General features: G+C 58.0%; 50 protein-coding genes and 2 tRNA genes (1 of these 52 running past the window's edge). 38 read left to right on the top strand and 14 right to left on the bottom strand.

Features of this window, described 5'->3' with window-relative positions:
* On the top strand, positions 1–562 hold the 3' portion of the coding sequence (locus tag VNM72_07540; protein HXF05252.1) for a copper ion binding protein. Its footprint begins 248 nt before the window's first position; only the last 562 of its 810 coding nucleotides appear in the window; the start codon falls outside the window, past its left edge; its stop codon occupies positions 560–562.
* Between the two features lie 17 nt (positions 563–579).
* Positions 580–1116: a hypothetical protein gene (locus VNM72_07535; protein HXF05251.1), complete on the top strand. Its 537-nt coding sequence runs from the start codon at positions 580–582 to the stop codon at positions 1114–1116.
* Between the two features lie 529 nt (positions 1117–1645).
* Here the strand turns inward: VNM72_07535 and VNM72_07530 are convergent.
* Positions 1646–2788 carry a pyridoxal phosphate-dependent aminotransferase gene (locus tag VNM72_07530; GenBank protein HXF05250.1) on the bottom strand — a complete coding sequence of 381 codons (1143 nt, stop codon included), beginning with the start codon at positions 2786–2788 and terminating at the stop codon, positions 1646–1648.
* A 386-nt stretch (positions 2789–3174) separates the two neighbouring features.
* On the opposite strand from VNM72_07530, the gene VNM72_07525 reads away from it, so the two are divergent.
* From VNM72_07525 to VNM72_07510, 4 genes are all read left to right on the top strand, one after another.
* On the top strand, positions 3175–8103 hold the full coding sequence (locus VNM72_07525) for a choice-of-anchor D domain-containing protein (GenBank protein HXF05249.1): 4929 nt from the start codon (positions 3175–3177) through the stop codon (positions 8101–8103).
* 78 nt (positions 8104–8181) lie between these two features.
* Complete coding sequence (locus VNM72_07520) at positions 8182–9015, top strand: TPM domain-containing protein (protein ID HXF05248.1); 834 nt, start codon at positions 8182–8184, stop codon at positions 9013–9015.
* A gap of 63 nt (positions 9016–9078) precedes the next feature.
* Positions 9079–9795 carry a hypothetical protein gene (locus VNM72_07515; protein ID HXF05247.1) on the top strand — a complete coding sequence of 239 codons (717 nt, stop codon included), beginning with the start codon at positions 9079–9081 and terminating at the stop codon, positions 9793–9795.
* Positions 9792–10472 carry a LemA family protein gene (locus VNM72_07510; protein ID HXF05246.1) on the top strand — a complete coding sequence of 227 codons (681 nt, stop codon included), beginning with the start codon at positions 9792–9794 and terminating at the stop codon, positions 10470–10472. The genes VNM72_07515 and VNM72_07510 overlap by 4 nt, the downstream gene beginning before the upstream one ends.
* A 156-nt stretch (positions 10473–10628) precedes the next feature.
* On the opposite strand, the gene VNM72_07505 is transcribed toward VNM72_07510, so the two are convergent.
* From VNM72_07505 to VNM72_07490, 4 genes are all read right to left on the bottom strand, one after another.
* Positions 10629–10820 carry a hypothetical protein gene (locus VNM72_07505; protein ID HXF05245.1) on the bottom strand — a complete coding sequence of 64 codons (192 nt, stop codon included), beginning with the start codon at positions 10818–10820 and terminating at the stop codon, positions 10629–10631.
* 437 nt (positions 10821–11257) lie between these two features.
* Complete coding sequence (locus tag VNM72_07500) at positions 11258–11764, bottom strand: regulatory protein RecX (GenBank protein HXF05244.1); 507 nt, start codon at positions 11762–11764, stop codon at positions 11258–11260.
* Positions 11742–13658: a transketolase gene (locus tag VNM72_07495; protein ID HXF05243.1), complete on the bottom strand. Its 1917-nt coding sequence runs from the start codon at positions 13656–13658 to the stop codon at positions 11742–11744. Before VNM72_07495 ends, VNM72_07500 begins: the two co-directional genes overlap by 23 nt.
* Positions 13659–13677: 19 nt before the next feature.
* Complete coding sequence (locus VNM72_07490; protein HXF05242.1) at positions 13678–15387, bottom strand: DUF885 domain-containing protein; 1710 nt, start codon at positions 15385–15387, stop codon at positions 13678–13680.
* A 170-nt stretch (positions 15388–15557) separates the two neighbouring features.
* On the opposite strand from VNM72_07490, the gene gap reads away from it, so the two are divergent.
* The 16 genes from gap (at position 15558) to VNM72_07410 (ending at position 29963) form a co-directional block, all read left to right on the top strand.
* Positions 15558–16565, top strand: a complete 1008-nt coding sequence (gene gap, locus VNM72_07485) for a type I glyceraldehyde-3-phosphate dehydrogenase (protein HXF05241.1) — start codon at positions 15558–15560, stop codon at positions 16563–16565.
* A gap of 3 nt (positions 16566–16568) precedes the next feature.
* Positions 16569–17756, top strand: a complete 1188-nt coding sequence (locus tag VNM72_07480; GenBank protein HXF05240.1) for a phosphoglycerate kinase — start codon at positions 16569–16571, stop codon at positions 17754–17756.
* A gap of 20 nt (positions 17757–17776) precedes the next feature.
* Positions 17777–18535, top strand: a complete 759-nt coding sequence (tpiA, locus tag VNM72_07475) for a triose-phosphate isomerase (GenBank protein HXF05239.1) — start codon at positions 17777–17779, stop codon at positions 18533–18535.
* Between the two features lie 7 nt (positions 18536–18542).
* Entirely contained in the window at positions 18543–18860 is a 318-nt protein-coding gene (gene secG, locus VNM72_07470) for a preprotein translocase subunit SecG (GenBank protein ID HXF05238.1), read from the top strand.
* Positions 18861–18876: 16 nt separating this feature from the next.
* Positions 18877–18961, top strand: a tRNA-Leu gene (locus VNM72_07465).
* 84 nt (positions 18962–19045) lie between these two features.
* Positions 19046–19240 (top strand): hypothetical protein, encoded by a 195-nt coding sequence (locus VNM72_07460; GenBank protein HXF05237.1) that lies wholly within the window; start codon positions 19046–19048, stop codon positions 19238–19240.
* A gap of 538 nt (positions 19241–19778) precedes the next feature.
* Positions 19779–20765 (top strand): ATP phosphoribosyltransferase, encoded by a 987-nt coding sequence (hisG, locus tag VNM72_07455; GenBank protein ID HXF05236.1) that lies wholly within the window; start codon positions 19779–19781, stop codon positions 20763–20765.
* The gene (hisD, locus tag VNM72_07450; protein HXF05235.1) at positions 20752–22086 is read left to right on the top strand and encodes a histidinol dehydrogenase; all 1335 of its coding nucleotides are present in this window, start codon (positions 20752–20754) and stop codon (positions 22084–22086) included. Before hisG ends, hisD begins: the two co-directional genes overlap by 14 nt.
* Before the next feature lie 75 nt (positions 22087–22161).
* Positions 22162–23256, top strand: a complete 1095-nt coding sequence (hisC, locus tag VNM72_07445) for a histidinol-phosphate transaminase (GenBank protein ID HXF05234.1) — start codon at positions 22162–22164, stop codon at positions 23254–23256.
* Positions 23253–24440: an HAD family hydrolase gene (locus VNM72_07440; protein ID HXF05233.1), complete on the top strand. Its 1188-nt coding sequence runs from the start codon at positions 23253–23255 to the stop codon at positions 24438–24440. Before hisC ends, VNM72_07440 begins: the two co-directional genes overlap by 4 nt.
* A 7-nt stretch (positions 24441–24447) precedes the next feature.
* Entirely contained in the window at positions 24448–25023 is a 576-nt protein-coding gene (locus tag VNM72_07435; GenBank protein ID HXF05232.1) for an imidazoleglycerol-phosphate dehydratase, read from the top strand.
* Between the two features lie 3 nt (positions 25024–25026).
* Positions 25027–25626: an imidazole glycerol phosphate synthase subunit HisH gene (hisH, locus tag VNM72_07430; protein HXF05231.1), complete on the top strand. Its 600-nt coding sequence runs from the start codon at positions 25027–25029 to the stop codon at positions 25624–25626.
* Positions 25626–26354, top strand: a complete 729-nt coding sequence (gene hisA / locus VNM72_07425) for a 1-(5-phosphoribosyl)-5-[(5-phosphoribosylamino)methylideneamino]imidazole-4-carboxamide isomerase (GenBank protein HXF05230.1) — start codon at positions 25626–25628, stop codon at positions 26352–26354. Before hisH ends, hisA begins: the two co-directional genes overlap by 1 nt.
* 7 nt (positions 26355–26361) lie before the next feature.
* Positions 26362–27132: an imidazole glycerol phosphate synthase subunit HisF gene (hisF, locus tag VNM72_07420; protein ID HXF05229.1), complete on the top strand. Its 771-nt coding sequence runs from the start codon at positions 26362–26364 to the stop codon at positions 27130–27132.
* Complete coding sequence (gene hisI, locus VNM72_07415; GenBank protein HXF05228.1) at positions 27129–27461, top strand: phosphoribosyl-AMP cyclohydrolase; 333 nt, start codon at positions 27129–27131, stop codon at positions 27459–27461. The genes hisF and hisI overlap by 4 nt, the downstream gene beginning before the upstream one ends.
* A gap of 102 nt (positions 27462–27563) precedes the next feature.
* Positions 27564–29963 carry an exo-beta-N-acetylmuramidase NamZ domain-containing protein gene (locus VNM72_07410; protein ID HXF05227.1) on the top strand — a complete coding sequence of 800 codons (2400 nt, stop codon included), beginning with the start codon at positions 27564–27566 and terminating at the stop codon, positions 29961–29963.
* Positions 29964–29971: 8 nt separating this feature from the next.
* Here VNM72_07410 and VNM72_07405 read toward each other — a convergent pair whose 3' ends face one another.
* From VNM72_07405 to VNM72_07395, 3 genes are all read right to left on the bottom strand, one after another.
* Entirely contained in the window at positions 29972–31528 is a 1557-nt protein-coding gene (locus VNM72_07405; protein ID HXF05226.1) for a sugar transferase, read from the bottom strand.
* Position 31529: 1 nt separating this feature from the next.
* Positions 31530–32075, bottom strand: coding sequence for a DinB family protein (locus tag VNM72_07400; protein HXF05225.1), 546 nt, complete (start codon positions 32073–32075; stop codon positions 31530–31532).
* Positions 32076–32165: 90 nt separating this feature from the next.
* A complete protein-coding gene (locus VNM72_07395; protein HXF05224.1) occupies positions 32166–34001 on the bottom strand; it encodes a hypothetical protein in 1836 nt (611 codons plus the stop codon).
* 167 nt (positions 34002–34168) lie between these two features.
* Here VNM72_07395 and VNM72_07390 point away from each other — a divergent pair, with 167 nt between their 5' ends.
* The 4 genes from VNM72_07390 to dat all read left to right on the top strand — a co-directional run bounded on the left by VNM72_07390 (position 34169) and on the right by dat (position 39425).
* A complete protein-coding gene (locus VNM72_07390) occupies positions 34169–36238 on the top strand; it encodes a protein kinase (GenBank protein ID HXF05223.1) in 2070 nt (689 codons plus the stop codon).
* Positions 36231–37226 carry an ROK family protein gene (locus VNM72_07385; GenBank protein ID HXF05222.1) on the top strand — a complete coding sequence of 332 codons (996 nt, stop codon included), beginning with the start codon at positions 36231–36233 and terminating at the stop codon, positions 37224–37226. Before VNM72_07390 ends, VNM72_07385 begins: the two co-directional genes overlap by 8 nt.
* Positions 37227–37250: 24 nt before the next feature.
* Entirely contained in the window at positions 37251–38246 is a 996-nt protein-coding gene (locus VNM72_07380; protein ID HXF05221.1) for a dihydrodipicolinate reductase, read from the top strand.
* Between the two features lie 309 nt (positions 38247–38555).
* Positions 38556–39425, top strand: a complete 870-nt coding sequence (dat, locus tag VNM72_07375) for a D-amino-acid transaminase (protein HXF05220.1) — start codon at positions 38556–38558, stop codon at positions 39423–39425.
* Positions 39426–39566: 141 nt separating this feature from the next.
* On the opposite strand, the gene VNM72_07370 is transcribed toward dat, so the two are convergent.
* The gene (locus VNM72_07370; protein HXF05219.1) at positions 39567–39953 is read right to left on the bottom strand and encodes a hypothetical protein; all 387 of its coding nucleotides are present in this window, start codon (positions 39951–39953) and stop codon (positions 39567–39569) included.
* Positions 39954–40083: 130 nt separating this feature from the next.
* Positions 40084–42765: a DNA mismatch repair protein MutS gene (mutS, locus tag VNM72_07365; protein HXF05218.1), complete on the bottom strand. Its 2682-nt coding sequence runs from the start codon at positions 42763–42765 to the stop codon at positions 40084–40086.
* Between the two features lie 167 nt (positions 42766–42932).
* Here mutS and tsaB point away from each other — a divergent pair, with 167 nt between their 5' ends.
* The 9 genes from tsaB to VNM72_07320 all read left to right on the top strand — a co-directional run bounded on the left by tsaB (position 42933) and on the right by VNM72_07320 (position 49123).
* Positions 42933–43721: a tRNA (adenosine(37)-N6)-threonylcarbamoyltransferase complex dimerization subunit type 1 TsaB gene (tsaB, locus tag VNM72_07360; protein ID HXF05217.1), complete on the top strand. Its 789-nt coding sequence runs from the start codon at positions 42933–42935 to the stop codon at positions 43719–43721.
* Positions 43672–44175, top strand: a complete 504-nt coding sequence (gene rimI, locus VNM72_07355; protein HXF05216.1) for a ribosomal protein S18-alanine N-acetyltransferase — start codon at positions 43672–43674, stop codon at positions 44173–44175. Before tsaB ends, rimI begins: the two co-directional genes overlap by 50 nt.
* Positions 44176–44267: 92 nt before the next feature.
* A complete protein-coding gene (locus VNM72_07350) occupies positions 44268–44504 on the top strand; it encodes a DUF465 domain-containing protein (protein HXF05215.1) in 237 nt (78 codons plus the stop codon).
* Positions 44505–44609: 105 nt separating this feature from the next.
* A complete protein-coding gene (locus VNM72_07345; protein ID HXF05214.1) occupies positions 44610–45230 on the top strand; it encodes a phosphatidylserine decarboxylase family protein in 621 nt (206 codons plus the stop codon).
* The gene (locus VNM72_07340) at positions 45227–46129 is read left to right on the top strand and encodes a phosphatidylcholine/phosphatidylserine synthase (GenBank protein ID HXF05213.1); all 903 of its coding nucleotides are present in this window, start codon (positions 45227–45229) and stop codon (positions 46127–46129) included. Before VNM72_07345 ends, VNM72_07340 begins: the two co-directional genes overlap by 4 nt.
* A 151-nt stretch (positions 46130–46280) precedes the next feature.
* Complete coding sequence (locus VNM72_07335) at positions 46281–46865, top strand: hypothetical protein (GenBank protein HXF05212.1); 585 nt, start codon at positions 46281–46283, stop codon at positions 46863–46865.
* A gap of 94 nt (positions 46866–46959) precedes the next feature.
* A tRNA-Gln gene (locus VNM72_07330) sits at positions 46960–47033 on the top strand.
* Between the two features lie 42 nt (positions 47034–47075).
* Entirely contained in the window at positions 47076–48350 is a 1275-nt protein-coding gene (locus VNM72_07325) for an MFS transporter (GenBank protein HXF05211.1), read from the top strand.
* 230 nt (positions 48351–48580) lie between these two features.
* A complete protein-coding gene (locus tag VNM72_07320; protein HXF05210.1) occupies positions 48581–49123 on the top strand; it encodes a peroxiredoxin in 543 nt (180 codons plus the stop codon).
* 450 nt (positions 49124–49573) lie between these two features.
* On the opposite strand, the gene VNM72_07315 is transcribed toward VNM72_07320, so the two are convergent.
* Positions 49574–51169 carry a fatty acid--CoA ligase gene (locus VNM72_07315; GenBank protein HXF05209.1) on the bottom strand — a complete coding sequence of 532 codons (1596 nt, stop codon included), beginning with the start codon at positions 51167–51169 and terminating at the stop codon, positions 49574–49576.
* Positions 51170–51434: 265 nt separating this feature from the next.
* Between VNM72_07315 and VNM72_07310 the strand changes: the two genes are divergently transcribed.
* The 3 genes from VNM72_07310 (at position 51435) to VNM72_07300 (ending at position 55207) form a co-directional block, all read left to right on the top strand.
* Positions 51435–52583 (top strand): acyl-CoA dehydrogenase family protein, encoded by a 1149-nt coding sequence (locus VNM72_07310; GenBank protein ID HXF05208.1) that lies wholly within the window; start codon positions 51435–51437, stop codon positions 52581–52583.
* 144 nt (positions 52584–52727) lie between these two features.
* Complete coding sequence (locus VNM72_07305) at positions 52728–53381, top strand: TetR/AcrR family transcriptional regulator (protein ID HXF05207.1); 654 nt, start codon at positions 52728–52730, stop codon at positions 53379–53381.
* Between the two features lie 50 nt (positions 53382–53431).
* Positions 53432–55207 carry an acyl-CoA dehydrogenase family protein gene (locus VNM72_07300; protein ID HXF05206.1) on the top strand — a complete coding sequence of 592 codons (1776 nt, stop codon included), beginning with the start codon at positions 53432–53434 and terminating at the stop codon, positions 55205–55207.
* Between the two features lie 264 nt (positions 55208–55471).
* Here the strand turns inward: VNM72_07300 and VNM72_07295 are convergent, their stop codons facing one another.
* From VNM72_07295 to VNM72_07285, 3 genes are all read right to left on the bottom strand, one after another.
* A complete protein-coding gene (locus VNM72_07295) occupies positions 55472–56323 on the bottom strand; it encodes an amidohydrolase family protein (GenBank protein ID HXF05205.1) in 852 nt (283 codons plus the stop codon).
* Between the two features lie 8 nt (positions 56324–56331).
* Complete coding sequence (locus VNM72_07290) at positions 56332–57474, bottom strand: acetoin utilization protein AcuC (GenBank protein ID HXF05204.1); 1143 nt, start codon at positions 57472–57474, stop codon at positions 56332–56334.
* Between the two features lie 5 nt (positions 57475–57479).
* Positions 57480–57671 (bottom strand): hypothetical protein (locus VNM72_07285; protein ID HXF05203.1); only part of this gene is annotated, 192 nt, incomplete at its 5' end.

The raw sequence follows: 57671 nt of genomic DNA, 5'->3' as shown, positions 1-57671 counted from the left end.
GCGCTGGAATAAGATCACCCTCTGGATTGTAACGGTTGTGATCCTTTTGTTGGCGACATTTCCCTATTATTCGGAACGACTCTCGGCGGCTTTGAATCGTCGGCCAGGCGAACTCTTACAGTCAAGGCAACCGGCAGCGACCGAGCGGCTGATGAAGCTGCGACTCGGTGTCAAAGGCATGACCTGCGGCGGCTGCGCAACGAGCCTGGAGGCTGCGCTCAAGGAAATTTCCGGCGTGCACTCGGCGATGGCGAGCTACGAAAAAGGCGAGGCCATCGTCGAGTACGAGCCAGCGCGGGTGAAGATGGATCGTTTGGTCGAAGCGCTCAAGAAGGGAGGATTTACGGTCGAATCTGTGACGGCGACAATTCCCATCGAGGGGATGACCTGCGCGGGCTGCGCTGAGTCGGTCCGACAGGCGCTCACCCAGCCCGAGGGAGTAAAATACGTTGAAGTCACCTTTGAAAAGAAACAGGCTGTCGTGGCTTTTGACCCGGAGAAGATCACACTCGACCGCCTGATTGAACTGATCGGTCAGATGGGATTTAAGCCAGGATTATGAGAGAGGGAGGCGACGATATGCCCCCTATTTCGGCGAAGATTCACTCTCGCTGTCGCGTCTGCGGAGAGACGGGGAAGCCCGTCAAGCGGAGGACCATAGAGCACCTGCTCAAGGAGTCCTCTCTGCCACGCTTGACCGATCATCCTTACTTCTTTTGCGCGACGCCGACCTGTTCGGTCGTTTATTTTTCCAATGAGGCCGATTCGTACTTTCACAAAGCCGATGTGAAGGTCCGCGTCGGACTGAAGGAAACTGAAGACCCCGTGCCCGTGTGCTACTGCTTCAATATCACCGAGAAGATGATTCATGACGAGATCGAAGCGACGGGGCGAACGACGATCCCCGACTACATCCGGGCGCAGGTCAAAGCAGGCCGCTGCGCCTGCGAAATCAAAAACCCTTCGGGCCGCTGCTGTCTGGGAGTTGTGACCGAAGTCGTGCGCAGGGGATTGAAATTACGAGGGATCGCCCATGAGCCCAATGATCCTCCACGAGCGATGAAACTGTTATGTTCACAGGAGGTGAACTGTGAGGACGCCATGTTGCACAACTGATCCACGTGACCTCGTGGCAAACAGACGCGCGTCGCTCCTGCTCTGGAAATTACCCCTGGCAGTATTCGTTGCGGGGTTCTTCGTCAGCTCAATCACTCGCACGGTGATCTGGGCAACTTCACTCGTTGTGGCCGGTACGGCGTGCCTCATCAATGCCCATCGTTGCCGCAGGGTACATTGTTATTTCACCGGACCTTTCTTTTTGATCGGCGCTGCCGCTTCTGTGGCTGATGGATTGGGGGTGCTTCCGCTCGGGACACGTGGGTGGATATGGATTGGTCTGGCCGTGATCCTGGGAAGCTGTATCTTGACTGTTTTGTCAGAGCGTCTCTGGGGAAGATACGCTGATGGAAGCGCCGGCTACCGATCTCGGGCACTGAAGATCGAGGGAAAGGATAGTTCAAGTTCACGCATGAGCTGTGACTGACGCGTAGCGCGGGCAGGGAAAAGACTGTTGGCCGTCGAATCACGAAATCCTGCACCGACAGGTGGATAAATGCATCCACCCGTATTATCGGTAAGCCGTTCTTCACCCACGGGCAAGCCGTTCGATCAACTTTCCGACACCTGTCCGGAATATTTCATCAGGCGGGAGCAGGCTGATTACGACGTAACCCGGCTCGGCGAAGTCAAAGAAATAGCCGGGGTGAACAAGCACTCCATCTGAATCAAGGAGATTCAACGCGAACTCCTCCTCATCTTCGACGCCCGGAAGTTGGAGGACGGCATACCACCCTCCATCGGCAGCCAGAAGACGACAGCTCGAGCTGAGGGAAACGACCTTTGCCAGCATGGTGCGATTGGCAATCAGACGATGGAGAATCTGGTCCGCCAGCACGTTTCGTTGGGTCATCCATCTGGGAAGGGCATGCTGGACGGGTGTACTGACCGAGAGATATGTATCAGAGATGATCTCCAGGCGAGAGAGTGCTTCATCGGCCAAATGAGCCGGACCCGTCACGACGATCCAGGCGAGTTTCATCTGCGGGAGGCCCAGGACCTTCGAGACTCCGCTCACCGTAAATGTCAGAACTTCAGATGTCGTGACGAGGGTTGGCACCCGTTGATCGTCACTCTGGCTGTGGTGGGTGGATCTCGGTTCGCCTGCGACATCCGCCGGGAAGAGATAATCCCCGAAGACCTCATCGCTGATGAGTGCGAGGTTGTGGCGATGGCAAAGCTCCACAAGAGCTTCTCGCTCAGCCAGAGTAATGACGGAGCCGGTGGGATTATTGGGATTGATGAGAACCAGGGCTCGGGTGTCCGAGCAAATGGCTGCGGCCAGTCGTTCCATATCTATGCGCCACCGGGAATCATCATAAACGAGAGGATACGCATCCAACCGAACATCGTTGAGATCGGCCAGGAAATCAAGGAGGGGATAACTCGGCCGGGGAACGAGAACTCGATCGCCAGGATTTAACAGCAGGCGGAAGAGGAATGCATAGGCTTCACTCGTACTGGCCGTAAGCAACAGATGTTCTTCATCCACGCTCCACCCCTTTTCCTCATAGTATCTTGCAATGGCTTGCCGCGCTTTAAAGAGTCCTTTGGGGTGGGGTTCGTAAAGGAAAGCGTCGGCATCGGTCAAAGCTGCCAAGAGATTCGACGGATAGGCGAAGTCGCACCGCGTGGGATTCGATTCGGTGAGGTCCCACAGGGGAAGTCCCATCTGTCGGCGCTCGCGGAGCCTCCGGGTTAGTCTGTTGACGGTGAGATGCCATTCTGTTCTCCGCGAGAACATGAGGAAAAATGATAGCAAATCCAGGGCCAGGAGTGCTGTGACCAGTGACGGGGCGAGAAGCCAGCTCTGCCGGTAAGCGAGCCTGCCGCATGGCAAGGCTATCGTGAGCGAATCCCGTGCGGAGGCCTTTGAGAAAAACAATCAAGCGGCATCGGATGCATCCTGAGCCGACGCCGCAAGTCCTCGACGGGCATTATCGCCGCACGCGACGCCTGCGAGCACCAGCTGCTTTTGAAGATGTGCTTGACAGCACCTGAGTCAGGGATATAATGCTGGCCGAGCTTGGCGCCCTTGGGTGTTCGGGAAGGGTCATCATGCGGAGAAAAGAACTTTTTTGTCTCGTTGCGTCCGTTGGGATCTGTTGCGGCCTGGTTCCGCGCGTCATCTCCGGGGGGGAAGAATCCTTCCGTCGTCAAGGGCTTGCTGACTTGCGATTCGCGGACCTTCGCGAGCCTGATCTTCGGATTGTCCGGCTGCACGAGCAGGCGAATCGAATCAGATTGAAGGAGGTCTCCCCGCTGCCTCTTCATTTTGAGGCTCCGGCAGGGATTAAGGCGTTGTTCAACCGGGGACTCGTCAGTCCTTCTGCATTGGTGGCGGGCGATTTTGACGAGGATGGGACAACAGATCTGGTATGCGGTTATATCGGTCCCGGTGGGGGGCTTCTGGCGCTTATGCTGGGAAGCCATGCGGCGTGGGCCGAACGAGGAAAACAGACGCCCGGTTTTGATCAGGAGCCTGGACGCGCTCAACCTTTCGAGCTACCCGCAACGGTGTTTGTCGCCGCCGAAGCGCCTGATTTCATACTTTCGGGAGATTTCGATGCTGATGGTCATCAGGATCTTGCTGTTGCCCGGCGCGGTGGCATGACGCTTCACTATCTCTTTGGAGATGGGCGTGGCGGATTTCTCCGACGCAAACAGGTTGATCTCGGCGGGCGAGTAACAGCCCTGGCCGGTGGGGACATCAACCGCACAGATGGACTGGGAGATGTCATTGTCGCCGTCGAGCGGGAGGACGAATCCGCACTTCTCATATTTGAGGGACCGAACGGAGCAGCCTGGAGTCTCCCGGAAAAGATCCCTTTACCGGATCTGGTTACTGCTCTGGGTGTGGGTCCGCTCGATGACGACTACACAATTGACCTTGTTGTCGGAGCGGGACAGCACCTTTTTCTCCTCAGGGGGCGCGACCGAAAGCTATCGCAGCCGGAGATTGTAAGCCGTTCTGTCCCACCGCCCACGATTGAAGCCGTGCCTTTTCCGGCTCGGATAGTCTCGCTCGCTGTTGGTGATTTTGTTCGCGATCCGGATTATCGCTCTGAGGTTGCTGTGCTCGATGAGTTCGGAATACTCCATCTGTTCGGGGAAGAAAGTGGTGAGCTTGGTGCGGAAGGGAGTCTTTCCCCAAGGCCCGCGCTCCTTAAGGAGCAATGGCAGAGTCCGGTCCCTGCCATACCCGATCCCGGACCTGGTAATCATCTTCTTGCCAGCCGCCTATCGGGCTTGTCGGCTGAGGAACTTCTCGTTGTATCACCGATGGAGCGGGAAATCCGGATCTTTTCGCAGCCGCTTTCAGGAGAAAATGATCGCGGCTCTATCCGGAGACGGGCATCTCTAGATTTGATCGCTTCGCTTAAGCTCAGAGAGGTACTAGTGAGCATCCAGTCCCTCCGCCTAAATGTGGATGCCATCAGTGACCTTGTTGTCATGCGCCAGGGAGATATCGCACCAACACTGGTGATGTCAACGGCTGCCCAGACATTCACCGTGACCACCACCGGCGATAGCGGGCCGGGATCGTTGCGCCAGGCCATTCTGGATGCCAATTCGAGTCCCGGTCCCGATGTCATTCAGTTTGCGATCCCGGGGGACCAAGTCCCCACGATTGCACTGAGATCACCGCTGCCCGATATCACCGAATCAGTCACGATTGACGGAACAACGCAGGCGGCTGGCAAGGTGGAGATCAATGGGGCCGGGGCCGGCCAGGGTGTCAACGGGTTGACCGTTCGGGGAGGAACCTCGGTGTTACGGGGACTTGTCATCAATCGGTTCAATGTGAATTTTGTGCGCCTCGTGTCCGGAGATTTTCTGAATTCGGGGGGGAGCGCAATTGTTCTTGCATCGGCGAACAATATCGTTGAGGGCAATTTCCTCGGCACGGATGCCGCCGGGCGGAGCGCTCTCGGCAATGGGTTGGCAGGCGTGATCGTGACCGGTCCCCAAAACATCATCGGAGGGACGACTGCGACCGCTCGAAATGTGATCTCCGGCAATCTCATCGCCGTTGGTATTGCTACGGCCACGGCACGGCAGAATCGCGTTCAGGGGAATTATCTGGGTACGGATGTCAGCGGCTCGAGTTCCATAGCCAATTCGGGTGGTGTGGTCATTCTCGGTGGGGTCAACAATGTCGTCGGAGGTACAACGGCGGCTGAGCGAAATATCATTTCGGGAAATACCAAACCGCTGCCCGTCCCCACGCTGAGCGTGTCCGGAGGCGTTGCTGTGGGGAATCTGAATTCCTTTCAGGGTGCCGCGGGGAATCTCATTCAAGGAAACTTCATCGGTACGACCGTAACAGGAATGGCAGCCTTAGGCAACGGTGGGCCGGGAGTTTTTCTCGGAGAAACTCAAAACAATACGGTGGGGGGGACGAGTCGCGGAGCACGAAATATCATCGCTGCCAATCGTGGTGAAGGCATTCAAATTTACGGACGCAGTGCGACGGGCAATCTTGTGCAAGGCAATGCCATTGGGGTGGCCGTTGACGCAACGTCACCCCTGGGCAATGGCGGAGCGGGAATTTTGGTGACGGCCTCAGCGAGCACGACGCTCATCGGTGGAGCGACGGATACTGCCGGTAATATCATTGCATTCAACGGAGGCGGCGGGGTGATTGTTCAGTCAGGGACCGGGAACTCCATCCTCTCGAACTCGATCTTTTCCAATACCGGTTTGGGGATTGATCTGGGCGGCGACGGCGTGACGCCCAATGATGAGCGAGACCTCGACGGAGGAGCCAATGACTTACAAAATTCCCCCACCCTCACGGCGGCGACGTATTCAGATACGACGGCGACGATTCGCGGAAGTCTCAATAGCACTCCGGGGACGGGCTTTCGACTGGAGGTGTTCTCCAACACTGCGTGCGATGCGTCCGGGTTCGGACAGGGCCAAAGACCGCTCACGGTAACGAGTATAGCGACCGACGGCACCGGCGCCACCAATTTCTTCATCACGATTTCTCTCCCTTCGACGGCACGCCAGTTCATTACGGCAACCGTCACAAGCAGCGGGGGAAATACGTCAGAATTCTCCAGGTGTGTAGAACTCCTTCCCATTCGGCCCGTCATCGCGGTAACGCCCGAGGCGCTGGATTTCGGCCCGGTGATGGTTGGTCAATCGAAGAGCCTCACGCTGACAGTGCAAAACGTGGGGACAGCTCCCCTGACGGTGACCGGGATAGCGAGCGAGAGTTTCGTTTTTACGTTGAGCGGAGCCCTTGTGCCGTTCACTCTGTCGAGTCAAGCCAGTCAAACGATCACGGTTCGCTATACCCCTCCGGACAGGAGCGAGCATACGGGCCGGCTCACAATCACCAGTAATGATCCGGAACGGCCGACGGTGCTGGTGGCACTAACAGGTCGGGGGGCGCGGGGGCCGGGTATCCGCGCAACGCCCGATTCACTCGATTTCGGGAGCGTGGCTGTGGGAGAAGCTAGCGAGCGGGCGTTGAACATCGTTAACGAAGGAGATCTGCCGCTCACTGTGAACGGCGTTGATATAAGTGCCTCATCATTTACCGTCGTCGCCCCCTCGATTCCCTTCACGGTGGATCCCGGCAGCAATCAGGACGTGATGCTGCGCTTCAGCCCAGTCGGCGAAGGCCCTCAGCAAGCCACTGCCCGTATCTCTTCTAACGATCCCAATCGTCCATCAATTGTCGTCACCCTAACAGGCAGCGGGGAACGAGCTGTACGACGGCTGTCCGTGTCGGCCATGATGCTCGATTTTGGAACGGTGATGGTGGGCAGTTTTGCCGATCGAACGCTGACCCTCCGCAATACGGGCAATGCCACGCTCACCGTGGAGCAGGCGGTGATGAGCGACGCTCAATTCGTTTTTCATTCTCCGCCGCTTCCACTGAGGCTACGCCCCGGGACTGAGGCGGAGACGGTGATACGATTCGCCCCGCGAAATCGGGGACCGCAGACAGCCCTTCTCACGATCCGAAGCAACGCTGACGAGCAGCCCGCAATTGATATATCCCTGACCGGAGAGGGGATATTCGCACCTGCGTTCGAGGTGTCTCCACTCAGTCTTGACTTCGGGTCGGTCGCCCTTGGGCAAAGCGTTGATCGCCCGCTGACGATTCGTAATCGCATGGCGGCATCCGTCATCATAAACGCCGTCAGCAACAATCCCCGATTCCAGGTGAGTTCACCTGCCGTTCCCTTCACACTTACCGCCGGCAGCGAACAGGTTGTTCTCGTTCGCTTTGCCCCAACCCAGGAAGGAGCCGAAAGTGGCGTCATTACGTTCACGGGAGATGATGCCGGGATGACGAGAGTTGATGTGGCCGCATTGGGTCAGGGTGTGAGAGTTCGGATGCTCAGTGTTCCTGATCTTGATGCTGTTGCAGGAAGTGTGATCGCCCTCCCCGTGATGCTCAGTGATGGAACGGGTATTTCCGCTCTGCGATTCACCATCGAATTCGATCCAGCGATTCTCTCGGTGTCAAATCCTCAAGCCATAACACGGGGCGCGGCTGTCCCGACAGATTTTGAGTTCTCCGTGAACACGGCGATTCGGGGTCAGGTGACCATTCTCATTTTGCCTCCTCTTCAATTCCCCGTACCGACTCTTCCGAGCGCAGGCGGCCCTGTGGCTTTCATCCCTCTGCAAATTGCCCCTACGGTGCCCGATGGATCGGTCACAACGATCTTGTTCTCAGCCATCTCGGCGTCTGATCCAGATGCCAATCCTCTTTCCGTCCAGACACGGGATGGACGAGTGCGCATCACCAATGTTCGTCCCGGCGATGTGAATCTTGACGGGAAGATCAACGAGCAGGATTTGATTCGACTGATTCGCCACCTCACAGGGGAAAGCCCGCTCACAGGCAATGGGCTGAAAGCGGCTGACGTGAACTGCGATGGGCGTGTCAACGAACAAGACGCAGTCCGCTTGATCCAGTATCTGGCCGGGGCAAGACCTCTGCCAGACCGATGTGGCTGAATAGGAAGCTGGATCGGCGCGCCACTAGAGGTCGAGGGGCTGGCATAGGGGGTCGGTTCTCTGATACTCTATTTCCCGATGAACTGCCGGGGACAACGGGGTGTGAAAGTCGCGGTCATTGTCGCTGCGGTCTTGATAAAGTGCGTCGCCGCGTCAGATTTTCCATCGCCTGTTGGATACATCAACGACTTTGCCGGAGTGATTGACAGTGAAAGTAAGGAGGCGATGGAAACACTCATTCGCCGGTTCCGGGAACAAGCGGGGATTGAAATTGCAGTTGTAACGATCCCTTCGCTCGGCGGAATGCCCATTGAAGAGTATTCGATTGAGCTGGCGCGGCGGTGGGGTATCGGACAGAAGAAGGAAAATACCGGCCTCATGATCCTCATTGTTCCCTCCGAACGGAAGTGGCGGTTGGAGGTGGGGTATGGGCTAGAGGGGGACATCCCCGACGGACTGGCCGGAGAGATCGGGCGGCGCATGACTCCGTACTTCCGCGCCGGGCAATACGGCGAAGGGTTACTTCTTGGCGTTCGGAGTGTGGTCCAGACTATTGCGGCGAAACGAGGGCTCACCATTGAGGGAGCGGAAAGGCCCGTCGCTCCTGCTCGTCGAGCGAGGAAAGCCACGGGCGGCGTCCTGGTCGGTCTTTTTACGGCTCTCGTTTTTCTTTTCGTCATCGGAGCTTTCGTTTTCGCCATCATCGCTGCCAGCTCGCGGAGCCGATGGGCTGGCCGTCGCCGATGGGGGGTCGGATCCGACTGGTACTGGTATCCCATCATTTTTGGTGGTGGTGGTTCGGGCGGTTTCGGTGGCCGCCGGGGAGGAAGCTCGCACGGCTGGAGTGGCGGTGGCTTCGGTGGATTTGGCGGAGGGTCATTCGGCGGGGGAGGAGCCAGTGGGAGTTGGTGAGTGCTCTAGACTCATCGGATGCTGAATCTTCCAATGGCTCATTTGCGGTGGGGGAGCCATAAGATGGATGAGGAACTGAGAGAATTGGTAGCTTCCTTGAAGCGCGCGCATGGTGAGAATCTCGTGTCGGTCGTTCTCTACGGGTCTCTGGTTGTCGGTGACCATGTGCCGGATCGTTCCCAGCCAAATATCCTGGTCGTCCTTCAACGAATTACACCAGAAGATCTGCGCTTAGCGCGCCGCTCTCTAGAGGTTTGGCAACGACGCCATCCCTTGCCGCTGTACTTCACCCGGGAGGAAATGCTCGATGCGCGTGATGTCTTCCCCATTGAGTTCCTCGACATGAGCGCGGCCCATCGGGTTCTTTATGGGGAGGATCCCTTCACCGGACTTGACATTCCGACTCACAATTTGCGGCACCAGCTTGAGTTTGAACTCCGGGGCAAGCTCATCCGACTGCGGGAGCTTTATATCCCGGCCAGTCAAAGAGCCGACCGACTTCTCGCTTTAATGACTGATTCCATCGTCAGTTTTGCCACGTTATTTCGTCACGTTGTTCGCCTGTATGGTGTGGCCGATGTTGAGCACGCCAAGAGGAAGGTAATTGATCAACTGGGCCGCACTCTGGGGATGGATGTATCGCCCTTTCATGCCGTGCTGGACGCGCGAGAGAAGAAATTCCACCTTTCCTTGCAGGATGCTGACGATCTCTTCGCCCGGTATCTCGCGGCGATCGAGACGGTCATCCGGAGAGTTGATGCTTTGGAGGAGAGACCATGAGTGATATCTTCGAGCAGAATCAAAGCAGTCGAGAGGACTTCCGACAGGCCTACCTCCGTGAACAACAGCAGTTGGCGCAAGCACGGGCTGCCCGGACGCGCCGACGAGCTATTCTCGCCTTCGTCCTCGCAGGCTTGATTCTTGTCTTCGGCGTCGGATCGGCGTCCACCTACAACACCCTGGTCCGACAGCGGGAGGTCGTGCGCAGCAGTTGGTCACAGGTTGAAAACCAGATGCAACGCCGGGCCGATCTGATTCCTAATCTGGTGAACACGGTCAAGGGAATTACGGCCCAGGAGCTTGAGGTCTACAGTCGCATCGCCGAGGCACGGTCGCGGCTGTTGCGTCCCGATGCGACCCCACAAGAACGCGTGCAGGCAAATGCGGAAATCGAGCAAGCCTTGCCGCAGCTCCGCGTTCAGGTCCTGTCCCTTGCCGAACAATATCCACAGTTGCGGTCGAACGAGACGTTCCAGCGATTGATGGATGAGCTGGCCGGGACAGAAAATCGAATCGCTGTGGCCCGCCGGGATTATATCCAGGCCGTTCAGGACTATAACGTCACCGCGTCTCGGTTTCCGACGGTGCTCATTGCTCGGCTCTTCGGGTTCAGAAATATGGAGAACTATTTCACTGCTGCTCCGTCAGCCAGCCAGCCTCCGAAGGTTCAGTTTTAGTGCTGAAGGGAGCCAGCACGAACGGGCGAAAACTCCAGCACGCGGCTGCCCTACTTCCCGGTTCGAATCTCACCCACGGGGTGAGCTGGGGCACTCCGGACAATACCTCAGGCGAGGGAACTGCACTTAACAATTTCTTCCAATTCCGCGCAAAGCCTACGGGCGACGTTCGGCCAGAGCAGCCATCAGTCCCGTGTAACGGCGATTCATGTCGCGAAGATAAATGAGCAATTCTTCCTGTCGGCGCTGGGCATCCTCGTGGATGGTGCGGGTTGTTTCGTGGATGGCTTGGGTTGTCTCATGGACAGCGTGAGTCGTTTCCTGGACGGCCTGAATCGTCCCTAGCATGGCTTGGGTCGTCTCATCAATTGCCTGGGCGTTGGTTGAAGTGCAGGGGTGGTTTCCTGGAGGGCCTGGGTCGTTCCGAGAGCGGTACGAGTGGTTTCGTGAACGGCGAGAGTATCCTGACCAATCGTCTCGATGAGAGCACGGGTGGCTCGCCCGTAGTAAAGAACTCCATATCTGGTCAAGGTTAGTCTCGACACCGAGGCCATCACTGCTGCCAGACAAAGCATTTCCATAGGGTCCTTTCCCCTTGCGAGATCACAAGGAGAGGCTCCGGAGCCGTCAAGGAGATGGAAATTTACGAGCCTGGGAATATTTCGTTGGAACCGTTGTAGTGGTGAGCAAATAAGAACAGTGGTACTAACGGGCAGGCGTGATATCCTTGAAAACGTTCTGACCGGAAGCAATGTTGTGCGAGCTAATGGTCGGGAAACAGGGTTTCACTCGTTGCCCTGAGGGTCATCCTCGATAGCAATGGAACTGATTTTTTGAAGTCTTTCCCTCACCTGAGAGGGCTCAAATCCAAGCCGGAGGAGATAGTCAAAAAGTCTTTTCATTTCAGCGCGGGTGTGAGGGTGACCCCGGCGACGAATCCACCCTTCAACGGCGCGGTCCATAAGGGTGGTTTCCGTCTCCCGGGTATAGATGTCATCGAGGGTTCGATCAATGAGATCTTCAGCGATCATTCGCTTGCGCAGTTCGTTTTTTAACCGGCGGCGACCGACGGGTTTCGTTTCGACGCGCATGTGGGCGTAGTCCGCAGCGAACCGAACATCATCCAGGTAGCCAAGCTCTCCCAGTCGAGCGATGACCTGGCTGATGATGGACTCGTACCTGGGATTTTTCTCAAGAAGTTTCTGACGGAGTTCCTCCCGGCTGCGAGGACGGAGTGCCAGAAGACGCAGCGCCCGCGCCATGATCTTGTCATAGGATTGCTGGTCTGTCATCGGTAGCAGCCGATGTCTTCTTACCGACGAGCTGTTTGACGTGGCGGACAATGTGTCGTGCGCCGATGCCATAGGCGTCGAGTAGTTCGTCCGGTGTTCCTGAGTGAGGGATTTCCGTGACCCCAAGTGAAACCACCCGAATTCCGTCCCCTGAAAGAGCCTGGGCCACGGCGTCTCCAAGCCCACCGTCACGATAGTGATCTTCCACGGTCAGCACCAGTCCTCCGGTGGCCTTAGCCGACCGGCGGAGGGTTTCCACGTCAATCGGTTTGACCGAGAAAAGATCAATGATGCGGACGGGGATGCCCTCCTGAGCGAGAAGCTCGTGAGCCTTCAAGGATTCGTGCACGGTGATGCCGGCAGCCACAACAGTCACAAGGTCGGCTGGACTCTCGCGCAGGATCTTGCATTGTCCGAGATCGAAAGGTTCGTCGGGACGATACAAAACCGGAGTCTTAGGGCGCGTTGTGCGGATGTAGGCGATGCCTTTGTAACGAGCTGCCAGTTCGACGGCGCGTTCGGCGGAAACCGCATCCGCCGGGTAGAGGATCACTGAACCGGGGATAGACCGCATCATGGCAAGGTCCTCCAGCCCCATCTGAGAAGGCCCATCTTCTCCAATAGAGACACCGGCATGCGATCCGCACAACTTGATGTTCGCCCGTGAGATGGCCGCCATTCGGATATGATCGAAAGCCCGCGTGAGGAAGCAGGCGAACGTAGATGCGAAGGGGAGGTAGCCTCGGGCAGCGAGACCGACGGCCGCCCCGATCATATTTTGCTCGGCGATGAAGGCTTCAAAGAACCGATCCGGATGCTCCTGGAGGAACTTTTCGGAGAAGGTCGAATTCTTCGTGTCGCCATCCAGGACGACGACGCGAGGGCACAGATGGCCGAGTTTGGCCAGAGCTGTGCCGTAGGCTTCGCGGGTGGCTACCATCTCGCCGAGGGAGTAGCTCGGTGGAGGAAGCGAGGGGATTGCAGGTTCAGCGGAGGCCAGGCGTTGCTTCTCCTCGCCGGTCGAGGGAGGGCGCCGTAGTGACCGAGACGCCGACGGTCGGGCGAATCCGTCACCGTCAGTCATCAGCTCCTCGAGGGCTCGGTCCGATTCCTCGCCTTTTTTGAGGGGTTTCCCGTGCCAGCCCTCGCGGTCTTCGAGGAACGAGACGCCTTTCCCTTTGATCGTCCGGGCGATGATGACCGAAGGCTGTCCTTCGACCCTCCGAGCCTCATCCAGAGCAGCAACGATCTGCCCCATGTCGTGTCCATCAACGGTCAGGGCGTGCCAGCCGAAAGCGCGAAACTTCGCCTCGTAGGCAGCCAGGTTATGACCGTACATGGTGGCTTGACTCTGGCCTAACCGGTTGACGTCTACCAGGGCGATAAGGTTATCCAGGCGATAATAGGCCGCCAGCGATGCCGCTTCCCAGACCGATCCCTCCGCGACTTCTCCATCGCCGAGCAACACATAGACGGTGTATGGCAGACGGTCCAGGTATTTTCCGGCTATTGCCATGCCGACGCCAATCGAGAGGCCCTGACCGAGCGAACCCGTCCCAACTTCCGCCCAGGGGAAACGAGGGGTCGGATGACCTTCGAGTTCGCTCTCGAAACGTCGGAGCGTCATCAGACGTTCAGCCGGGAAGGCTCCTGCTTCCGCCCACGCCGCGTACAGGATGGGTGCAGCATGGCCTTTCGAGAGGATGAAGCGATCGTTCATCGGATGGGCGATGTTGGCCACGTCGTACCGCATCGCGTGGAAGAAAACAGCCGTGATCAGGTCGGCACAGGACAAGCAGGACGTCGGATGACCGGAACCGGCTTCGGTTGTCATGAGAATTGCGTGTCTCCGCAGTCGCTGTGCAATTGCGCGAAGTTCAGCGAGATGGCTCATAGGCTATTCAACATCGTCATTAAGCATCAGCCACACAGGCCGGGATTGTATCGCCCAGAAGAAGGAATCTCAAGAGCGTCACCGAGGGTTCCCCATAAGCCAGAAGATGGTCGTGGAACTCCCGGAGAGAGAAGCGCGATCCCCACTGCTTGCGTGCGGCCTCTCGCAGTTCCTGAATCTGCCACTTCCCCCAGGAGTAGACGAGGACGAAGGGGTCGCGTGTGTACCGCCAGACCTCACGACGAGCATTGTCATGTTGCTGGTAGCACTCACGAACGAGGAACTCGATCCCTTCATCCAGCGACAGATTGTCCGTGTGCATCCTGGTTCCAACGATGAGACGGCCAATGCGCCAGAGGGCTTCGTGGAGCTGAAACAATCGGAGGCGCGGATCATCTTCGCCATACCCTTCGTCGAGCACCATCTCCTCGCAGTAGTGCGCCCACCCTTCGATGAAGCTTCCCGTTCCAAAGATCTTTCGCACCCGCGAGGGGGTTCGCCGACGATGGAGAGACTGGACGTAATGACCGGGATAGGCTTCGTGAATAATCGTAGCCACCTGAGCGAACCGGTTGTGGGCGCGAAGGTATTCTCTCTGGTTCTCCGGGGGCTGCGCTGAGTCAGCGGGGGTCACATAGAAAAACGTCGGAAGGCCGTCGGGGTCAAAAGGTCCGGGAGCATCGAGCGCAGCAAAGATGAGACTGCGAGAAAAAGGCGGTGTTTCCACGATGAGGAGATCATCTCCCGGGGGAATCGTGACAAGCTCGCGTTCCTCAATGAAGCGCCGGATCTCCTGAGTACGGTGGCGGTAGGAGGCAATCAGATCCTCCCCTGTGGGGTGATCCTCGGATAGTTGTTCCAGGAGTGTCGGCAGGGGGACGCCCGGGGCAATGCGCGAGGCGATGTCCTCCATTTTTCGTTGTGTGGTCCGCAACCGTTCGAGGCCACAAGCAAGAATTTTTTCCACCGGCGTGGTGATGTGCTCCAGAAGGCGAAGGAGGCGATGGAAGAGATCACCACCCAGCGCGAATGTCCCACTTGCCTCACGTCGGAGTTCGACATCCAGAAACTGAAGGAGGTCCTGACAGGCGTCGGCTGCTCGCGCACTTGCGCGTTTGAACTGATCCGCCAGATCACGGTTGGAGATATTCTCGGCAAAGGTCGGCACGAGGGAATCGAAGAACGATTTCGCCCCGGTCAGCTCCTGCCGGGCAATCTCGATATAGATTGGCGGAATTCCCGCGGGCGCCGTGGGAGAGGACGTGCGGGCGTAATTGAGAAGAGCGCTCCGGGCCTGGTCGAAGAGGCGAGGAATGGCATCCATCCGCTGGCACGCCGCCATGATCCGTGTTTCGCTCGGAGCGTATTCCCTCGCGAGCAGACTGTAGACGGACCAGCAGGCGACGTCGCTGTACCAGCTCGGATCACGGGCCCACCAGCGAACGGAATCAAGAGACAGGATCTCCGCTTCAATCTCCGAGACGACAACGCAGTAGTCCGCCTGTGAATCCGGATCAAGTTGCGTCCAGTCAATCTCCCGTCGCAACCGCTGACGGACATCTTCCAGACGCCGGCGTTGGTCCGCGAGAAGTTCGTCGGACCGGTCTTCCAAAAGGTGATCGTATTGGTGGAACCCGACGGCTGTCGCGGATGTGGGATGAAATGTGAAATAGCAGGAGAGAAACTCTTCAATCATCCGATCGAGTCGGTCCCTTAGAGCCGCTTTCATCTCCCTGTCCTCCTCGATGAAACTGTCACAATAACACCGTCGAGAACGGCGATGCAAGCGGGTGGGGAAAATCCGTGTGACCTTTCAAAACGTCAGGAAGTTCTCTATAATCCCCTCTCATGCGACGCCCGGTCGTCGTGACAGCTCTGTAAGGACAAAAGGAGGGAGCTATGGCTGTTAAGGTCGGAATCAACGGTTTTGGCCGCATAGGTCGAAATCTCTTTCGAGCGGCGATGGACACGAAGGAGATCGAGTTTGTGGCCGTCAACGATATTACGGATCCCAAGACGCTGGCCCATCTGCTCAAATACGATTCGAACCTGGGTAATCTCAACGCAATTGTGACCTACGGCGAGGATTGGCTGTCCGTCAACGGTCGGCGAATGCAAGTCTTTAAGGAAAAAGATCCGGCGAAGATTCCCTGGGAGGCGGTGGGAGCTGAGATCGTCGTGGAGGCGACCGGTCTCTTCACCGACCGGGCTGATGCGGAGAAGCATCTTCGAGGTCCGGTGAAGAAAGTCATCATCACAGCTCCCGCCAAGGGAGAGGATGTGACGATTGTTCTCGGAGTCAATCATCATGTCTATGATCCGGCGAAGCATCATATTGTCTCCAATGCTTCCTGCACGACGAATTGTCTCGCCCCGGTCGTGAAGGTCCTCAATGATCGGTTTGGTATCGTGCATGGCCTGATGAACACGATCCACGCCTATACGAACGATCAGCGAATCCTCGATCTCCCACACAAGGACCTGCGGCGAGCGCGGGCCGCCGCCGTCTCAATGATTCCCACCACGACGGGAGCAGCGAAAGCAATCGGATTGGTCATCCCTGAACTCAAGGGGAAACTCGACGGGATTGCCATCCGCGTTCCCACGCCCAACGTGTCGGTCGTAGATTTGACGGCGGAGTTAATGCGCCCCGTCACCGTGGAGGAGGTCAATGGGGCATTGAAGCAGGCCGCCGAAGAGGAACTCAAGGGAATCCTCGCCTATTGCGAGGAGGAGCTGGTTTCTATTGATTTCCGGGGCAATCCTCACTCTTCTATCGTTGATGCGGGATTCACGCGGGTGACCGATGGGACGCTGGTGAAGATTCTCGCATGGTACGACAACGAGTGGGGCTATAGCTGTCGCGTCCGCGACCTGATCCTTTTCATGGCGGAGAAGGGATTGTGAGGTATGGCGAAACTGTCGGTGAGAGATCTCGATCTGTGCGGCAAGCGCGTCTTCCTTCGGGTTGACTTTAATGTCCCGATCGAGGCCGGGCGCGTCACCGATGCCTCCAGGATTGACGCGTCACTTCCGACCATTCGCTACCTGATAGAGCGCCGCGCCCGAGTGATCGTTGCGTCTCATTTGGGACGCCCCAAAGGTCAGCGTGACTCTCGGTATTCCCTTCGGCCCGTGGCCGATGTGCTCACCGAGCGGCTCGGACCGATCGTCACGTTCGCTCTGGATTGCGTTGGTCCAGAGGTCGAGGCCCTGGCGAGCAGCCTTGCCGAAGGACACGTTCTCCTTTTGGAAAATCTGCGATTTCATCCGGGCGAAGAGAAAAATGATCCCGAATTCGCTCGCTCCCTGGCGCGGCTGGCCGATCTCTATGTCAACGACGCCTTCGGGACGGCCCACCGAGCCCATGCCTCGACAGTCGGAATCACGTCCTTTGTGCCGGTGGCCGCTGCCGGTTTGCTCATGGAAAGGGAATTAGACTATCTCGGTCGTGCGCTCACTCATCCGGAGCATCCCTTTGTTGTTCTCTTGGGGGGAGCGAAGGTTTCGGATAAGATTCCCGTGTTGACGAATCTTCTCAATCACGCGGATGCCATCCTGATTGGGGGAGCCATGGCCTACACCTTCCTGGTGGCCCGGGGAGGAGACGTCGGGGCGTCTCGGGTTGAAACAGATTACGTCTCCACAGCTCGTGATTTGCTTGTGAGGGCGGAGGCTCGACAGGTTCCCCTCGTATTACCGGTTGACCATGTGGTTGTTGATTCAACCGATCCCACGGCACCCCCTCGCGTTGTGAGCGGAGACGCCTTTCCCCCTTCAGCAATAGGTATGGACATTGGCCCGACCACGATTGAGTTGTTCGGGCAAAGGATTCGTCAGGCTCGAACGGTGATCTGGAACGGGCCCGTTGGCGTCTTTGAACGCCCACCGTTCGATCAGGGGACGGTGGCGCTGGCGCATGAAGTGGCATCGGTGGAGGGAGTCACTATTGTCGGTGGAGGGGATTCCGTGGCCGCGATTCATCGCGCGGGAGTTGCGGACCGAATCACGCATCTCTCAACGGGTGGTGGTGCAACGCTGGAGTTCCTGGCCGGCGTGGATCTTCCAGGTGTCGCGGCACTGACAGAGAAGACTTAGAGGAGCGAGGGGATTGGTCAATGCGGCAGCCAATTATCGCGGGAAACTGGAAGATGCATAAACTTCTACCGGAGGCGACGGAAACTGCGCGAGAACTTCGATCACTGGTTGGACACGTCTCGCACTGTCTGGTTATTGTTGCCCCACCGTTTACGGCGTTACGGGCGGTTGCTGACCGACTGGATGGGTCAGCGATTAAGGTCGCCGCTCAAAACGTCTGCGATATCGGGGGATTCGGCGCGCGAACAGGCGAGGTGAGCGCCGCCATGCTGCGGGATGCCGGGTGCGAATACGTCATCATCGGTCACTCGGAACGTCGGCTCTTTTACGGAGAAACCGATGAGATGGTCAACCGAAAGATACGAGCCGCGTTGGAGGGTCGCCTGAAGGCAATCGTCTGTGTAGGGGAAACCCTGCCTGAAAGAGAGGCCGGACGGGAGTTCGCTGTTGTCGAACAGCAAATCGCCGGGGGATTGGCTGGCTTGACAGACGAGGATATGTCCAATATGATCATCGCCTACGAACCGGTATGGGCGATTGGGACGGGGAAAACGGCCACGCCGCAACAAGCGCAGGTGATGCATGAATTCATTCGCCGTCTCATCGCGCGAATTTTTGGGAAAGTGACGGCCGACGCCGTGCGAATTCTTTACGGAGGGAGCGTCAGGCCGGATAATATTGGCGAGCTTATGAGTCAGCCTGATGTTGATGGTGCTTTGGTCGGGGGAGCGAGCCTGGAGGCGCGGACTTTCGCGGAGATCGTGAATTACGCGAGGTGATTCACTTATGTGGTGGGTTCGAGTCCTGCTTGGACTATACGTACTCAACTGCTTGATTCTAATCATTGCCGTGTTGCTTCAACCGGGGAAAGCGGATGCCGCTGCCCTCTTTGGTGGGGGAGGGAGCCAGACGGCGTTTGGTCCGCGCGGCACTCAACACTTCCTCGGCTGGGTTACCATTGTCGCGGCTGCCATTTTCATGACCCTGGGACTTCTTTTTAGCCTGCCCAATGTCCTTGGGCCTTCGTCGGTGGTCCAGCGGGTTAAACCCATAGAGCAGCAGGCTCAACCCACGCAACCGCCTCAGCCGCCGCAACAAAAGTGAAAGATGCTCAAAGGGTGCCGAAGTGGTGGAATTGGTAGACACGCACGTTTGAGGGGCGTGTGGGGCAACCCGTGGGGGTTCGAGTCCCCCCTTCGGCACCATTCCCCTTCTGCCTCCTGTGAATGAGAGAGGAGCAATTCCAGGAGCCAGAGCGCTCCTGCTCGCCGTATACATGAGGGAAGAAGGTGAAGGAGCTGGCATCACAACTGATTGAAGCCATTGAATGTCTGGGTGTTCCCCGGGCGAGCGTTGACCACCTGCTGCGGGCTCAGAAGGAAATGCTCTTAGCTGTTCAAGCCGTTATCGAAAGTGGCGTCGCAGTTATTGACGAATTACTCCAGCGCGGCAAAGAAAAACCCCCTGTGCCGTCCGCCGATTAACCGGATTGCGGAGAGGAACCAGACCGTCTCCACGTGGCCGAAGGACCGGGGACAGAGGATCGCACCATACACAGTCTGTGCAGAACAGGGCTCTTTGTGTCCCGAGATTCCAAATCGTACGAGGGGGCATTTATTTGGAAGAATCAATGCGTGAGGCGGGAGAAGATAACTCATAGCTAAAGGCCTGGAAACCTCTCTCCTCTCGGGCTCTCTCCAAAGAAGCAGATCGCTCAATCGTCGTCCTGCACGCAAATCATCTCACATACACGTGGATAAGACGTGGGGGGTGTGCTCTTTGATTTGTTTCAGTTTCGTCCCCGAGAGAATTTTCCTCCAATGGTGGATCGAACGTCTGTCGTCATTTTTCTGGCTTGAACAAAGGTGCCACTCGCTCGGAATGGATCACCTTCTTGAGTTGCTTGACAGTCGCCCGATGATCCTCTTAAATTGTAGGCTTTTGTAGCGTCACGATGAAAAACAGCGGTAAGAGAACGAAACCATTTACCCCATCTTCTGTGATGGTCACTCACGGTCGCCCATGAGTAGAGTTCGATTCGCCATCCCGAAAGGGTCGCTCGAAAAAGCAACGTTTGACTTGCTGGAACGAGCTTGGTACACGATCTCGGGCCGGGAGCGGACTTACCGGCCACGAATTAGCGATCCCGAGATCGAGCTGAAGATGCTTCGCCCGCAGGAGATCCCGATCTTCGTTGCCGAAGGACTTCACGATGTGGGCATTACGGGTCAGGATTGGATTCAGGAGACCCACGCCAACGTCGAGACCCTTCTCGATCTCGAGTACGGAAAGGTAAAACTCGTCATTGCCGTGCCGACCACCTTACCCGTGACGTCGCTGTCCGATCTCTTTCGTCACTTCTGGCGGCAGGGGAAACCGGTGCGCATTTCCGCGGAGTATCTCAACATCTCGGCAGAGTACGTCAAGGCCAATCCCACCTACCGTAGAGCCTTCGGCAAGCGGGAACCGATGGTAATCACTCCCTGGTGGCGGCGGGGCACAAATGACAAGGTCAGGATTTACCTGTCCTTTGGGGCCACCGAGGCCAAGCCTCCTGAAGATACGGATGCCATCATTGATCTCATTGAAACGGGAACTACGCTGGAGCGCAATAACCTCAAAGCCATTGAGACGATCCTTGAGTCTTCGGCCGTTCTCATCGCCAATCGTCAGGCGCTACGGCAGCGGGCCAAGCGGGAGAAAATTTATGACATCATGACGCTTTTGAAGGGCGTCATTGACGGCGCTAAGAAACTCCACATCTTCGTCAACGTCAAGGAGGAAAATCTCGACACGCTGCTCCAGCGATTACCGGCCTTGAAGCGACCGACGATAAGCGCGCTCTCGGTTAAGGGGTGGTATTCTGTGAATACCGTGGTGGAGAAACAAGAGTTCCTCACCCTGCTGCCCGTGTTACGGCAACTCGCGCAGGGGCTGGTGGTGCACGAGCCGCGCCAGATCCTCCCGCTGGAAGAAATCGCCCGGGACGAAGCTTATGAGAAGTCGTGAGATTCTTCGCCTCGAACGGCTCGACTCGCGTCCGGCGAGAGGTCATCTCTCGGTTCGACAGCTTCTCGCCCGCCGGCTGAATCGTCGGCCATCACTGCCGAAGTTGCGTTTGGACGTCGAGCGAATCCTCATGGATGTCGCTCATAAGGGCGATCGTGCTCTTATCCGATGGGCGAAGAAATTCGATGGGGTGTCGCTCCGTCCGTCGGATCTTCGCGTCTCTCGGCGAGAGATCGAGCGTGCTTATCTAGCCGTTTCGCGGGACGAGCTGAAGGCGTTGACGCTCGCCCGGAAAAATATCGAAAAAGCCGAGCGCGCCTGGCTCCGTCGCCTCCCGGTTCGGGAGATTCATCGGCAGGGCGTGGTGATTCGCAGTTGGTATGCTCCTCTCTCGAGTGTCGGCTGCTATGTCCCTGGAGGGAAGGCCGTCTACCCCAGCTCGGTTTTGATGAGCGTGATTCCCGCGAAACTGGCAGGCGTGCGTCGGGTTGTGTTGTGTACGCCGCCGGTCTATGGAACAAAAAAGGTTCATCCGCTCGTGCTCGTGGCCGCCGATCAATGTGGGGTAGATGAGATTTATCGCATCGGCGGGGCACAGGCCATCGCCGCCATGGCCTTTGGGACGGAGACGATTCAGCCGGTGGAGAAGATCGTTGGTCCCGGCAGTTCCGTCGTCGCCATGGCCAAACAGCTTGTGTCTGATCGGGTCGCGATTGATATGCCAGCCGGACCATCGGAGCTGGTGGTGCTCGCCGATGACACAGGTCATGCCCGCGCCATCGCCTGGGACCTCATCTCCCAGGCAGAACATGGTGAGGATAGCGTCTGCGGTCTGGTCACAACATCCCGAGCACTGGCCGAGGAAGTCAGGGAAATGATCGCCCAGCTTCTGCCCGGCGTAGCTCGGCGCGAACTTGTGATGACCGCACTGAGGACGCATGGGTTCGTGGTCTACGATGAGGATGTTGATCGCCTCATCCAGTTCGTCAACGAGTTCGCGCCCGAACACCTCGAAATCATGATGAAAGATGGATGGGAGGTTGCCCGTCGCATTACGTCAGCGGGATTGATTCTGGTGGGAACGGATACATCGGTGGTACTGACTGACTATGTGGTGGGGACCAACCACGTTCTTCCGACCGGTGGATGGGCTCGTCGGGCATCTGGTCTTTCCGCATTCGATTTCCTCAAGCGGATGACAGCCGTTGAGTGTTCCGATTCAACGCTCGATCGTTTTGTCACGCCTGTGGGATTTTTGGCGCGGGCCGAAGGGCTGCCCAATCATTATGCGGCGCTCGCGAGGCGTTGGAGAGACGATTGAGTTCACTGAACCGCCGCGGGGGTCGTCGCCCCCAGCATTTCGAACGGTGATAAACGGAACGCGTCGTGATCGAGAATGAAGGTGAAGGACTGGTTCGACAGGCGGCTTGAGGAACTGGCGCTGGCCGAAGGGTATCCTTTGCCGTGGGCCGGGGCGGGATCTGATGGGATTCACCCTCGAGGGAAACTCGATGCCAATGAAAACAGCTATCTCCCCGAAACGCTCATGGCGTCGCTCATGGATGAAGTCGCTCGGGAGGTGGATCCTCGGTTCTATCCCGCAGCGGACTATGCCGCACTTGTTTCAGCGCTCGCAGCGACAACAGGTTTCCCGGAAGATCATATTCTCCTGGGTTCCGGAGCAGATCAGCTCATCGCCTTCCTGTGCGATGTTTTCCTCGGTCCGACGACGACGGCGGTATCGGTCACTCCCACCTATTCGTTTTATCGCATTCGAAGTCGGCTGACAGGCGCTCGGTTCATCGAGGTTCCTCTTCGTCCTGATTTCTCGCTGGATGTTGAGAGGATGCGAAAAGAACTAGCCGCACCGGCAGCCCGACTGCTTTTCCTCTGCTCGCCCAATAATCCGACGGGAAACTCATTGGCTCGTCGCGATGTGGAACAACTGATTGCTGATAGATCGGCGCTCGTCGTCGTTGACGAGGCCTATGTCGAGTATGCCGAGGAGAGCCTGGCTGATCTCGTGAGGGAGTATGACAATGTCGTAATTCTCCGGACGATGTCCAAGGCGTGGGGACTTGCCGGAATGCGTCTCGGGTACATGATCGGTCGCCCGAGACTGATTCGCGTCTTCGCGGAGAAAGTTCAATACCCCTATCCCCTGAATGCCTTTGCTCTTCGGCTGGCGGTGAAGCTTCTCGCTCAACCGGCGATCGTTCGTGGGGCCGTGGACGCGCTGAAGGCCGAGCGCGAGCGATTGCGGCATCGTCTCCTTCAGTTGGGACTGACGGTGTTCCCATCGCAAACAAACTTTCTTCTCTTGGCCGCTGGGGACGGAGCTGAAGGAATCCTTTCGGCGCTCGCCGATCGGGGAATTCGAATCAAGCTCGTCGGGGACGTTCTCGGTTGGTCGGGCTGTTTGCGAATAACGGTGGGCGTCCCGGAGGTGAACGATCTCGTCGTCGAGACTCTGAGGGAGTGTTTGAGATGAACGTCGTCTACTCCGAAGTCCCGACGGAGGGGGGACGTGCCTACATTCGCGCGGACGAACGGGAGGCACTTGCTTCGATTTCTGCTCTCGTTTTCGATTGCGACGGGGTACTTATTGATGTTCGTCCCTCGTACGATGTGGCCATAAGTCGAACCGTTCGATACCTCCTCAGCAAACTCTTCTACCGGGATTTTTCCCCGCTGGCGACCCGGCGCATGATTTATCGCTTTCGCCAGAGCGGCGGGTTCAACAACGATTGGGATACGGTATGTGCTCTTTTGCTGGGGACGTTTGTTCAACTTGATGACGCGCTGCTACGAGTTTTTCTGGAGACCGATGAGCACCTGGGGGGGGCCTTTATCACGGAGGCGACCGAGCGGCTGATCGCCTACGTGCGAGAGATCAGGCGGAAGGATGCTTTCGTCGAAGCGATTCGATGGCGCTCGCCGCTCAATGTCCACCAGGCGCGTGCCCGTTTGTTGGCGCTGGCGGACGCAGCCGATAGCTCTGGCTTGCCATCGGTCGAACGACAGATCCGTGAGTCATGGGAACTTCCTTCCTGGAAGCTCACCGCCCTTTCAGCGTTTCAGCGATTTCTCGCCTATCCCGGAGCAATGGGCGAGAGTCTCGTCGTCACGGTTTTCAATGAGTTTTTCTATGGAGAGGAGTACTGTCGCACCGTCTTCGGGATCGAACCGCGATTCGCTCGCGGGTCGGGGTGTGTGGATCACGAGCGACCGATTCTCACCGACACTGTCGGTCGTCGCTTAGCTGCTCTTTTCTCTGGACGGCTTGGCATTGTGTCCGGTCGGCGCCGTAGTACCGCCGAGAAAACGCTCGGTGATCGGCTGACTGTCTTTGACTCGTCGGCGCTCGTCTTTCTCGAAGACGAATATGACCGGGAACACGCGGAGTCCATCGGAAAACCGAGTCCCTATGGATTGCTGAAAGCCAGGAGTGCACTCGGTCATCCACCGGCACTGCTGTATGTCGGCGATTCCGCCGAAGATTTCATCATGGTCAGGCGGGCGGAGATGAGCGGCATTCGATGCCTCTTTTGTGGAGTCTATCGTTATGGCTACAACCCGGGAGCCAGGATCCGCCTGTTCATGGATGCCGGAGCGGCGCTCATTCTCCCTTCGGTCAATGAGCTGCCCGGCGTCCTGTCTTCGTTAAAAAGGTGAGGACCCTATGCGCACCGGTCACGTTGAGCGAAAGACACGCGAGACGGAAATCACGACCACCGTTCGTATTGAGGGGACGGGGGCCGCATCCGTCCGGACGAGAATTGGCTTTCTCAAACACATGCTGGAGTTGATCGGCCACCACGCGCTCTTTGATCTGGAGGTATCGGCGGACGGGGATCTCGTGCATCATATCGTCGAGGATACGGCGCTGGCGGTTGGCGAGGCCCTCAATCGGGCATTGGGAGGGCGGGAAGGAATCTCTCGCTTCGGATGGGCGGTTGTGCCGCTGGATGATGCTCTCGCCTCAGCCAGTGTTGATCTTGCGCGTCGTCCGTATGCGGTAGTTGACCTGAAGATCGAGAGAGACGGCGTGGAAGATATGCCGCGGGAGGATATCTATCATTTCCTGCGATCGCTGGCGACGGCGCTTGAAGCGACAATCCACGTCATCGTACACTATGGCGAGAACGATCACCATAAGGTCGAGGCCGGGGTGAAGGCGCTCGCGCTGGCTCTCCGACAGGCAGTGTCAGCCGATCCGCGCCGGTCGGGTGTTCCGAGTTCCAAAGGGGTGATCTGAAAGATGCGCATCGTGATCCTGGATTACGGGGTGGGAAACCTTTTCAGCCTGCGCTCGGCTCTCGAACGAGAAGGCGCGCGACCCCTCGTTGTGTCGGAGCTTCCCTCGTGCGGTTATGATGCCGTGATCTTGCCTGGGGTGGGGAATTTCGCACCGGCCGCCGCACACGTGCGCTCCCTGCGCGAGTCGCTGGCGGAACTCATCGAGCGAGGGCTCCCCGTGCTGGGTATCTGCCTCGGAATGCAACTGCTGTTCGATCAGAGTGAGGAAGCGCCGGGGGAAGGATTGCATCTCTTCCCGGGTCGCGTCGTCCGTTTGCCTCAGTCGGTGAAGGTGCCTCACATCGGATGGAATACGCTAGAAATCGCCCAGCCCCATCCTCTGCTGGAGGGCGTCGCCGACGGCGAATGGGTTTATTTCGTTCACTCGTTCTACCCCGCACCCGCTGACGAGAAGATCGTGCTCGCTCGGTGCAGCTACGGCGTTCGCTTTCCCGCCATCGTGGGGCAGGGCAGTCTCTTCGGTACCCAATTTCACCCCGAGAAATCCGGTCCGACGGGACGGAAAATTCTGCGGAATTTTCTGCGTCTGGCAAAGTCGTAATGGAGATTTATGTGGCCATTGATATCCTCGGAGGACGGGTCGTCCGGTTGCGGCAAGGCGATCCGTCACAGATGACGGTCTACGGTGATGATCCCCTGGCAATGGCTGTCCGGTGGGCAAGGGAAGGAGCCGGGGCGCTGCACGTCGTAGATCTCGATGCGGCGCTGTCGCGCGGGTCGCAGCGAGAGGTAGTGGTGAAAATTGCGCAAAAAGTCAAAATCCCTGTCCAGGTCGGTGGGGGACTGCGGCGTGAGGAAGATGTGTGCGAGCTGCTCGATCGTGGCGTGAGTCGGGTCGTTCTGGGCACGCTTGCTTTCCGCCATGAAGACGTCCTCTGCCGACTCCTTGAGCGATACGACCGTGATCGGATCGTCGTCGCCCTGGATGGGGCTCGCGAACGCGTCCTCATCGAGGGATGGACGCGGGAGACGGGAATCGCCATCGAGCACGCGGTCCGTCATTTCGCAGCCCTCGGAGTACGGCACTTTCTCGTCACCGCCGTTGACCGAGATGGGACTCTAGCGGGACCGGACTTTGATCTTCTGGGACGCCTGGCAACTGTTCCCGATATTCATCTGATTGCGAGTGGAGGAATTGGCCATATCGGCGACATCTCCGAGCTTCAGCGCATCGGGGTGAAGGGCGTCGTCGTGGGACGAGCCGTCTATGAGGGACAGATACGGCTCGCTGAGCTTCGGGCGTTCACGTCGCACGCCGGGTCCAACTAGTTCGGGTATGGCTCTAAGCAAGCGCATCATTCCTTGTCTCGATGTGGATCGTGGGCGCGTCCTCAAGGGGACACATTTCCGCCAGATGCGCGACGCCGGCGATCCCGTCGAATTGGCCATTCGGTATCGAGATGATGGAGCTGACGAGCTGGTGTTCCTCGACATAACGGCATCGGTTGAAGCTCGCGCCACGCTCGTGGAAGTTGTCCGGCGGGTGGCGGCGCACCTCGATCTCCCGTTTACGGTCGGTGGAGGGATTCGCACGGTCGAGGATGCGCGAACGATTCTCTGCAGCGGAGCCGATAAAATCTCGGTGAATACAGCAGCCCTGGAGAGACCCGAACTTGTCGCCGAACTCAGTCATCTGTTCGGACAACAATGCGTCGTCGTGGCCATTGATGCCCGCCGACGGTACGACGGAGATCACCTCTGGTTTGAAGTATACTCCCATGCGGGGAAGAAACCGACGGGGCGGGATGCGGTCGCATGGGCCAAAGAGGTGGCCGCCCTCGGAGCCGGCGAAATTCTCCTCACATCAATTGATCGTGATGGCACGGAGCAGGGATATGATCTGGAACTGACACGCGCTGTTGCGGAGGCTGTGCCCATTCCTGTTATTGCTAGTGGCGGCTGCGGTCATCCTCATCACATTTGGGAAGCATTCACGGTCGGGGGAGCAGATGCGGCGCTGGCGGCGTCCATTTTCCATTACGACCGCTTCCCCCTGCCGGTCGTTAAGCACTACCTTTATGAACGAGGCATCGAGGTGCGAAGATGAGCGAGGTGACTGTTGACGCTCTTGATTTCGCCAAAATGAACGGGCTCATTCCCGTGGTCACGCAGGATGCCACAACCGGTGAAGTCCTCATGGTGGCCTTCGCCAATCGCGAGGCGGTCGAAGAGACCCTTCGGACGGGCTATGCCCATTATTTCAGCCGCTCGCGCCGGGAGCTGTGGCGCAAGGGCGCGACTTCGGGACATGTCCAGCGGGTCAGGGAAATCCTGGTTGACTGCGATGCCGATGCGCTGATCTACCTGGTGGATCAGACAGGTGTGGCCTGCCATCAGGGAACGAGAACATGCTTCACCCAGACGCTGCGCCTATGAACGCGCGGCGCCACCGAGCTTAGAGCTTCCCCCGGCGAGCGCAGATACGAGAAAACCTGCGTTCCGCCCGTAACGGGCTTGAAGAGATTTTTCGGAGATGCCATGAAACGATGGGTGAGCGGAGTCGGGAGAGTCCTTTTGATTGTCCTACTGTATCAACCGGTTCAGCCGGCGGCTCAAAGACCAAAAGCTGGGGAGTTAACGTTCGCACCACCGGCAGCGGTCGGGATGTCGGCCGAGCGCCTGAGCGAAATTGACCATGTCGTTCAAGAGGCCATTAGCCGAAAGGAACTGCCGGGAGCTGTGATCGCCGTTGGACGACGAGGTCGCATTGTTTATCGCAAGGCGCTCGGCTCTCGAGCTGTCGAACCGGAGCGCGTCCCGATGACCGTAGATACGATTTTCGATCTGGCCTCGTTGACCAAGGTCGTGGCGACGGCGACATCTGTGCTGATTCTCGTCGAACGAGGTAAAGTGCGATTGGGTGATCCGGTGGCCCGTTACATCCCTGAATTCGGTCAAAACGGAAAGCAGCGAATCACCGTCGAGCAACTGCTCATTCATCGGGGCGGGCTCATTGCCGACAATGATCTGGACGACTACCGAGACGGTCCCGTCGAGGCAATGAAGCGAATCTATCAGCTTGCCCCGATCGTCGAACCGGGAACCCGGTTCATCTACAGCGATGTCGGGTATATTGTTTTGGGCGAACTGGTCCGACGCGTCTCAGGCCAGCCGCTCGATGTGTTTGCGTCTGAAAATATCTTTCGCCCTCTCGGAATGAAGGACACCATGTTTCGTCCGGATGAGCTTCGACGCCAGCGGTGTGCTCCGACCGAACGACGAGAGGGACGGTGGATGATCGGGGAAGTTCACGATCCGCGCGCTTATGCCCTGGGGGGTGTCGCCGGTCACGCGGGACTTTTTTCCACTGCCGATGACCTGGCTATCTATGCTCAAATGATTCTCAACGGTGGAGAATTCCAGGGCGTGCGCATCCTCAGTCCACTTGGCGTCCGACGGATGACGGAATCGCGCGGACTTCCCCTGAACGAGATGCGAGGTCTTGGCTGGGATATTAACACGGGGTATTCCTCCAACCGAGGAGATCTTTTCCCCCTCGGCTCGTTCGGTCATACGGGGTTCACAGGCACCTCTTTGTGGATCGATCCCGGGAGTCAAACGTTCGTCATCTTCTTGAGTAATCGGGTCCACCCTGATGGGCGCGGTGACGTCACATCACTGAGAGGTCGAGTGGCAAGCATTGTTGCCGCCGCGATTGTTGCTCCCCCCTTGCCGGCCTGGGAGAGGCCGGCCTCTCCGGCCATTCCTTCTGACAGCATGCCCACTCGCGCGTCAGCACCGGCGGTCTCGACGGTTTTGACGGGAATTGACGTCCTTCGTCAGGAAGCCTTCGCTCGATTAGCGGGACGGCGCATCGGACTCATCACGAATCATACCGGGCGAGCGCGCGATGGGACGAGTACGATTGATCTTCTCGCCGGAGCGAAAGGTCTGACCCTCGTTGCCCTCTTCAGCCCCGAGCACGGGATTCGCGGCCATGCCGATGAACCGGTCGGAGATGCGCGAGATGAGAAGACAGGGCTGCCCATCTACAGCCTTTACGGTGAGCGACGACGACCAACCGAGGAGACGCTCAAAGGAATTGATACGCTCGTCTTTGACATTCAAGACATCGGCGCTCGCTTCTACACGTACATCACCACGATGGGGTATGCGATGGAAGAAGCCGCTCGACGTCGGATCCGGTTCGTTGTTCTGGATCGGCCCAATCCAATCAACGGGGTGGACGTCGAGGGCCCGCTGGCCGATGCGGATTCTTTGTCCTTCACCGCTTATCATTCCATCCCAATTCGTCACGGAATGACCGTCGGCGAGCTGGCGCAGCTCTTCAACGAGGAACGAAAGATCGGTGTCGAGTTAGACATCGTCCGGATAGAGGGATGGAGGCGAGATCAGTGGTTCGACGCCACATCTCTGGAATGGATCAATCCGTCGCCGAACATGCGAAGTATGAATGCGGCGGCGCTGTATCCCGGCATCGGATTGCTGGAAACGACCAATCTCTCCGTCGGGCGTGGAACCGAGCGACCCTTCGAACAGATCGGGGCTCCCTGGCTCGATGGAAAGCGATTGGCTTTTGAGCTGAATCAGAAAAGCATCCCGGGCGTGCGTTTCATCCCGATCCGATTTACACCCCGGGCGTCGAAATTCGCTGGGGAAGAGTGCGGCGGAATCATGATCGTCATCACGGATCGTTCAGCGCTTCGGCCCGTGCGGCTGGGGATAGAAATAGCCGTTGCCCTTCGAAAGCTGTTTCGAGAGTCGTGGCGGGCCGAGGACTTCGGGCGATTGCTGGCTAACCGTCGAGCACTGGAGTTGCTCCTTCAGGGAGCTGATGCCGATCAAATCGAGAGGTCCTGGCAAAGCTCGCTCGAGGAGTTCCGCCGCCTCCGGCGGAAGTATCTTCTTTACAATTAGCCCCCTGGTCATTCCGTGTCCCCGCGGAGGATAGCGGGGATGGTCTTGAGGAGAATGAGAAGATCGAGCCAGAACGACCAGTTTTCGATGTAGTAGAGATCGAGTTCGACCATTCGTTCGAACGGGAGGCGATTGCGGCCACTGACCTGCCACAGGCCCGTGAGTCCGGGCTTGACATCGAGCCGTTTCCGGTGCCAGGGGGAATAAAGCTCAACTTCGTAAGGGATTGGCGGACGCGGACCCACGAGGCTCATCTCGCCCTTGAGGACGTTGATCAGTTGGGGGAGTTCATCGAGACTCCACCGCCGCAACCATCGTCCCACAGGGGTGATGCGTCGGTCCCCCGGCACTTTGCCGTAAAGAACGTTCTGCGTTACGGTCATTGTCGGCGTGAGTGACATCCCCGGCGATGGGGGGGAGCCGACCCCTTTAATCAATCGGATAGCCACCTCACGATGCGGCCGGTCGTCTGCATCCGGATACATCGTCCGAAACTTGTAGGCGAGGAAAATTCGGCCATCCATTCCCACACGCTCCTGGCGAAAGAGTATGGGTCCGGGCGAGGTCAACTTCACGATCGCGGCGATGATGGCAAGCAACGGGCTGAGCACAATGAGGCCGAGAGCTGACGCCACGAGATCGAACGCCCGCTTCAGATGTCGCGCGGGGCCCCGAAGCGGCTCTTGAAAGAGCTGAACCATCGGCAGACTGCCGATATGATCGAGAGCGGTTTTGCTCGGCAAGCAGTTCAGAAGATGAGGCACCACGCGGAAACTCACCCGCTGCCACCGCCAGCATTTCATAATGGTCTCAAAGAGAACATCGGGATTGATCGTCGAATCCGTGATGAAGACCTCTTCGATGCCCCACCGGCGCACGATCTCAGGCAGATCATTGAGGTCTCCCAGAAGAGAATACTTCGAGGAGCGGGTCGGGCTGGATCGCGTGGCTCCCGGCGACGTCACCACACCGACCACACGGTACCCCAGGTGCGGTTTCGATGTCATTTCCTTCAAGCAAAGCTCGGCGAGGTCTCCTTCTCCGACAATGAGCGCAGGAATCAGATTTCGGCCACGACGCCGAAGCATCGTCTGGGCCCACCGGAGGCCGAGGCGCAGCACCATATATCCCGTGAACGTGAATACCGCGTGAAGCAAAAATATCCCTCGAGAATATGAATACTCGCGAAAGGCAAAGACGCCCCGGTACATGAAGGCAATGACGATGAGCCAGAGCGTGGCCATTGTCGTCGCCTTGATCAGGCCGACGAAATCGTCCAGCAGCGAAAATTCCCCTCTGAGAAGGTAGAACCGGTTGCGAGAGAGCCAGAACAGGTGAAGCGGCACAGCGACGAGGAACAGGTGAAGGTAGGGCTGAAACGTCTCCCACTTCAGCGTTGACAGAAGTTCACCGGCGCCAAGCAAACCGATGACCTCATCCACTGAAGGAACGTGATTGAGCATCCTCAGACGAAAGGAGAAGAGAAACGATCCGGCGGCGATAAGGCTATCGGCCAGAGGCAGAATGGCAGAGATTGCTCCTCGGATCAGTCTTGGCCGAGGCATCCTAAGCTGGATTCTCCTTGCTCGATTTCCGCCGAATGGTTCGTCGTCGGTTATACCACCATCGTTGCATCCGGCGCAGGTGATCGTGCTCATGCGTCCAGGCAAATTCCGGGAACCACTCGATCACCGGATAGCGATGGCGGGGATCGTTAAGGGCGGAGATCGGGAGCTGCTGAAATCGTTGAGTCAGGCGAGCCCGCGTTCGCGCCATCCGGTGGAGCAACGTCTTCAGGGACGTTCGTCGCATCCGCCGCACCGCATCGGCATTGAAGGCGTCGGCTGCCCGGCGATCATCAATGAAAACGATCCGATCCCCTTGATCGCGCAAGATCAGCTCGAGTCGCCTGATGGCCTCTTCTTCCCAGGCGATGAGATGGGCGAGAACGTCTTTGATTGACCACTGACCCTGCGTGTGCGGCTCAATGATGACGCGCTCGGGAAGACGCATGATGAACCGGAGCGTCGCTTCTCGTGCGCGCGTCATCTGCCGACACGCGTATTCCTTCCAGTGATCGAGCGAAACCTCCATCGGGAACAACCTCATCATCGGGATCCCGTTGTCCTGTGGCGAGCCGGCCCGCCCCACCTCATGGTCACCCTCTCAGCGGAAGAGTTTTGACGCAAGCGCCTCCCCCGTTCAGGGACTCAACGGACGGACTGCGCGGAACACACTCGCTCCTTTCGTGCCGGCGAGGACAAACCGGGACGTCGCCGTCACTGATCCGATGGGCAGCGGGGGGAGATTGCCCGTGATCGCTATCCATGAAGTGCCATCGTTGGTGGACATAAACAGTCCCCCTTCGGTGGCCGCATAAATTTCGCCGCTGGGTCCGACGGTCAGGGCATTGATCATCGTGTTGGTCAATCCCGTATTGACCCGCACCCAGGAGGCTCCGTTGTTGGCCGACCGGAAGACGCCTCCGTCCGTCCCTGCAAACAGAACATCACGGGCATTGACAACAAGGGCCCGAACGTTTTGACTGGCCAGGCCGGTATTGACAGCCGTCCATCGTCCCCCGTTATTAGTGGACATGTAGACGCCGCCTTCGGTTCCAGCAAAAAGGACGCCGGCACTGTTGACCGTCAGGGCTCGAACATTGCGATTGCGAAGGCCATTGTTGACGGGTCCCCAGGCTGCGCCTCCAGTTCCCGAGCGCATCACCCCACCACCAAGCGTCCCGGCGAAGACATACGGTGGCTTCACCGCCAGGGCCATGATAAAGGGATTGGTCACGCCGAAATTGACCGGGTTCCATCGGGCACCGTCGTTAGTCGAGCGGAAAATTCCCAGGTCCGTCCCGGCGAAGAGTCGTCCTCGGTCGTCTCTGACGATGGCATGAACGACGAAACTTCGAAGGCCGGTATTAATAGTGGTCCAACTGGCTCCCTGGTCGAGCGATCGCGCGATCCCTGCGCCTTCCGTGCCGAGCAGGATTTCGCCTCCCGACTCCCTGAGAAACGAAATGATTCTCGCACTGCGAAGACCCGTGCTGGCAGCGGCCCATTCACCCTCCTCCGGCTCGAATCGGAAGACTCCATTACCATCGGTCCCGAGAAGAACGACACCTTGCTCCGAGGAGGCAACGGAAAGTACCGACCGGTTATCCAGGCCTCCGTTGAGCCACAGCCAGGATATGCCATCATCCGACGAGAGCAAAACGCCTGAACCCGTGCCCAGATAGACGATGTTGCTAGGCGAGACTGCCAGCACCCGCGTCGTCAATGTAAAGAGCGAAGCATTATTCGTCGTCCAGTTAACCCCGCGATCAGTGGAACGAAAGAGTCCCGTCCCATCGGCGGCGGCAAGAAGCGTGCCCCTGCGCGTCATGGCGAGAGACGTAAGAGCAAACCCTTTGAGGTTTGTCGGCAGCCACGAGTCACCGTTGTCAACGGATCGAAAAAGTCCGCTTGCTGTTCCAACTAAGATATGTCCAACATCGTTGACGAGGACCGCTCGCACATCGCTATCGCTCAGCCCTTCGTTGAGCGGCATCCAGGTGCTCCCCTGGTCGCGGGAAAGAAAGACTCCTCCTCCTCGAGTGCCCGCAATCAAATCCCCGGATGGGGTCACGGCAAGCGATGAAACATTGCGATTGGTCAGTCCTTCACTGACGACGCGCCAGGTCTGTGTGCTCTCGTCGAAGCGGTAAACCCCGTCTCCCGCGGTGCCTGCGTAAAGACCAAACGACGTCGGGAGGATGGCTTGAATGCGCCGGGCCGACAGTCCGTTGTTGAACTCGACCCAGAGCGCACCGTTATTTGTCGAGCGAAACACGCCTGCTCCATCAGTTCCGGCATAGAATACGCCCGCGTCATCAGCAGCGAGGGCGAGAATGCGTCCCCCAAAGGGTCCGGCCATCTGCTGCCACACGACATCGGATTGTGATCGAACGCGGAGCGGAGCCCCCAGGACGAGGAGGAAGGAAAGAAGCGCGAGCGTCACAGTCACAACGGTCATCTTCAGTCGTTTCATAACACCTCAATATGCCCCACGAATGGTTTTTTAAATCAGCGGCAATTTTATGTGGGGAGATCGGCGTCGTCAACCGGTTCAATTGCCAACTCGTGGCCAGATACGTAGAATTGATGGTCATATTCGAGCGTCTTCGTTGGACGTCAGGAAGCGATGGAGATCGGTAGGTGGCACAAGATCATCTGATCGGCCAGGTCATCTCTCATTACAAGGTGCTCGCCGAGTTGGGTCGAGGGGGGATGGGTGTCGTCTACAAAGCCTATGACCTGAACCTCGAACGCACGGTCGTGTTGAAGATTCTGTCGGGGGATCTCGTGGGGGATCCCGAATCCCGGCGTCGTTTCCTTCGAGAAGCGCGGCTGGCTTCGGCTCTCGATCATCCCAACATTTGTTCTATCTACGAGATTGCCGAGACCGACGGACATTATTTCATCGTCATGCAGTATGTCGAGGGTCAGACGTTGAAGCGCGTCATCGGGGGCAAGCCGCTTGATCTCGAAAGCTGGATGAGCATTGCTCTTCAAGTTGCCGATGCGTTAGTGGCCGCTCATGCGCGGGGAATCATTCACCGCGACATCAAGTCAACGAACATCCTCATCACCGAACGCGGGCAGGTGAAGATTCTCGACTTCGGTCTGGCCAAGCTCTCGGCCGAGCAGATTTCGTCTGCGGAGGAAGAAGCTCGGGCGGACCTGACGGAAATCGGCGCGACTCTGGGTACGCCCTCGTACATGTCACCGGAACAGGCGCGAGGCGAGCGCGTGGATCATCGAACGGACATTTTTTCCTTCGGGGTCGTTCTCTATGAGATGGCGACGGGGCGAGTCCCCTTCAAAGCGAAAACGCGCGTGGAGACGATGGCCGCAGTGATTCATCAGGAGCCGCGTCCGGTTCGGCAGCTCAACCCCTTGATTCCGGAAGCCCTTGAGGCCGTGATCGAGCGAGCGATGGAGAAGGACCCGCGGGATCGCTATCAGACCATGCGAGACTTGCGCGATGACCTGCTGGCCATCGCTCCGGACATCGGGCGGGTCAGCGGAATCCCCGATGGACTTCGCGTGCCGTTTCATCCTCCGGTGCGCAAGTGGTTCTTCTGGCCGCTCATTCGTGAACTGCGGCGGGTGGTTCGCGCCGTTTGGCGGGGGACATCGCCTCGCTCCTCGGTGGCTGCCGCTCACTCATCGGGCAGCCAGAAGGCCGAGTTTTCGCTCACCAGCGGTCCGACGCGCTCGCTCGCTATCCTGCCGTTTAAGAATCTGAGCAGTAATCCCGATGACGATGTCTACAGTCTTTCGCTGGCCGACAGTTTGATCACCGAACTGGGGAAACTCAAAACCGTCAATGTGCAACCCTCCAGCCGCATCGCCCGCTATCAACACCGACTCGTTGATCCGCGACAGGTCGGGCGCGATCTGCGCGTAGATGCGGTTTTGGTCGGAGCTTTCCTGCGTTCCCCAGAGCGGTTTCGCGTGACGGCTCAATTGATTGAGACGCGGACCGGCGATCTTCTCTGGACGGAGAAGGTGGATGCCCATCCCAAAGATATTCTCACTGTCCTGGACCACATCACCCGGAAGATCGTCAGCGGAATGGCCGGAGGATCGGCGACACTCGATCCTTATGCAATGCTGTCGGATGAGCGCGAGGCGGAACGGTTGCGCGCAGTGCGACTATTGGAAGTTTCCGAAGATCCTCGGGCAATTTCAGCGCTCGTCTCGGCATTACGCGATTCCAGTCTCCGGGTGAAAGCGGCAGCCGTCGCCGCTCTCGTCTCCCAGGGCTCACGCGCCAGTGGGATGATCATCGAGGAACTGAATGAAGCTCTCGATGCCGGAGATTATGTAACAGCGCGATTTGCTGCGCGCGCCCTGGGACTCATCGGCGATGAACAGATCGTCCCTGTTCTCGTGGCCCTGCTCACCTGCGAGGATGTCTTCGTCGCATGCGAGGCTGCCGTGGCGTTGGGTCAGATGAAAAGCAGTGAAGCCGTGGAAGCTTTAGTGCCGCTCCTCAAGAGTTCCAACAGCAATCTCCGGTTTGCGGCAGTTGAGGCGCTCGGTCAGATCGGCGATGGGCGTGCCGCGGATCCGCTCGGCGACCTTCTCTCCGATCCGGATGAGGGCATCCGGGCTAAGGTGCGGTGGGCCCTCTCTCGCTTGAAATCCGCGGTCCCTTCATCTACCGGGTCCTCCCCTGCGCTCGCGAGGGAAATCACCGATGAGTCGGGTGATGAGTGAGCGCCATGACAGCGCTGCCGGACGATATATCGGCGTTGATATTGGCCGCACCATCCGGGCCGCTATTGTGACCGTCGACGGAGAGATCGTTGCTCAAAGAGATCTCCTGGCGGAAACGCGCATGCCGCGCATCTTCCTCCGGCAACTCATCGAAGTCATCACGGAGCTGTGTCAGTTACCGGACGCCGGCACTATTGGCGCCATCGGGATTGGTTGGCCGGGACTCGTGAATCAGCAGACCCAACATATCGAACTGGCTCCCCACCTTGTTGATCTCTCCGGGTTCGATGTTTATCGAGAACTCTCGGGGGCAATTGGAGTGCCACTGGTATTCGACAATGATGCGAATATGGCGGCCTATGGGGAATGGACGTGCGGGGCCGCTCGTGGGGCTCGCCATGTCTTTTTCGTCAGTTTTGGTACCGGGATCGGGTCAGCCCTCATTCTCGATGGGCGGCTTCATCGAGGGGCAGCGGGCTATGCGGGCGAGTTCGGTCACTGTAAGGTGGATCCACGGGGTATTGAATGCGGGTGTGGAGGAGTGGGCTGTTTGGAAACGGTAGCCTCAGGACCAAACATTGTGCGGCGTGTGCGCGAAATGTTCTTCACCGATCCAGCCTATTCGCTGTCGTCGCTGGCCACCGATATGGCCGGCGTCCTGACGCTTCAGCGAGTGATTGAGGCAGCCATCAATGGGGATCGGCTGGCTCGCGCTGCGCTCCGCGAAGCGGGAGCGGCTGTGGGACTGGCCATCGCCAACGTCATCAACCTCCTCAACGTTGACGTCATCGTCATCGGTGGACCGGTCATGGCAGTGGGTGATCTGCTTTTGCGGGCGATTCGGCGAGAAGCGTCCCGACATAGCTTCGCCCTCTCCTTTCGGCGATGTCGTTTCGTTCGAAGTGAACTGGGGGAAATGGCGGGCGTCATCGGTGCCGCGCTCCTCGCCCGGGATCATGTCCGCTCCGCGCTTGTCGAAGTCTTTTGACACTTCTTCGGGAGGATTAAAACGATGCCATCAAAACTTCGCCTCATCCACTATGGGCTCGGCCCCATCGGGGCAGCCATCGCTCGGTTGGTTGTAGAAAAAGGGACCGCCGAAATCGTTGGAGCCATAGACATTGATCCGGCCAAAGTGGGCCGCGACGTGAGCGAGGTCGTGGGGCTCGATCGGCCGCTCGGCGTGCAGGTGTCCGACCGAGCAGCCGACGTGCTCCGTCACCGCGCGGATGTCGTCATTCATTCTACGTCTTCATACCTGACCACCGTACTCGATCAGCTTTACAGTTGTATCGAAGCAGGTTCGCACGTCATCTCGACCTGTGAGGAACTGGCGTATCCGTTTCGTAAATATCCGGAACTCTCGCGCGAACTGGATGCGCGGGCACATGCGCGAGGCGTTGCCGTCGTTGGCACGGGCGTCAATCCCGGGTTCGTAATGGATAAACTGGTGCTGACGCTTTCGACCGTCTGCCAGCAAGTTGATTCCATTTTTGTCAGCCGGGTCGTTGACGCTTCCGAACGCCGACTTCCTTTGCAAAAGAAAATCGGCGCCGGGATGACGCCGGACGAATTCTCCCGGGCCGTCGCTTCCGGCACCATTAAACATCACGGTCTCCCTGAATCGGCCGCCATGATCGCCGATGGATTGGGGATTCACCTGGATGATTTGACGGAGACCATCGAACCCGTCCTTGCCGAGGAAGATATGCGGACGCAATATCTGGAGGTGAAAAAGGGATTCGTCGCGGGCGTCAAACAGGTGTGTCGGGGGGTCTCCAACGGTCGGGAGCGGATTGTCCTCGATCTGCGAATGGCCGTCGGTGCTCGCGATGCGGCTGACACTATCCGCATCACGGGGCGTCCGAACATCACGCTGCAGATCCCCGGCGGAACCCACGGAGACCTGGCCACCGCCGCCGTTGTCGTCAATACCATCCCGCTCATCGTTTCAGCCCGCCCCGGACTCCGGACGGTCATGGATCTCCCGGTGAAATATTCTCCGTAAGTCGCGCACGCCTGCGACAGTGCCCGGACTCGAACGCTTGTGTCACAGGTTCGGAGCAATGGTTCAGGTCATGCGGGGGAAGGAAACTGACGCCACACCTCGGAACGTTGGGAACACTGTGACCGCTTGCGGATTACGACTGCCCTTTCATGATCATTCGAGGCTGAGGCGTCAGTTCACCGCTAGTACGAGGAGTTTTGATGTTGCTGATGCAAGAGACGACAAATAGCAAGCCACAGGTTTCGCCGATTTTCAAAGAGAGAAATCGAGGAATCTGGGAAACCTGTGGCCATTGTTGGAGGGAGGAACGTGACAGAAGGACTTGTCTGGCTCAACGGCGAGTTTCTCGATTTCGCTTCCGCGAAAGTGTCGGTCGAAGATCGAGGCTTCCAGTTCGGCGATGGCATCTATGAGGTTATTCGCGTCTATCAGGGGAAGCCGTTTGCCTTTGAAGATCATCTGCAGCGGTTACAACGAAGCGCCGACGCCATTGAACTCACGCTGCCGTATAGTCTGGATGCCCTCCGGGATGTCGGATACGAACTGATTGAACGGACGCAGCTCGGTGACGCTGAGCTGTACCTTCAAGTGACGCGGGGTGTTGCTCCCCGCGCGCATCTCTTCCCTTCTGATGCGACGCCCACAGTGGTCATGACGATCCGGCGGCTCCGGACAATTCCGCCCGAAGTGTGGGAGAAGGGAATTGCCGTCATTACTGTGCCGGACGAGCGATGGCGACGTTCGGATGTGAAGTCCATTTGCCTTCTGCCACATGTTCTGGCGAAAGAACGGGCCCGCCGGTCAGGAGCCTACGAGGCGTTGTTTGTCCGCGACGGCTGTGTGCTCGAAGGCGCAAGCAGTAATCTCTTCATCTATGACGGGACGGCCCTCATCACTCCGGTAGCTGATCAGAGAATCCTTCATGGCATTTCCCGCGCTCACCTCATCGAAGTCGCACGTGGTCGAGGGTATACGGTCGTCGAGCGAGACATCCGTCCGCCTGAGGTTATCGCGGCTCAGGAAGTCCTGCTGACGAGCACGACACTCGAAGTGGCGCCGGTCATCGCGGTAGACGGCACGCCTATCGGATCGGGTGTCCCTGGACCGATTTATCGAGACCTCTCGCAGGCCTTCCGGGAAATGGTCCGCGCGCACGTCAGTCGTGCTACCGCTCGCTGAGAATTCCCTGGCATGATGGAATTTTCAGCGAGAAGGTAGAGCAATGTCTCCTGACTGCGCAGGAGGAAATATCGGCTTCGGCGGCAAATCGCCGACCCGGACCGATTCCGTGTCTTCTGAAGGGTCCGAGGGCCCTAACCGTTACCCCTCTTTCTTTCTCTTCCCGGTCCAGGTCCCCTCGCCGAAGCCACCGAAATCAACCGTTCCTTTCATGGAATCGGTTTCAACGGTCCCCTTATAGGTGATCGTCAGCTCAGTTCCTTGCGCGTTCACCGTGATGGAGAAGGTGATGTCGTTGCCTTTGAGGGATCCCTGAAGATTGACTTCGCCGAAGCGACCCTTGTAAACGCCAGTGAGCTTTTCGCCCTCTTGTTTGAGGACGATTGTTGGATTGCCCGTCCCCTGAGGCGTTTCTACAGTCAGCTCCCAGGTTCCTGTGACATCAGGCGTCTTTTCCTGTGCGGCGAGCAAACCGGGAATGAGCAAAATCACGATCGTAATGCTGAGCAGAGTTCGTGTTTGTCGCACGGAGTGCCTCCTTAATTGTAAATGTGTCTGGCATTTTGCGGCTGCCATTATAATCCATCCGGTCGTGGAAAGCGCAGGTGAATGACGGGAAAAATTCCCGGAATGGCGGATGGCGCCCAGCCGAGAGTCTCTAGATGAGTTTTCGTTTGAGCGCAGCGAGGACTTCCTTAGCCTCCTCCGGTGTTAACCGGTCGAGATCAATCTGGCGGAGTTCTTCGATGATCTGCTGATGGGTGGAATCAAAGAGGGTGGGTTGCTCTTTCCAATCGGCACGGCTCGGCAAATGCCGGGCGAGTTTGGGGCGCCCCATCGGATCCAGCTCGTTGGCTTCGAGATTGGCCAGAATCTCTCGTGCACGCGCGATCACCGATTGCGGAAGTCCGGCGAGGCGGGCGACCTCAATCCCATAGGACTTGTTCGCACGCCCCTCAACGATCTTATGGAGAAAGACGATCCCGCCCTGCGTTTCTTTAACCAGCGCCTGGTAATTACGCACGCCGGGGAGAACCTTCTCCAGATCGGTCATTTCATGATAGTGTGTGGCATAGAGCGTCTTGGCGGCGTGGTTCGCGTTATTATGCAGATATTCAGCGACGGCCCAGGCGAGCGACAGACCATCGAAAGTTGCCGTCCCGCGACCGATCTCATCCAGAAGAACGAGACTGCGGGGCGTGGCCGTGTGGAGAATTTTGGCCGTCTCGATCATTTCGGTCATGAAGGTAGATCGGCCCCGGGCGACATCATCTGATGTTCCGACGCGCGTGAAGATCCGATCCACCAGACCGAGTCGCGCCTCACGGGCGGGAACGAACGATCCGATCTGGGCGAGGATACAGATGAGCGCCGCCTGGCGCAGGTAAACGCTCTTGCCTCCCATGTTCGGACCGGTCACGATGAGGAGTCGGTCGGTCGTGTTGTTGATGAAGAGATCGTTCGGGACGAAACGATCAACCTGTGTCTCGACGACCGGGTGCCGCCCGTCCTTGATGACAATCTCGTCGTCCTCGGTGAGAAGGGGACGACAATAGTTGCGCCGGGCAGCCGTTTCAGCCAGGGCCGTCAGGACATCGAGTTGAGCCAATGCCCGCGCCGTCTGTTGGATGCGTCGGGTTGCGCCGGCCACTTGACGCCGAACATCGTGAAAGAGTTCCGCTTCGAGTTCGGCAATGCGCTGCTCCGCGCTCAATATCTTTCGTTCGTACTCCTTGAGTTCCGGCGTGGTGAACCTCTCGGCCCCGACGAGCGTCTGCTTGCGTTCGTAATCGGGAGGGACGAGATGAAGATTGGCCTTGCTCACTTCAATGAAATAGCCGAAGACGGAGGTGAATTTAACCTTGAGCGAAGAAATTCCCGTTCGCTGCCGCTCGCGTCGTTCGATGGCCGCAATGGCACCTTTACTGTCGCCCGCCAGCGCCCGCAGTTCGTCAAGCTCCGCCGAATATCCCGGACGAATAGTTCCCCCTTCAGCGAGGGAGGCTGGAGGGTGATCGGAGATCGCCCGACCGATCAGGTCGCAGACATCGTTCAGTTCGTCGAGGCTCTCTCGGAGAACCTCAAGGAGGGAGGAGCTGCTCTCAGCCAGCACCTCTTTGATGAGGGGAACGGCGGACAGGCTCTGTTTGAGCCCGATCAGGTCGCGCGCGGTTGCCGTCCCCAGGTTGATGCGGGCCAGCAGTCGTTCCACATCCTGGACTCTCTTCAGGTGCTGACGAAGTTGGTCGCGCCGCACGAGGGCATTTTTGAGGTCCTCTACAGCGTCCAGTCGCGTGTTCAGCTCCGCCAGGTTCACCGAGGGACGAAGAATCCACTGTTTGAGCAACCGGGCTCCCATGGCCGTCTCTGTAGCGTTGAGGACGGCAAAGAGAGTGTGGTCCTTCCCTCCATCCAACTGTTGGACGAGTTCAAGGTGGCGAACGGTGGAGGGATCGAGGATCATGTAGTCGGATGGCTGAAAGAAAGAAATCTCCGTGATGTGCGAGGCCTGCGCCTGTTGCGTCTCGCGCGCGTAATGAAGGGCCGCTCCCGCTGCGCGAATGGCCTGCGTATGGCCCGTGAGTCCAAACCCATCGAGCGTTGCTACGCCCAGATGATCAACCAGGAGAGTTGCGGCGTAATCCTCATCGAAGGCCCAGTCGTCGAGCGGCGTTCGCGTGGCTCGCTGAAGGACGACCGCTTCCCGTCGGAACTGGTCTACCGTGGCTCCCGACGGCTCATCCGACGCCGGGCCGGAGACGCGTGCGTTCAAGAAGTCTTCGAGTGACTTTGGATAGAGGATTTCTCGGACCCCAAAGGCGTCGAGCTGTTCGACGATGCGTTCCCAGGCATCTTCACCGCTGAATTCGGTGACCTGAAAATCCCCCGTGGAGAGGTCGAGAAAAGCCGCTCCCATTTCGGTCAGATTTCCGGCGATGGCCGACAGATAATTATGATCGCTCGCCTCCAGAAGCTGGCTCTCAATCGCTGTTCCCGGCGTGACAATTCGTACGACCTCGCGTTTCACCAGTTTGCTACGGCCCGTCGGCTCCTCGACCTGATCGCAGATGGCCACGCGATAGCCCTTGCGAATGAGCTTGGCCACGTAGGCATTGAGGGCATGATGAGGAACGCCGCACATCGGGACAGGAGCGCCTCGTTCCTTGTGTCGTGCTGTGAGTGTGATTTCAAGCTCCTTCGATCCGATGAGGGCATCCTCGTAGAACAGTTCGTAAAAGTCGCCGAGGCGGAAGAAAAGAAGCGTCCCCGGATAGCGACGCTTCGTCTCGTGATATTGCTTGAGCATCGGCGTGAGCTTGGTGGGTCCCTTTATCTCCATGTCCCTCTCCGGATCGGGTCGTTCCCGAGCGATCCACTGAAATTCTGGAATTGCGCTGATATCAGCTTGTCAGCCGGCATGGCGAATCGTGACGCCCCCTCGTCGGAACGCCAGCATGTGATAACGTTGCTCGGCGTGACCGGTGAAATATATAATTTGCCCGTTACATGTGTCAAACACGCCATCCGGAAACGAGTTTTCGCACAGGAGCGCAGCGTGAGCCTCTTATCTTGGCGCTTGATACAACCACCGATCGGGGAAGCGTTGCTCTGAGTCAGGGGACCATGACGCTATCCTGGCTCGGTTCCACTTCTCCGGCGAGCCATTCTCGCGTGGTACTCAACGACATTGATTATCTCCTCAAACGGATTGGTGCAACGATCGAAGATGTTACTCTTTTCGCCGTCGCCTGCGGACCTGGCTCTTTCACCGGAGTTCGAGTGGGACTGGCAACGGTCAAAGGATTCGCTCATGCGCTGGGGCGAGAAGTCGTGACCGTGACAACGCTTGAAGCGCTCGCTCATGCCACTCACCTGAGTGGCACGATCTGTTGTTCAATCAACGCCCTGCGAGGGGAGGTCTACGCCCAACTTTTTTCTGTCTCACCGGAAGGCGACATTCAGAGTCTTGGTGAGCCGGACGTCCTTCGCGCCGATGTCTTGCTGCAGTCGCTCACCGAGCGGGACATCGTCTTTGTGGGCAACGGGGTTCCGATCCTTCTCCAGGCAGCGGAAGGGTTTCCGCTTCATCCCTGCACCCATATTCCTCACCCGGTAACGGGATGGGTGGCGGCTCTGGTCACTCCCTGGCTCGCTCCCTCGGTCGCCGCTCTGGCCTACCAGAAGTGGCGTCGCGGGGCGGCGGCAGGAGTAGACGAACTTCGTCCCTTTTACTTGAGGCCGGCAGATGCTGAGGCTCGACGAATCCAACAATCGTCCTCTTTGCTTTCAGATTGACGACATGCGGCTTGACGATCTCGATGAGATCGTGGAAATCGAAGAGACTTCAGGTCTCAGCCGCTGGGGCTACGAGGCTTATCTCAAGGAGATCGTCAGAGGTGACGCCGAGGGACGAATCCTGCTCGTCGCTCGTCCGGTCGAATCTCCCGTGAGGACGCCGACGGTGCTGGGCTTTCTCTGCTCGCTGGTTGTAGCGGATGAATGGCACATCAACAATCTGGCAACGCATCCCGAGTTCCGCCGCCAGGGCATTGGGTCGTCTCTCATAAGGGAGGGAATCGCTCGCGCCCGTGCACGCGGGGCTGTTTGTGGCTTCCTCGAAGTGCGCGCGTCGAATTACTCCGCCCGGGCATTCTATCGCGCTCTCGGTTTCACCGTCTGGCACCGACGCCCGAACTATTACTCGGACCCGGTCGAAGACGCCCTGATCATGCGCCTCGAGCTGACATAGTGCTTGCGTCACCGGGTGAGCTGTATTAAGATTGTGCCGGAAACTGTGATGGCCCTGGTCAAGTCAAACATCACACCGCGAGGAGGGGAGCAATGGAGAATAGCTCTGCGTCTCTCAAAGAACATCTGATGGCGGTAGACCCTGAATTCCGAGAGTTGGCGCTTGAGCACCAGCAGTATGAGAAACGATTGCAAGAACTGACGTCGCTACCCTATCCCACCCAGGAAGAAATGATGGAAGAGACGCTGTTGAAGAAGAAAAAGCTCCTGGTCAAAGATAAAATGGAGGCTATCCTCAATCGCTATAGGCGACAGATGGCCGCTCGATAAAACCGACACAGGCGTGAGGAGAGGTTCCACGGCTCGTGGCCGAATGGGGAGACATGGGACCGAGGGGCAGCAGTTCGCATCTCTGTTTGGAGAGGAACTGATACGATGGTTGCGCGGGACGGTTATCCGGTGCTTCTGGCAGGGGTGGGACTGACGTCGCTTTTTTACGCCCTGGACTTTCCCTGGATTGCTCTCGTTTTTCTCCTCGGTACTGGCTTCGTTGCCTGGTTTTTCCGCGATCCTGAGCGACCGATTCCAGCGGATGAGGCGGCGATTGTTTCTCCGGCAGACGGAAAAGTCGTGCGCATCGCCTCACTGGACCCCTCCAATCCCCGGGCGGGGCGAATCCTCTCGATCTTTCTCTCGCCGCTGGACGTTCACGTGAATCGCTCGCCTATTGCCGGGCGAATAACTGATGTTCAGCATCATCCGGGATCGTTTCGACCGGCAATGAAGGACGAAGCGTCGGTCGTGAACGAACAAACGGTGATCACCATTTCGGGAGAGAAGACGGAGGTGATCGTTAAACAAATTGCCGGGATTCTGGCTCGTCGGATAGTCTGCTGGAAGCGCGTCGGCGAAACGGTGCAAAAGGGAGAGCGAATCGGTTTGATCAAATTCGGCTCCCGCGCCGATGTCATCCTTTCCCCCGACACGGAGATCGTCGTCCGTCCGGGAGATCGCGTGCGGGCGGGCAGTAGCATTATTGCGAGGATTCAATCATGAGCCGCCAGGACCACGGACCGAGCTCACCCCCTCGAAGGCGCAGCGCCTATGCCCTGCCGAGCGTTTTCACGACAGCGAATATCTTCTGTGGCTTTTATGCCATAATCGCCGCAATGAAAGGCTATCAGGTGTTACCCACCGACGTAGCCGAAGCCGCGCGCCTGTTCGATAATGCTGCCAAGGCCATCGGATTTGCCGTCCTCTTTGACAGTCTCGATGGAAGCATCGCGCGAATGACGCGCACGACGAGCGATTTCGGCATTGAGCTTGATAGTCTCGCTGACGTATTATCGTTCGGGATTGCGGCGGCGGTTCTCGCTTATACGTGGGGTTACGGTTCTGTCCCCGAAGGATACGGCCCGGAGTTTTCCAAAATCGCCTGGGCGGCCTCATTTCTCTATCTCGCCTGTGGGGCTTTTCGGCTGGCGCGTTTCAACGTGCACGCGCGACGAATGGCAACCCCGTCGAAAAAGGAGCGTCGTCAGTTCGTCGGATTGCCCATTCCCGCTGCCGCCGGACTCATCGCGGCCATTGTCCACTTCAGTCCGATGCCTCTCTTTGTACGCGACAGCCTCCATTTGACGGTGCTCGGAGAAACCGTTGTCATTGGAATTCCGATCGTGAGCAGTCTCTTTCTAGCGCTCGTCTGCGGACTGAGTCTCCTCATGATCAGTACGATACGCCATCGGAGTTTCAAAGATCTTGGCTCTGGAGCAATAAGCGCTCGGTGGTCCTATCTCTTTCTCGTATTGCTCGGATTGGGCATCTACTTTTACTCGCGGTGGGTCTTGCTCATTCTGGCCGTGAGTTACGCCACGCATGGCCTCGCGCTCCGGGGCTACAACTTCTTGCGGTTCGGGAAAGCCGAAGCACCCACTATTGAACCGGTTACGAAATAGCGGGCGAGGGCGGAGATCCAGTAGCGAAACTTTTCCACCGGGAGCGCAGACCTTCGGGGCTCCGAAGACGAAGAAAGCGCAGGCGGGAAAGCCCGTGCCGCGGGGAAACCGCGAACCATTGTTGCGCTACAATTCCGGCGGAGGATGTCCAATGAAGAAAAGGCGATCTTATATCGTCGGCTTTGGCTTGGCGATCGCCCTGGTCACGACGTGTCCCTATCCGGGTGGTGCTCAGGAGTCGGACGAGTACCTGACGCCCAAGGAAATCAATCAGCTCAAGGAAGCTCAGGAGATAGACCTCCGGGTCAAGGTTTTGATGAAGATTGCCGAGCGACGGCTGCTGCTTCTGGAGAATCGCTCGGCGCAACAGTCCAAGAAAGAAGAGGAGGAATGGGGCCCGTTGCCGAAGGCGTCCCCAGCAACCCTGCTCAATCATTACGTCAAAGCGGTTGATGAGACGATCATCAACATCGAAGATGCGCACTCGCGCGAGGCGGAGACGGAACTTCTTTACAAGGCATTAAAGGCATTCCGTGAGGCAACCGAGCGCCATCTGGCTCGATTAACCGCCCTCGAGCGAACACTGACATCGGACGAAGAGAAAGCGGCGCTTGCGCGGGCTCTGGAAGCCGCCCGGCTGGCTCATGCCGATGCCAGCGAGGGAGAGAAGCGGCTCGCAGAGCAGATCGAGAAGGAGAAGCAGGAGCGGAAGAAGAAGCCTTCCTCAAGCTCCTGATCTGATGCCTGGAGCGATGACACGAACGGTCTCGGGCCAGCGAGAACCGCGCTTGACAACGGAGGACGCTACTCGCTATAGTGACGTGCGCTGCTGGGAGCTCGTTCAATGGTAGGACAGCGGACTCTGGATCCGCGAATCGGGGTTCGAATCCCTGGCTCCCAGCCATTTTCCCCATCTTCCAGGCCATGGCTGCGCTAGGACGGGATCGTGACTCATCTCTCCCCTGCGGCGACGTCAGTAACCTATCGAGGGCTTTTGAAGAATCGTGACTTCCGGCTTCTCTGGAGTGCTTTCGCGGTCAGTAGTCTCGGTGGGGTGTTGGCCGTCTATACCTTGCTCGTGCTTGTGGGGTTCAGGCAGCGTGTCGGGACGGAACACCTGAGTTTTTTAGCTGCGCTCTTTTTTCTTTCGCAGGTGCTGGTTCTCCCGCTGGCGGGAGTGATCCTCGACCGGATCTCACCAATACGACTTCTCACCATGAGTGAGCTAACGCGGGCGGGATTGCTCCTCGTTCCGATGGTTTCAGCCTCTCCTGGTATCCTCACGACAACGATAGTTCTCTTTGGTCTGGCGGGATCCTTTTTCTTGATTGGGCGACTGTTCATGACCCGGCAGATTGTTTCGCAGAATGAGCTGACGGCGGCCAATGCCCTAATCACTCAAGCAATGCAAATGAGCCTGATCGTTGCTCCCGGACTGAGCGGATTTCTCCTGGAGAAGCTCAACCATCCCCTAGTGCTTGCTTGTCTGAGCGTGAGTTTTCTCTTCTCGGCGATGGCTGTTTCAGGGATTCGGCTTCAGGGGAGGTATCAATTGAGCGGCGTTCGAGCGACCCCAGCCCATTTCAGCCTGCGCGAGATTGGGGCTCTCTTTGCCGAAGGGATCCGGTTTGGTCTCACTCATCGTCCGATTCGCTACGTCATCGTTTCCCTATCGCTCACCCTTTTGGTGACCGGCTCACTGACCGTGCTGGGAGTGATCTATGTGCGTGATGTTCTTGGTCAGGGCCCGCAAACATTCGGCTTGATTGTGTCCCTGGCGGGAGTGGGAACGCTGATTGGTATTCCGGTGGTGGGGAAACTCTCGCGTATTCCCCGTCGCCTGGCTCTGGCTGGAGGAATTTTTATCGTTGGTGGGGGGCTCATATTTCTCACTTTTGTAGTGTCGCTGACGAAAATTTTCGTCTGCGCCTTCGCTATGGGAGTGGCAGCAGCCGCCATTATCATCTCCGCTCAGACGTTCCTTCAGGAAGAGATCCCCATGGAACTCATGGGACGTGTGACGAGCGCATCGTGGGCATGTTTTCTCGTTGCTCAAACCCTGTCGGTTTCTCTGGCGGGAGTCGTTGCCGGTGTTGTAGGTATCAAGGGACTGTATCGTGGAGCGGGACTCCTTCTGGCAGCCATGGCCCTGGTGGGTTTCGCCCCATACCGTCGGTCATGGCATCGGTTGTGGTCCCTGAAACCGATCGAGCGACCGTGAGTGTTGCGCGACCGGTGTCAGGAATCCGCTATCTTTTTCCTTTTCACAAGCTCAGGCCTTTGATTCCGCCCTTGCTTCGAGCGAGGACGTCAGGGCAGCGGCTCCGTGTAATGGGAATGGTTGTTGCTTGCCTGGGCGTTCAGCAGTAGACTATGGAGCCGTGTCAGATGTGAGAAATCTCGATCTCAAGGAGGACGCCTGCCGTGAGGATCAGATCGCAAACCGTCGTGATGGGAGTGGTTCTCTCGCTTCTGGGTATGATCGGGAGTGCTCAACAGACGTCGGCCCCGCCCCAGACGAGCGTGAAGGTTGGGGATCCGGCTCCCGACTTCACGCTCCAGGATCAAAACCTTAAGCCGGTCAGGCTGTCAGATTTCAAAGGAAAGAAGAACGTCGTTCTCGCGTTCTATGTGCTCGCGTTCACCGGTGGCTGAACCCGCGAGCTTCAGGCCTATCAGGCTGATATGGCCAAGTTTGAGGAGACCGATACCGTCGTGCTCGGCATCAGCATTGATAGCCCCTTTGCCAATCAGCGATTTGCCAAGGAGATCGGCGTGACCTTTCCGCTACTGAGCGATCTGAATCGTGCGGTTTCCAAAAAATACGGGATTCTCGATGAAGAGCGGGGCGTCGCACGGCGGACGACGTTCGTTATAGACAAGGAGGGCATCATACGCCATATCGAACAGGGAGCAACGGCAATTGATCCGTCGGGTGCACGGAACGCCTGTAGTCTGCTCGCGGGCAAGAAGTCTTCTCCTCAGGACAAGTGAGTGTCGAGGTGGCCTCCACATCTCACCGAGCCGGGGGCTCGTCGCTCCTAGTATAACAGGCGACGAAGCTGACCGGCGGGCTTGTATGATCCGGAGCCTGACGCTTCGGCCGGGGGAAGTCCATATAGAGCATGCTGGCCCGCTCCTGGCGCTGCGAATCGGCGAACAAAGGGGTTCACCTTTGACGTCCTGCTCTGCCTGTCATAACAGGCAGTGCCGGTTCGTCCCCGCTGAACAGCTTTCTTTGAAAAGCCTCCGCGAAAAGCAGGGTGGCTTAACGCGAGCCGATTATTTACCGTGGGACCAGTCTCCTCGTTTAATCCCCCGCTCCACGTGCAGCCGCCCGTGATAGAAAGCCGGTTGGGCGGGTTTCAGAGACACTGAATGAAGGGCACACCTCGCGGTTACGGCCACGACAATTTGCCCCCTCCGCTCAAAAGCGCTGGCCGATCAGTGCACGCGCTTTTCGTACCCCTTCCAGTATTTTTCCCGAAGTTCGCGTTTGAGGATCTTTCCCGTCCCACCTTTGGGAAGAGATTCGTAGAAGTCAATGCTTTTTGGAACCTTAAATCCCGCGAGTTTTGATTTGCAGAACTCCAGGAGCTCCTGTTCGGTGGCTGTCATCCCCGGCTTGAGGACGACCAGCCCCTTGGGAACTTCGCCCCATTTGTCATCGGGTACGGCAATGACGGCGCACTCATAAACCGCGGGGTGCGAGGCGAGCACCTTCTCGATCTCAATGGACGCAATGTTCTCTCCGCCGCTGACGATGATATCCTTCTTGCGGTCCACGATGAGGATGTAGCCGTCTTCATCAATCGTGGCCATATCTCCCGTGTAAAGCCAGCCGTCACGGATGATTGCAGCCGTCTCTTCCGGTCGCCGCCAGTACCCGAGCATTATCCCATCGCTTCGTGCAATGACTTCGCCGATTTCCTTCCCATCGGGTTTGACATCTTCGCCCCGGTCGTTGACGACGCGCACCTCGACGCCCGGAATGGCGAATCCGGTCATGGCCTGACGGCGATACCGCTCGTCCCCGGTGAGGGATTGGTGCTCATGTTTGAGGAAGGAAACGGTGAGTACGGGGGAGGTCTCCGATAGGCCATAGCCGCTATAGCATTGAGCCGAGGGGAACTTTTCCTCCACCGCCCGAATCAGCTCAGGAGGAGAGGCAGCTCCACCGATGAGGATGAGCCTTACGCTGGAAACATCATAGTTAGCGATGTCGGGATGATTCACCAGCGCGGTAGCCATCGTGGGAACGAGCGAGAAGATCGTCACGCGCTCGGTTTGGATCAGCTCGAGAACGGTTGTGGGATCGAAGCGGCGCAGCATCACATGGGTCCCGCCGACGCAGGTCAACGTCTGCGGCGTTCCCCAACCGTTGACGTGGAAAAGCGGAATCGTGTGAAGCTGTACGTCGTTCTCTGTAACATGATGTGCGGCGAGCACGCTCATGGCATGGAGATAGAGATTTCGATGGGTGAGCATCACGCCTTTCGGATCTCCGGTCGTTCCGCTGGTGTAAAAGAGTTCGGCCAGATCATCTTCCTGGATTCCTGACGTGTCAACATCTTCGCCCGACTGCTCGGCCAGAAGGTCATCGTAGGTGCGGGGAATGGCCCAGCCCGGCCTCTCTGCCGAAGCGAGCAGGATGAACGTTGAGACCGTTTTCAGATTGCTTCGAATGGCATCTACAACGGGGATGAAATCGGGATCGAGAAAGAGGATCGAGGCTTCGGCATCATTGAGAATGTAAGTAAACTCACCCGGGCTCAGGCGGATATTCAGCGGCATGAGGACCGCACCGATTTGAACCACGCCGTAGTAGGCTTCTAACAGGCGATGACAGTTGTAGCTCAAGAAAGCCACCCTGTCGCCTTTGCGGATTCCCAATGACTGAAGGGCTCGCGACAGGCGATTGACCCGCTCGTTGAATTGGCCGTATGTGAATCGTTCGCCGCCGCAGACGACGCCGACCTTCTTCCGATAAAGCGTCGCGGCGCGGCGCTGAAAGCGCAACGGTGTGAGTGGAATGTTCATCGTTTTCCCTCCGCAGTGGATGAGATGACATCAGTGCGTTGGCCACATCTTTGATTTTCGCTCCCCGACTTGAGCATCCCCTCCGCCCTCGCCAGGCACCGTGACAATAATCAGTTCAGGTCTCGCGTGTCAAGCGCCAACCGGTTCTCTGTCGGGCAGCCTCTTCGTTTTTTGAGAGACATGTCCTGCTTGTTTGGCAAGACGAACTGGCCTAAAATGGCAACCTCTATCAATGACGTTTCACCGCTGTGTGCAGGAGGCGGCCATGATTGATTTCGCACTGACCGACGAGCAGCGGGCGATTCAAAAGCTCGCTCACGAGTTCGCGGAGAAGGAAATCATTCCCGTTGCAGCGACCTACGATCATACCGGGGAATTCCCCTGGCCGGTTGTGGAGAAGGCGTATGAGGTGGGTCTGATGAACGTCAACATTCCACCGGAGTATGGAGGTCCGGGGTTATCCTTGCTCGATGAGTGCTTGATCGGGGAGGAACTCGCCTGGGGATGTGCCGGGATTCGCTCAGCGATTGCGCTCAATCAACTGGCGGCATTGCCCGTGCTGTTGGCCGGGACAGAGGAACAGAAGCGAAAATACCTCACCCGTTTGACAGAGGAACGGCAGTTGGCTGCCTACGCTCTGACCGAACCGGCTGCCGGATCGGATGTGGTCGGGATTCAGACCACCGCCCGTCGGGAGAAGGATGTGTATGTGATAAGCGGGACGAAGAATTTCATATCCAACGCCTCGGTCGCCAACTGGTATGTCGTCTTCGCTTACACGGACAAGGAGAAGCGCCATCGGGGAATCAGCGCCTTCATCGTGGAGCGAGAGATGAAAGGCGTCGTTGTCGGGCGAAAGGATGACAAAATGGGCCAGCGGGCCGCCGATGCAGCCCAGGTAATTTTGGAGGAGGTGGAGGTCCCGGCGACAAATCGTCTGGGTCAGGAGGGCGACGGTTTTCAGATCGCCATGCGGGTCTTTGATTACTCCCGCCCGGCCGTCGCCGCCGCGGCAGTGGGGGTCGCGCGACGGGCCACCGAATTAGCTATCACCTATGCCCGTGAGCGTAAGACCTTTGGTGTGCCCATCGCTCGCCATCAGGGAATCAGTTTCAAAATCGCGCAAATGGCCATGGAAACGGCCGCCGCCCGCTGGCTCACCTGGCATGCTGCGTGGTTGGCCGACAGGGGACTCCGCAATACGCTGGAGGCGGCCTACGCCAAGTGTTTTGCCGCCGACACGGCCATGCGCGTAACCACTGAAGCCGTCCAGGTGTTCGGCGGCTACGGCTACATCAGGGAGTATCCTGTGGAAAAACTCATGCGAGATGCGAAGGTGTTTCAGATTTACGAAGGAACGTCGGAAATTCAGCGTCTGATCATGGCCCGCGAGCTGTTCGGCAAACTCCCATGAGGAGGATCCACCCATTGCGACCGACATCCCGCCGAGCCTCGGCTTGACATCGAACGCGTGCGGGGAATACATTACCGACCGGTCGGTTGGAGCATGGTGCAAGGCGATGACTGACCGGAGGTTTGGTGAGGAGAGGCTGGAACGATGAGACGAAAACGGCAGCTTAAGGTGGAAGAGAACAATCGGCTGGGGCAAATTTGCACCACTGCTGCCGAAATCATCTGCGCCAAAGGATATGACGCTACCTCCCTCAATGATATTGCTGACGCTGTTGGACTGACCAAGCCCGGCCTCTATCATTACATTACCGGCAAGGAGAGCTTGCTCTTCACCATTATGAACTATGGCATGCAGCGGCTGGAGGAAGAGGTGATTGAACCGGCGCGTCAAATCTCCGATCCCGAACAACGCCTGCGAACCATCCTCGTCAAACACGCGCGGCTGATCACCGAGCGAGGAAAAGCCCTCACCATCCTCGTGGATGAAGTTGCGGCCCTTACTCCGGCTCACCGTCGAGCGATCACCAAACGCAAGCGCGCGTATTATGAGTTCCTCCGCGATACGCTCAAGGAACTGCAGGCCGCAGGGAAACTTCAGGACGTAGATGTGACGGTTGCCGCGTTCAGCCTCTTCGGGATGCTTTTGACGCTCTCACGTTGGTATCGGCCCGAAGGCCGACTGACGAGCGAGCAGGTCGCCGAGGAGGTAGCAAAGATCGCCTTTCACGGGATCTTGCGCCCCGTCTCCATGGGCGAGATCGTCGCCAAAGCTGACCCCACCGCTTCGGCGGAATCCTGACAGGTGGTTCTGAGGAAAGTGACAGTTCAAGGGCAACGGAGGAAAAAGCGATGACGACAGATGTTCAAGTGCTTCGGGGAGGACGGTTCCTTTTGGAAGAAACACCGTTGGATTTTGTTTTCATCCCTGAGGAACTCAGTCCCGAACATAGCCTCATAGCCAAAACCACGGAAGAGTTCATGCGGACCGAGGTGCTGCCGCACTACGAGGAGATCGAGAATCACAATTTTGAACTCGTGCGCGATCTGATCCGTCGGGCAAGTGACATCGGGCTCGTCTCGGCTCATATCCCGGAAAAATACGGAGGTCTGGGCCTGGACAAGATGAGCACGATGGTCATTATGGAAAAGATCGCCGGAGGCGGCGGCTTCACCAGCGCCTTGGGGACACACACCGGGATCGGAACCGAGCCCATCGTCTTTTTCGGCAGCGAGGAGCAGAAGCGCAAGTATTTACCTCGCATGGCCACGGGAGAACTGATCGGCGCCTACGCGCTGACGGAGCCTGAAGCCGGTTCCGATGCGCTGGCGGCCAAAACGCGGGCCGATCTCAGCCCCGATGGGCGATACTACATCCTCAACGGGACGAAGATGTGGATCACCAACGCCGGTTTTGCCGATATCTTCACCGTCTTCGGCAAAGTCGGCGGGGAGCATTTCACCGCCTTCATTGTCGAGCGAAGCTTCCCCGGGTTTACCGTCGGAAAAGAAGAGAAGAAGATGGGCATCAAGGGTTCATCCACCTGCCCGCTCCTTCTGGAGAACGTCCCCGTCCCTGTGGAGAACGTCCTGGGGGAAATCGGCAAGGGACATAAGATTGCCTTTAACATCCTCAATCTGGGTCGCCTCAAGCTGGCCGCCGGGTGTGTGGGTGGAGCGAAACTCTCCTTCAATCATGCGCTGGGGTACGCCAAAGATCGGCGACAGTTTGGCCGACCCATCTGCGAATTCGGTCTGATCAAGCACAAGCTCGCTGAGATGGTGATCCGCACGTGGGTGTGCGAAGCGATGGTCTACCGCACGACATGGCTCATTGATCAGGCGCTGGCCGGGATCAGTTCCGATGATCCCGATGCTCAGGTGAAAGCCATCGAGCAGTACGCCGTCGAATGCGCTATCAATAAGGTCATGGCGAGCGAAGCTCTGGGCTATGTGGTTGACGAGACGGTTCAAATCTTCGGCGGTAACGGCTACAGCCAGGAGTATCCCGCGGAACGAGCCTACCGGGATGCGCGCATCAACCGCATTTACGAAGGGACGAACGAGATCAATCGGCTGCTGACGACGGGAATGGTCCTGCGGCGAGCCACACGAGGAGAGCTGCCGCTCATCCCGGCCGCGCTGCGTCTGCGTGATGAGTTGCTGGCGCCACCTGCACCCGAGGAGGAGTCAGGCGATACTCTCGGGCCGGAGCGGGCAGTCGTCGCTCGTGCGCGGAAGATTTTCCTGCTGGTCGCGGGCGTGGCGCTCCAGAGGTACGGGGAACGGTTGACCGAGGAGCAGGAGATCGTCGGGGCGTTGAGTGACATCGCCATGGAGGTCTTTGCAATGGAGAGCGCCGTCCTCCGGGCGCTAAAACTCCTCCAGCGGGAGGGGGAGAAGCGGGCCGAGATCCCCTGCGATATTGCCCGGACTTATGTCGCATCTGCTATAACCCGGATTGATGCCACAGCGCGAATGGCCCTGTCGGCTTTGGCCGAGGGAGACGATCTGCGAATGCTTCTGGCGGCGCTTCGCCGGTTTACTCGCCATGAACCTTTCAACACCATCGCCGCGCGACGCCGCATCGCCAACGCAATGATTCAGGCGGGCCAATACGCCGTTTAAAAAGCCGTCCGCCAATCTCACGCCGAAGCTCCACCGGGGCGCGATGCAACAGGAAATGCCGGGACGATGGTTCAAGGCCTGAGCGGCCATGATTCCAAAAGGTGATCGCGCCCCTTCGGGGCTCGGAAAAGGTCGGCCATCCTGACGTGCAGTGCCAGGTTAATTGCATCCTGCTCTTTCAGGTCCGAGAAAGAGACTTTTTTCAAGCACGCACAGAGGGGGCCTACCCGGCGTGACCCTTGAATCGGCTGACGAGCCGACCCGTCATTCCCGCTTGAGAATCCGGGCGGCGTTGGTGTAGAGGATCTTCCGTTTGACTTCGTCTGAGAGTCGTTCGATCTTCTCGAAATCCGACATCCATCGGTCCGGCGTGATGAACGGATAGTCGCTGCCGAAGAGGACTTTGTCCTGCAGTCGGGATCTCGCGTGTTCCCAGATCACCGAGGGGATATACCTGGGGAGCCAGCCGGAGAGATCCATGTAGACATTGGACTTCTGGCCGATGATGGCCAGTAGCTCCTCATGCCACGGCCAACCCGTGTGGGCTGCAATAATGGTCATTTCGGGGAAATCCGCCGCAACGTGATCGAGGTAGAGTGGCCGCGAATAATCCAGCTTAATCTTCATCCCGCCGGGAGTCCCCGCTCCCAGCCCACTCGTGCCCGTGTGAAAGAGGGCCGGTACACCGAGCCGGGCAATTTTCTCATAGAGGGGATAGAAGCGCGCGTCATGAGGATAGAAGGCCTGCATGCTGGGATGAAATTTCGCACCGGATAGTCCCAGATCCGTGACAGCGCGCTCGATCTCCTCGATGGCCCGTTTGCCCTTCCAGGGGTCAACGCTGGCAAATCCGACGAAGCGGTTCGGATACCTCCTGACGAATGCCGCGACCTCATCGTTGGTCACGGGGGGAAGCCCGGTTGCCGTCTCCGCATCCCAGGCAAGCAGCACGCCGACCACATCGAGGGCTTCATAAGTTTCCGCAACCTCCTCGATCTCGCGGATCGGGACCGTGGTGCGAAAGTATCTCTCCGTAGCCGCGACGTAGGGTTGAATGGCCCGCCCGAGAAAGCTCTGCGTCGGAAGGTGGACGTGGAAATCAATGGCTTTGGTCATAACGGCCCTCAGCGACGTGGCGATGACATCGGGGCGAGGATTTCCCGATGAATGAAGCGGACGCTCCGTTCGGCGTGTTCGCGGACTCGCCGATCAGTGCTCGTCGTGGGTGAGGGGTCGTGGAGGTGTTCCACCATGATGCCTTCGCGCCGCAACTGCTCGCGCCCTAGCTGGGGGATTTCATTCGACAGCTCGATTCCGCTCATGATGCCGAAAGCCAGTGTCCATGCGCGAGCGACGTTTGACAGATCATATCCTCCCCCACCGAGGGCGACCCAGGGGAGATTCCAGGAGCGAAATCGCTCAACGATCTGGCTGAAGCAGTGCGTGGTCAAACGCAGATGGGTGAGCGGGTCGCTCGCGAAACTATCCACGCCGAGTTGCGTGACAATCACATCAGGCTGGTAGCGAGCGATGAGTGGAGGGACGACTTCGTCGAAGGCCCAGAGGTAGGTCTCGTCGTCGGTACCGGGGTAGAGGGGAACATTAACCGAGTAACCGCGACCGGGACCACTACCGATCTCCTCGACAAAACCCGTTCCGGGAAAGAGAAAATGTCCATCTTCATGAAGCGAGATGGTGAGGACCTGATCCGTGCCGTAGAAGGCCATCTGAACGCCATCTCCGTGATGGGCATCCACGTCAATATAGGCGACGCGAGCGCCCTGGCGACGGAGCCACTCGATGGCCAGGACGGCGTCGTTGATGTAACAGAAGCCAGAGGCGCGATCAGGCAACGCGTGGTGAAGTCCCCCGGCAATGCTGAAGGCGACGGGCGTTTTCTTGTCGGCAACAAGCCGAGCTGCCTCAAGCGACGCCCCGGCGACGAGGATGCCAAGCTCGTAGAGGCCGGGGAAAACGGGATTGTCGCCGGGCCCCAGTCCGTATCGGTAGAGATTCTCTGGATAAATGCCCGCATCCAGTCCCCGCAGCACAGCGAGGTACGTTTCATCGTGAAACATCTGCAGATCGTCCGGGTTGGCCGGCCGGGGCTCGATCACTCGAATGCCGGGATGAGTGATGACGCTGTAGGATGCGAGCAGGTCGAAAACGAGCTTAATGCGACGAACCTTTAAAGGATGGTACGGGCCGTAATCGTAGGTCGTGAGCTTATCGCTATAAAAGAGGATGGCAGACGTATCCACTGACATGGGCTTCAATCTCCTGTTTCGACCGCCGGGACTGGAGTTCGACCGGGCAGGAGGATTCGCTTCCATCGTGCGACGCTGTTGACGAGGACGACTACCGCGCAGGCCATCATCATGGCAGTGAGCGCGGCATTCAGATAGCCCTGAAAAGGATCTCGCGTTCGTGCCAGTGGCAGGAAATTATCAGTGATGCTCAACCA

It is taken from the genome of Blastocatellia bacterium (assembly GCA_035573895.1).
GTDB lineage: Bacteria > Acidobacteriota > Blastocatellia > HR10 > HR10 > DATLZR01.
Note: the sequence above shows the minus strand (reverse complement) of the source record. Positions and strands in the feature narration are given on the sequence as shown.

What these genes read in the sequence shown, in the direction of transcription:
- VNM72_07535 (HXF05251.1), top strand. Translation starts at nt 580, where the DNA reads ATGCCCCCTATTTCGGCGAAGATTCACTCTCGCTGTCGCGTCTGCGGA.
- VNM72_07530 (HXF05250.1), bottom strand. Translation starts at nt 2,788, where the DNA reads ATGGGACTTCCCCTGTGGGACCTCACCGAATCGAATCCCACGCGGTGC.
- VNM72_07525 (HXF05249.1), top strand. Translation starts at nt 3,175, where the DNA reads ATGCGGAGAAAAGAACTTTTTTGTCTCGTTGCGTCCGTTGGGATCTGT.
- VNM72_07520 (HXF05248.1), top strand. Translation starts at nt 8,182, where the DNA reads ATGAACTGCCGGGGACAACGGGGTGTGAAAGTCGCGGTCATTGTCGCT.
- VNM72_07515 (HXF05247.1), top strand. Translation starts at nt 9,079, where the DNA reads ATGGATGAGGAACTGAGAGAATTGGTAGCTTCCTTGAAGCGCGCGCAT.
- VNM72_07510 (HXF05246.1), top strand. Translation starts at nt 9,792, where the DNA reads ATGAGTGATATCTTCGAGCAGAATCAAAGCAGTCGAGAGGACTTCCGA.
- VNM72_07505 (HXF05245.1), bottom strand. Translation starts at nt 10,820, where the DNA reads ATGCTAGGGACGATTCAGGCCGTCCAGGAAACGACTCACGCTGTCCAT.
- VNM72_07500 (HXF05244.1), bottom strand. Translation starts at nt 11,764, where the DNA reads ATGACAGACCAGCAATCCTATGACAAGATCATGGCGCGGGCGCTGCGT.
- VNM72_07495 (HXF05243.1), bottom strand. Translation starts at nt 13,658, where the DNA reads ATGAGCCATCTCGCTGAACTTCGCGCAATTGCACAGCGACTGCGGAGA.
- VNM72_07490 (HXF05242.1), bottom strand. Translation starts at nt 15,387, where the DNA reads ATGAAAGCGGCTCTAAGGGACCGACTCGATCGGATGATTGAAGAGTTT.
- gap (HXF05241.1), top strand. Translation starts at nt 15,558, where the DNA reads ATGGCTGTTAAGGTCGGAATCAACGGTTTTGGCCGCATAGGTCGAAAT.
- VNM72_07480 (HXF05240.1), top strand. Translation starts at nt 16,569, where the DNA reads ATGGCGAAACTGTCGGTGAGAGATCTCGATCTGTGCGGCAAGCGCGTC.
- tpiA (HXF05239.1), top strand. Translation starts at nt 17,777, where the DNA reads ATGCGGCAGCCAATTATCGCGGGAAACTGGAAGATGCATAAACTTCTA.
- secG (HXF05238.1), top strand. Translation starts at nt 18,543, where the DNA reads ATGTGGTGGGTTCGAGTCCTGCTTGGACTATACGTACTCAACTGCTTG.
- hisG (HXF05236.1), top strand. Translation starts at nt 19,779, where the DNA reads ATGAGTAGAGTTCGATTCGCCATCCCGAAAGGGTCGCTCGAAAAAGCA.
- hisD (HXF05235.1), top strand. Translation starts at nt 20,752, where the DNA reads ATGAGAAGTCGTGAGATTCTTCGCCTCGAACGGCTCGACTCGCGTCCG.
- hisC (HXF05234.1), top strand. Translation starts at nt 22,162, where the DNA reads ATGAAGGTGAAGGACTGGTTCGACAGGCGGCTTGAGGAACTGGCGCTG.
- VNM72_07440 (HXF05233.1), top strand. Translation starts at nt 23,253, where the DNA reads ATGAACGTCGTCTACTCCGAAGTCCCGACGGAGGGGGGACGTGCCTAC.
- VNM72_07435 (HXF05232.1), top strand. Translation starts at nt 24,448, where the DNA reads ATGCGCACCGGTCACGTTGAGCGAAAGACACGCGAGACGGAAATCACG.
- hisH (HXF05231.1), top strand. Translation starts at nt 25,027, where the DNA reads ATGCGCATCGTGATCCTGGATTACGGGGTGGGAAACCTTTTCAGCCTG.
- hisA (HXF05230.1), top strand. Translation starts at nt 25,626, where the DNA reads ATGGAGATTTATGTGGCCATTGATATCCTCGGAGGACGGGTCGTCCGG.
- hisF (HXF05229.1), top strand. Translation starts at nt 26,362, where the DNA reads ATGGCTCTAAGCAAGCGCATCATTCCTTGTCTCGATGTGGATCGTGGG.
- hisI (HXF05228.1), top strand. Translation starts at nt 27,129, where the DNA reads ATGAGCGAGGTGACTGTTGACGCTCTTGATTTCGCCAAAATGAACGGG.
- VNM72_07410 (HXF05227.1), top strand. Translation starts at nt 27,564, where the DNA reads ATGAAACGATGGGTGAGCGGAGTCGGGAGAGTCCTTTTGATTGTCCTA.
- VNM72_07405 (HXF05226.1), bottom strand. Translation starts at nt 31,528, where the DNA reads ATGCCTCGGCCAAGACTGATCCGAGGAGCAATCTCTGCCATTCTGCCT.
- VNM72_07400 (HXF05225.1), bottom strand. Translation starts at nt 32,075, where the DNA reads ATGATGAGGTTGTTCCCGATGGAGGTTTCGCTCGATCACTGGAAGGAA.
- VNM72_07395 (HXF05224.1), bottom strand. Translation starts at nt 34,001, where the DNA reads ATGAAACGACTGAAGATGACCGTTGTGACTGTGACGCTCGCGCTTCTT.
- VNM72_07385 (HXF05222.1), top strand. Translation starts at nt 36,231, where the DNA reads ATGAGTGAGCGCCATGACAGCGCTGCCGGACGATATATCGGCGTTGAT.
- VNM72_07380 (HXF05221.1), top strand. Translation starts at nt 37,251, where the DNA reads ATGCCATCAAAACTTCGCCTCATCCACTATGGGCTCGGCCCCATCGGG.
- mutS (HXF05218.1), bottom strand. Translation starts at nt 42,765, where the DNA reads ATGGAGATAAAGGGACCCACCAAGCTCACGCCGATGCTCAAGCAATAT.
- tsaB (HXF05217.1), top strand. Translation starts at nt 42,933, where the DNA reads ATGTGTCAAACACGCCATCCGGAAACGAGTTTTCGCACAGGAGCGCAG.
- rimI (HXF05216.1), top strand. Translation starts at nt 43,672, where the DNA reads ATGCTGAGGCTCGACGAATCCAACAATCGTCCTCTTTGCTTTCAGATT.
- VNM72_07350 (HXF05215.1), top strand. Translation starts at nt 44,268, where the DNA reads ATGGAGAATAGCTCTGCGTCTCTCAAAGAACATCTGATGGCGGTAGAC.
- VNM72_07345 (HXF05214.1), top strand. Translation starts at nt 44,610, where the DNA reads ATGGTTGCGCGGGACGGTTATCCGGTGCTTCTGGCAGGGGTGGGACTG.
- VNM72_07340 (HXF05213.1), top strand. Translation starts at nt 45,227, where the DNA reads ATGAGCCGCCAGGACCACGGACCGAGCTCACCCCCTCGAAGGCGCAGC.
- VNM72_07335 (HXF05212.1), top strand. Translation starts at nt 46,281, where the DNA reads ATGAAGAAAAGGCGATCTTATATCGTCGGCTTTGGCTTGGCGATCGCC.
- VNM72_07315 (HXF05209.1), bottom strand. Translation starts at nt 51,169, where the DNA reads ATGAACATTCCACTCACACCGTTGCGCTTTCAGCGCCGCGCCGCGACG.
- VNM72_07310 (HXF05208.1), top strand. Translation starts at nt 51,435, where the DNA reads ATGATTGATTTCGCACTGACCGACGAGCAGCGGGCGATTCAAAAGCTC.
- VNM72_07305 (HXF05207.1), top strand. Translation starts at nt 52,728, where the DNA reads ATGAGACGAAAACGGCAGCTTAAGGTGGAAGAGAACAATCGGCTGGGG.
- VNM72_07300 (HXF05206.1), top strand. Translation starts at nt 53,432, where the DNA reads ATGACGACAGATGTTCAAGTGCTTCGGGGAGGACGGTTCCTTTTGGAA.
- VNM72_07295 (HXF05205.1), bottom strand. Translation starts at nt 56,323, where the DNA reads ATGACCAAAGCCATTGATTTCCACGTCCACCTTCCGACGCAGAGCTTT.
- VNM72_07290 (HXF05204.1), bottom strand. Translation starts at nt 57,474, where the DNA reads ATGTCAGTGGATACGTCTGCCATCCTCTTTTATAGCGATAAGCTCACG.